Origin of the sequence: Pedobacter sp. B4-66 (assembly GCF_018492665.1) — a bacterium.
In the GTDB taxonomy this organism is placed as follows: Bacteria; Bacteroidota; Bacteroidia; order Sphingobacteriales; family Sphingobacteriaceae; genus Pedobacter.
Genome location: NZ_JAFVME010000006.1, coordinates 519,043 through 576,713 on the forward strand (window position 1 = coordinate 519,043; position 57,671 = coordinate 576,713).

Genomic DNA, 57,671 nt, shown 5'->3' on the forward strand with positions numbered 1-57,671 from the left:
TTTCCCACTGCCTGTAAATTCCCTTAAATCTGGTCTATCGTATAAAACAATCCGATCTATCTTCACATTATCAGTCCAATCGAGTTGTATCCATGGATACCTTACATACCCCCAAAACGCTGTACTTCCCATACATGCCCATTCCCCTTTACCGTTAACACCAATAACACCATCTATTACATTTTGGGCAGAAAAATCGGCACTGTAGGTAGTCGAAACGGACACTTTTGCATTGGGGGCAATATTATCCCCTCCCGCATTGGCCTTTATGTATCCTAACAATATTAAGAGTAAGAATTTATACCTCATTGGTTTTGGTTTAATTTGGTTAGCTAAAGGAAACCAATTAAACTCCCTTTAGTTTGTACATACATATATACCAATACTTTTTATAAATTCCTTATAAAAAATAAAAAAACCTGTAAAATAGCTATTACAACTTAAAAATAGCGAACAAACCCGACCTATATGTTAATACATTAAAAAGTATCTTTTAATCTTTGAATGATAAGTTCTGCAACTTTTTTGCCTTGTTCAGCTCCCGCCTCTACACCAGAACGGTAGTGAATCCCACCATATATCCTACTAATGGATGCTTCGGCTGCGGCCTCCTGAAAAGAATTAAAATGACGTTGCATTCCAATATACTTAAGGTCGCTTGTATCTAGAAATGAGAAATTATCACCATAAATATGAGCTAACACTGCAGATGCTGATGCGGTAATAGCACTGTGTCCACTGGTATATTCCGGGAATGGCGGGGTTTGCAAAAACGGATAGAAATCTTTATCCATCCATTCGTTAATTACAGTAACGGGTCTAATAACATTACTTCTATATTTCTCATCCCAACAGGCAATAAAACCATCATACAAAGCTATCGCTGTCATTGTGTAGCTTTTAGCAATTTTTACCGGACTAGATTTCATTTGCCTTGCAGCAATGGCTGCGATACCCATCCAATGACCACCCGGAGTTATCTTTTTAGTACCAAACATCAAATGTCCTGAATGCTCAATTACAAAAGGATTATCATCCCAATACCGCGCAATTGTTTTTTGCTCTTCAGTTAAACTCTTACCCACAGTATAAACCTCTTTAACTTCCTTATAAAACACACTATTAGTATCCTTACTAAACTCAGGAGGTCGCGAAGGCATAAATTGAGAAGCAGAATCCAACACCATTGGTTTCATTGTATTCCAACACCATTCCACTCCATCTAAATAATCCGGCGGTGTTGGTCTCCATTTCCCTGGGGCATTACTGCCCAAATGTTTAGGCTTCCCTCTGGATTGTAAGTATCCATCTACCATAGCTCTTTTCAGTATTGTCTTAGCAACGGTATCACCAAAAGCCAAGGAACGCTGATAAGTTGAATCATCTAAATTCTCTTTAAAATTAGTATAAACAGAATCTTCATGAGCTTTCAACGAGTCAATAGAAAAAACTTTAATGTTACGGACCACCGTAAAAAAAGCCTTTGTAGCAGCTAGCGTATAATTGTATTTTTTATCTTTTTCCGGCTGAGGCATCTTACCAAAACCATGCAATTTTTCAGCAATGGAGCTACTTCCTTTTTCATCAAATCTTACAGCTTCATAAGATGCTAAAGATGAATACACATAAATTCTGGTAGCTACCGGGGGAGTAAATACATCGTAAATAATAATCTGTGTAAGTAGATCCTGGTTTTGATGCAGCACTTCAGCGTCTGATAATTTCACCGCGCCTTTTTTTCCACAACCACTGATCAAAATAAAAAAACACAATAATAACCAGATTGGTTCCAGACTTTTTTTCATATCTAACTTCTATTATTTTAATAAACTATTTTCCTTGTTTTCCCCATGCTATCGGAAATAACAACGGATGCAACATTCTTATCAGCACTAAGGAACCTTGCTGATTGCGAAAGAAATGAAAAGCCATAAGGGAATTCTTGTTTCTGCTTTTTACCATTTCTAAATAAAACTTCGGCACTTACTTCGTTTGGTTGCAGAGCGATGTTATTCTTATCTTTTTTAAGCTCAAATACCTTCAATGGCCCACGATTTTGTCCTGCTGCCAATAAGTATTTACCACTTCCACTTCTTAGCTTAACTAGTGCTTTACCATTACCTGGAATAAAAATACCACTCTCAAGGATCGTCTGAGGAATAAAACTACCTTTCCCGTCTCCTTTCAACATCAACCCATTCAAAGCATCATAACGACCAACCGTTACTTCTGTTCCATAATCATTTGTATTAATAACTAAATCCAGATTTCCATCACCATCAAAATCATCTACAGTCATTCCGTTCAAAGCTGACAATTGTGCCTGAAAAGGCAAGGGTATCATAGTAAATTTACCCCCACCATCGTTCCTGATGTAAGAAGATTTTAAGTTATTTGATTTTAATATCAATGCATCTTTTAATTGCTCTTTACTAAGCACCTGATCCATAGTGGCTGTTGCAAATGATTTATAATTCTGAAATTTTGAACGCATACCGATCATCTGTTTTACAACATCATCCCTCGTTTGGGCCGGATATTCTTTTTTCGTAGGATTACCTTGGCTTTCTGGAAGATACAAAGAAGGAAAAGCGTCAAAGCTGTCATTGTTATCAAAGTTTTTGGCATAAATTGATACAGGATATTGATCAGTCGCTTTAAAAAAAGAATTCTCACCAAGATTGCCAACTACATAATCAATATCTCCATCGTTATCAAAATCCCCCGCGGCAATACTGTTCCACCACCCAATTTGGCTTGACAAGCCCGTTGTTTCGCTAATGTTTTTGAAAACACCTTTTTCATTTTTTAAAAATGTCATTGACATCCATTCTCCGGTAAGCACAAGATCTTGCCATCCATCATTATCAAAATCAGTGAACAAGGCATCGCATACCAAGCCAATATTATTTAAATCTTTCGCAATCATTGCACTTACATCAGTAAATTTCACATTACCACCTTTAGAATCATTTCGATAAATGTAACTGGATACCGGTTTTGGATAACTCCAGGGCTCTATTCTTCCTGCAACAAAAAGATCCAGGTCTCCATCTTTATCATAATCAATTACTCTGACACATGATTTACTAGTGAAATTTTGAGGGAGTGCCTGAGCATCAATTGTGAAGTTACCCTTTCCATCATTGATGAGAAATTGATCCTGATACGCAGCTGTATTTGGTTTACTTTCATAACCACCCCGAGACAAGTAAAGATCCAGATCTCGATCACCATCTGCATCAAACAAAATAGCTCCCATATCCTGAAAGTGAACATTCATTAATTCAACTGACTGTACAATTGTTTTTTGCACAAAAGAACCATCTTTCTGCTGTGTTAAGGATACTGCCCCAACTGAAGAATTACCTCCAACAATCATATCATCCAAACCATCCCCATTCACATCTCCGGCTGCTAATGATGGCCCGTATTCTGAAAATTTGTGAGGCAATAACTTTTGAATATTAAAATCAATATAATCAGTTTGCGTATGCACATACTGTATACCTACCGACTTAGTGATCTCCTTAAACAAGGTATTCTGTGCTAATACAGGAGTTTGCCAATTGTACTTTTCTTTTGCATTTTTCTTATCAATCTTTACGGTTTGATCTGATGCTACATTTTTCATTAACTGCCTGGTTCCATCCGGCCATTTAACAATCAAAGAATCTATCGAAGTAACGGCCCCAAGCCCGAAATGAGGGTTTAAAGATATAGTGGATAGATAACCCCTATAAGGAGTTTGTTCATACGCTTGCTGCTGTCCTGCATAATATATTTCAACCCAGGCACCAAGTCCATTTAAGTTTAAAGAATCACCTTTTAATTGCACAGACAGATAATGCACATTTTCTGGCTTTGAATTCAGCTTTGTATTCTCATAAACTGACGCCTCATCATTGATGTTATTAATCACCATATCCAAATCACCATCATTATCAAGATCTGCAGAAACGCCTCCGTTTGAAAATGAGATTTCTGTTAAACCCCAGTCATTGGATACATCACTAAAGCTGCAATTACCGTTGTTATGAAAAGCGTAATTATGCAATTTAACCTCTGGTATTTGCGCTAATGTATTGGCTTGAGTAGTAACCGGTGAGGCTTCACGCCGAAAAGCAATAAAATCACGATCTGTTACGTCTTTAGGAAAACCATTAGTAACCACCAAATCCCTCAGTCCATCATTGTCAAAATCGGAAACTATGGGAGTCCAGCTCCAGTCTGTTTCTGAAATACCTGAAAAGTAACCCACATCGCTAAAAACCGGATCACCAATTGAATCATTCAAATTTACCCTTGGCCCTTGATTAACTTGTAATGAATTACGAACGTACTGGTATTGATATTTAAAAAAATCATTAAGCTGAAATGTTTGATAGCTGTTTGAGGCCGACATCATCTTTTTACGATAATTATCTTCAGGACTCATATCCAATTCTATAACATCAGACAGTCCATCGTTATTAATATCTATCACATCCTGCCCCATTCCATTAGCAGAAGTATGTTTAAAATAGGATGTGGCTTTATCAGTAAAAGTCCCATCATGATTATTTATAAACAGAAGGTCATTTGAAATAAAATCATTGGTTACAAAAATATCTTTCCAGCCATCTTTATTAAAGTCTGCAATATTTACTCCATGCCCGTACCCCTCTATAGTAAGTCCGGCAAGTTTAGTAACATTTGTAAATACCGGATGCTTCAATGAATTGTTCATGTCATTTCTATAAAGCCTTCCTGTACTTGGAGAAGAACCGTCTACAATTTTTGGTCTAAAAACAGCCGGATTTATATTTGAAGTTATTTCATTAACCACCAGATACATATCCAGATCACCATCATTATCGTAATCAAAAAAAGCAGCCATAGTTGAATGAGTGGTATCATCCAATCCATACTCCACAGCCTTTTCTTTAAAGACAGGTAATCCATTTTTATCCAGCCCTTGATTAATGTAAAGCAGGTTTTTTCTTTTTTCAGGATTATTATCCATGGAAACGCAAACGTACATATCCATCCATCCATCGTTATTCACATCTACCACAGCTACACCCCTGCACCATTTGCCATTTCCGGTTACCCCTGCACTTTCTGTTATATCCTTAAACTGTAATCCGCCTTTGTTCAGATACAATTTATTAGACACCATGCTTCCCGTAAAATAGAGATCCTGCAAACCATCATTATTAAAATCACCGACACCAACGCCACCGCCATTGTAAATATTAGTTACATCTATTGGATTGATAGAGTCGGTTTCAACTATTTTATTATTAAAAGTAATACCTGAATGATCCGATGTTATTTGTTTAAACAACTTGGGATTCTGCTTGCAGGAGAACTGAAATAGGGAAATAACACCAACAAGAATCGTAAAACCAACAGATTTCATTAAAATAAGTTTAAAAGAAAAAACAAGAACTAATAATTAATACATTGTTAGTACATAACAAAATACAACCACCCAAAATCATTATGAACTGTATCAAATATATGACAATAATTATAATATCATAAATAAAGAAATTTAAAACTGTTTACCTTAAAACAGCTTATCAAGTACCATCTCCCTTATACTAACATCCATTCACATTGGAACACTATCACAATTTAATCACACAAAAGATTAAAAATCAAAACAAAATACGGAAAAAAAGCAAATAAAACTTACAAAAGCAAACATTGCAATATTCTCATCAAAAATTGACTTGATTGATTCATTTGTAAAAAAATAAAAAATAAAAATCTTTGAATTATAATTTTTCTGTTATATTCGATTTATGTTTATATGTATGTACATAATTATGTAACATCAAATCAAATAAACAAGGGTTATTACTATTTAAGAAATCTAATTCTTTAAAAAGATATTTTTCATGCCACGAATTATGGAGATAGTAGTAGCTATTTAAATAAAAAACAAACAGCCGCCAGTACAAACAAGCGATATAAGATAAAACTGGATTCATACCCAGTCAATAAACCAAATATAAACTATAGTTAATTGCTTTTATGAAACGTAAACTATTGCCGCGCACCCGGCTAAAAACAATGTGCGCCGTTTGTGGAGTTGTTCTCCAATTTTTTTTAAGCTCAGAATTACGGGCTGAGAATAAAAAATCATCAACAAATAAAGATTGGAATGCTCCTAACGCTAAGGATTATGAAACAAAGCGATCACAGGACAAGGTTATTACAGGAAAAATAACAGACGAAAACGGAGCTGGAATTCCTGGTGCGAATGTTCTTGAAAAAGGCACTACGAATGGTGCGGTTTCAGATCGTGATGGAAAATTCACTTTAAAAGTTAAAGGCGAGAATAGTGTCCTGATAATTTCTTATGTAGGCTATTTAAATAAGGAAATAACGGTTGGCTCTTCATCAACTATTAATATAAAACTAGAGCCTAATCAAAAAAATCTTGATGAGATAGTAGTAGTAGGCTACGGCACCCAGAAACGATCTGAACTAACTAATGCCGTGGTACAAACATCTGGAGATGAGATTAAAAAATCTAACGCACTATCAGTCTCAAACTCATTAGCAGGCAGATTAGCTGGATTGTATGTAAACAAAACCAGTGCTGTTCCAGGCTTTGATGATGCGCAGATTTTAGTAAGAGGTCCCAAAACTTCACGAAACAGTTCAGCGCTAATTGTTATTGATGGAGTAGCCAGTGCAGATCCTGATGGTTTAAATCGACTAGATCCTAACGATATAGAATCTATTTCGGTTCTAAAAGATGCTTCTGCAGCCATTTATGGTGCTCAATCAGCCGGTGGTGTTATTTTAGTAACCACTAAAAGAGGTAAAACAGGAAAACCAGCATTTGATTTTACAACGACACATACCTTTCAGTCTCCAACAATGAAAACAAGATCTGCAAGTGCCCTTGAGTATATGAAGGTGCTTAATGACAGAAGAAAATTAGAAGGGACTCCTCCTGATTTTCCTGAGGCATTAGTTGAATCTTTCAGAAATGGGGAAAGAAGAGCCGAAGACTGGTGGGATGCATTAGTTGATGGCCCGGCCAAACAATCCAGACAATCACTTACTATGCGTGGCGGTACCGAAAAAATAAGGTATTTTACTTCAGCTGGTATGGCCAATCAGGGAGGAATTCTTCGTGGAGATAATACTACAAAGCTCAGACAGTACAATGTTAGAAATAATTTAGATGTAACCGTTACTAATAGTTTTGAGGTAGGGCTCGACCTTTCATTCAGAGAGAAATCTACTCAAACCCCTCAGGGAGGTCCTGGAGGAGAAATTGGATATCTTGCTGTCACAAGCCCTTTACAAGAAGCTTATATAGGAGGCGATTATCGCTATCCGGGTGAAGGTTGGTCGCAATCAAACCCTGCTGCAAGGCTGCTAAGCCCTGGCTATCGCAAATATAAAGCCGATGTAGCCAGTGGAACCCTTAGGTTCAAATACAGTATGCCTTATGTACCGGGATTAGCCTTAGAGGGATATGCCTCTATTGTTAAAACAATGAACTATAATAAAACTTTCAACTACACCTGGTTTTATTATGAAAAAAATACAGCGGGAGAAATCATTAAGAAGCCATCAAGAGTAATAGAAGATATTGGATTGAGAGAAGATTTCGATCAAAGCTTAAGAAACACAGAAAATTTAAAGCTTTCTTATACTAAAACAATAAAAGAAGCCCATAAAATTGATGCATTTGTTGCATACGAACAAATGGAATATAGTGCCAATAATTTCTATGCTCAACGTCTTGGCTATGACTCACCTCTAATAGATCAACTTTTTGCGGGGAGTACAGATCGTAAAAACTGGAGTAATGATGGTCGCGCTTCTGAATCTTCCAGACAAAACTATTTTGGTCGTGTAAGTTACGGTTACAAAAGCAAATACCTTCTTGGTTTCAGTGCAAGATATGATGGCTCGCCTATTTTCCCTAAAGAAACCCGTTTTGGTTTCTTCCCACAGGCCTCAGCAGCTTGGGTGGTTAGTAATGAATCATTTATGCCAAAAGACCTGTTTAGCAATTTAAAACTAAGAGCTTCATGGGGCCAATTGGGTAATGACAGAGTAAATCCATTCCAATACATTGGCGCCTTCGGGTATACTGATGGCTGGGTTGTTAACGGAAACGATGTACGAGGTATTGCCGCGACATCAACACCTAACCCAAATATCACCTGGGAGGTGAGCGAAACTACAGATTTAGGCTTGGAGGCAGGTTTTCTAAACAACAAGTTAACCTTTGAGGTAGATGTATATAAAACCAAAACATCCAATATTTTAGGAAAAAGACAAGCTTCTATTCCAGGTTACACCGGCTTAATACTTCCAGATGAAAATATTGGCAAAATGGATAGCAGAGGTATTGAGTTTCAGGCCGGATACACCCAGAATCTGGGAGATTTAAATCTTAAATTCAATGGAAATATATCTTATAATAAGAACAAAATAGTTTATTTTGATGAAGCACCTCAGGCAGAACCCTATCAAAAGCTAGAAGGAAATCCTCTTGGATCTGATTTAGTATATAAAGCAATAGGCATCTACAGAACCCAACAGGATTTGGATAATAACGTAAACTATCCAGGTGCCCAATTAGGAGGGTTAATTTTTGCCGACTTAAACAACGACGGCGTTATCAATACAAATGACCGCTATAGATTTGACGATACTGCATTTCCAAGAACAGAAGCAACAAATGCACCTCACATTCCTTTCCCTAAAATGCAATTTGGGCTGAACATTGGAGTAGATTACAAAAACTTCGATTTAACAATGTTATTGCAAGGGCAAAGCGGAGCTAAATGGCGCTTAAGCAATGGTTTCAATTCAGGAGCAAACGGTAATGGACTAGCCTATGTCGCTAAAAATAGTTATTCATTAGAAAACCCTAATTCAATACTTCCAAGAATTGGGCCAACAGGTTTAGAAGGTTCAGATAGTGATTTTTATTATCACAATTCAGTATGGGTTCGTTTCAAATCGGCTGAACTAGGATACACGCTTCCAAAAGATGTAATTTCTAAAATTGGAATTTCGGCATTAAGGGTATACGTATCTGGAGACAACCTATTCATGCTATATAATAACCTGAAAAAGTATGGCGCAGGTGATCCTGAATTCTTAAGTGGAAATGGTGGGGTTTATCCTAATATGAGAACCTTAAGTTTTGGACTTAATCTTACTTTCTAATTACAACTCATATGAAATATTTAATACTCAAAAATAAAATAGCCAAAAGAGCATTTACTATACTGCTTATAGGCCTCGCCGCTTCCGCGTGTAAGCGTGATTTATTGGATAAAAAACCATTAGATGCAATATCTGAGGATGTTGTTTTTAAGGACGCTACATTTCTTCAAAATTATGTATACAATGTGTACAATGGAATAAAACCACCATGGAGCCCGGGAGTAGGAGGATTTGAAGCACTGACCGACATTGCAGTTAATCAGCCTGAAACTCACAGTAGATCCGGAGGTATCCGCCAGTATATAGAAGGAAATCTTAATCCTGACAATGTTACAGACCTTACCAACATCTGGACTGATGAGTATGGTTATATCAGAAAAGCTAATATCTTTTTTGAAAAGGTTGAAGGTTCTGAAATCCCCCTTGATAAACTAAATCCTATGAAAGGTGAGGTTCACTTTTTACGTGGTTGGATGTATTTTGAACTAATGCGTACTTATGGTGGCGTACCAATTATTAAAACCAGCTATAATTTAAATGACGATAGCTTTGATACACCTAGAAATACTTTTGATGAATGCGCTGCCTTTGTATTAAGTGAATGTGATTTAGCAATTGGCTTATTAGAAGGCCAACCCATTAATGCCGGAAAAATTAGTAAAGCAGCCGCTCTAGCCTTAAAAGCACGCGTTTTGTTGTATTTAGCTAGCCCATTGAATAATCCATCAAATGATGCATCTAAATGGCAGGCTGCTGAAGTAGCAACCAAAGCTGTACTCGATGCAGGATTTACATTACATCCAACACACGAGGACTTGAGTGTAAAGCCGCTAAAAACAGATGAAATCATTTTCGGTAAATCCTTTACTCCCGGAGCCAGAATTCCTGACTGGGGTATGAATTACGATTATTGGCCTAGTGGATTTGATGCACAGCAACGCCTCATGCCAACTCAAACCTTTGTCAATATGTTTCAATTGACAAATGGAGAGTATCCATATCTTGCTGATGGTGTATCTGTAAATCCTGCTTCTGGTTATGACCCACAGAATCCTGAGAAAAATAGAGACCCAAGGTTTTATAGCTATATTATCTACCCTGGAGCAGGGCCATTCACCATAAATGATGGGGCAAAGAGTACAGTAAGAACATATGAATACTGGGAGGATGCTAACCCTAATCCAAATAATGCACCACCGTACTCAAATCCTAATAAGGTAGATTCAAAAAATGGACAAGAACTATTTGATTTTGGTAGAGATTCCAAAACCTATTGGGTAAAAGGATTAACTCCATTTCATTGGAGAGTTCAAACCGGATATACTTTCAAAAAACTATTGGATTTTGAAGGACCTCGTGCAAGTTTTGATTACGATTACAGTCAGGTAATTATTTTCTTGAGATTAACAGAATTTTATTTAAACTATGCCGAAATTCAAATTGCGTTAGGCAAAGAGGCCGTGGCACGAGAGTATATAAATAAAATCAGAAAAAGATCATCAGTTAACATGCCTGACATCACCAGTTCCGGTGCCAATTTAGTAAGAGATTATAGAAATGAAAGAGCCATAGAATTACATCTGGAAGATTCCCGTTTCTACGACCTTATGCGCTGGAAAGCCGCTCCAGGAAATGTAGATGTAGCAGTAAGAGGACTAACCAGCGTTAAAATGGACTGGACAGGCGCTAAAGTTGGTGACTTAAAAGGTAAGCTGACTTATACTTATGGTGTGATACCGGAAGCTGAAGTAAGAAAACCATGGAAAGGAGATTACTATTACTTGTTCCCAATTCCGAGAGGTGAAATAAGAAGAAGTAACGACGCCCTAAAACAAAACCCTGGTTATGACCAGTAATCGTATTACAAACTATAACTAGATTAAAGTTACCTATCATCTGATAGACGCTCGAAAACCCAATGGCAAATATCCGCCATTGGGTTTATTATTTTTAACTATTAATCTAAAAACTCGCGCTTATTTTTTGTCCTTTAGCTAGGTTAACCTCATAAACATCTTCTGTTTTATTTACATTTTTAATGCTCCATTTCGGTTTTCTTCCATCAAAATTATCCTTAATTCTAACTTTTCCGGCTTTTGAAGCAATGATGCTAAATCCAACAGTCAAACTGTTTTTGCGTACTGCAGACACTTTAAACCCACCCTCAGCTCTTAAATTTGTGAACGAAGCATTAGCCCATTTTTCTGGTGTAGCCGGAAAAATACGGATAACCCCTGTGTTTATTTTACCGGGTGTTGAGCTCCAGCTTTGAAGCAACATTTCATGAACAGCTTGTGATGCCAAAAAGTTACCTTCTAAAGTAAACGGACGGTATGTAAAATCCGAATATCCACTTTTAGTCTGATCACCATTAACATGAAAACCATTGCGCAACACAAATGCTTTAACAAAAATATCCAAGTCCTTAACAGCACCTTCGGCATCACCTACCCTTGCCTTCATACAGCTCATCCACGAAAAGCTATATCCGCACCATTGACTTGTACCCAGTTTATCCCAACTTTTTAAACTCGCGTCTATTACCTGTGTAGCTTTTTCACCATTTTCGGTGGTAATTAAATTAAAGGGATATAGTCCGATGATATTAGACAAATGGCGGTGACTACTCTTCAGCTCATTATTTGCATCCAACAGCAATGTGCCATCATCCTTGGTATGAAAATCTCCTAAAGCAACAGCAGCTTCTTCCCATTTTTTTATATCGGAGCTCATACCGCAAGCTTCAGCCATTTCCTTTAGAGATAGGAATAACATCTTTAAACTCATCAAATCATAATTACTATTAGGCTCAAGCCAAGCTTTAGGGCTGTTATCAAACATTTCAGGTGAAGAAGAAAGTGGTAGTTTCAAAATTCCATTAGCATCCTTTTTCAGTAGTCCTAACATACATTCTCCTACTTCTGAACTCCATGGATAGGCTTTTTCTTTCAAGAATTTATCATCAGCAGTATAAGCCCAGTGAAGGTAAAATAAATGAGCACTCCATGCACTCATTGATGGCGACATACTATATTGCCCCCATCCGCCCAATGGCTGTCCGCTATAAGACATTACACCCGGGCACGCCAATCCTTTAGTACCATAAAAATCTTTAGCAAATGCACGAAACGAGTCGCGACGATCCCATAAAAAATTCAGATAAGAAGCACCCTCATCAAAACGGCCTGACTCCTGATAAGCCATATAAGTCATCTGAGTATTTAAGTCATTATGATAATCTCCCTTCCACGGAGGTAGCGAACCATTATCTGCCGTCCAAACACCCTGCAATGGCATAGGCGGAGCATTTAAACGTGATGCTGCTCCATAAAAATATTGAACCAGGTTGTATTGTTTTTGAACAGCAGTATCAGGTACACTAACACTTGATTTCTGCCAAAATGAACTCCACCATTGTTTATGAGGCTTAAGGGTAGCTTCGTATCCTTTTGCTAAGGCCAATGTACAACGCTTCTCAGCAAGCGAAAGGAAATCAGCGGCATCTGTTGTAGAAGTAATGGTAACAGCAAGTAGCGTTTCTTTGTTAATTACTTTTTTCTCGATATAAACGCAATATTTTAATCCTTCTGCCGCTTCCTGTATATACCATTGTGCATTACCCTTTTTCCCTTTAACAGCATCAAGATAGCCTAACTTACTTACAGAACCGCCACTGCTTGGACCACCCTTTTCATCTACATTTTTACGATATACATCCGAAGTACTCAAAAGGTCAATAGCATCCGGAATAGCTCCCTTAACTGAAAGCAATGCTACCGGCTCACTAGCGCTATAGAGGGCCTTCAAAACAGCCCCCGATTTAAAATAGGCCATGCCCTCGGCAGTAGCCAATTTCAGTTCAAAGTTCTTCGCAATCTGACCAACCGGCAATTTAATTTCAATACGTCCTGCAGGCAGCTTAGTTGGACTTACACCGTTGTATGGGCCATCCCACCACTCATTTACAGTACTAAATTTCTTTTGAGCAATCATTTCTGCTCCTTTTTGATAGGTATACTTTTTCCACCATTCCTTTTCACCTGTAGTGCGTTCATCCCACAAATCACCTCTATCCAGAGATAATCTTATGGTATTATTCTCACCCCATAACAAACCACCCATCAAACCATTTCCTAATGGAATAGCCTCATCCCAGGTGTTTATAGGAGCTTTTAGTAATAAATTAAAACGTGCATCAGGTAACCCCGACATTTGCGCACAGGCTGTAAAAACACAGCCTAGATTTAACAATAATAAAATAATTTTAAAGGGCTTCATCTTGTGTAGTTTAGAAGTAGTACAAATTTTATCTATTTCTGATGCTAAGAACCTTCTCATCAGGGCATTAAATTACTAGCATACAATATCTTCGCTAATCATCAGAAATTCAATAGAGAATTCAGTAAAAAGCATGAATTATTCTATTTTTATATATCAAATATATTTCAATGGAAGTACTATTTTTCAAACCTCAATCTGAACTACTTAAAAAGTACATTGATTACTTCTACTTGATCAATAAAAATGACCTTTCAGAAAACGTCTCTTATTATACTTTTCCGCAAATCAACTCCATTGTTTCAATTAACCATAATCCAAAATTTATATTTGAAGAAAATAAAGTCACCGTAAAGAGAAACCGCAAATTATCAGTACTTTCCACATTAATTTGCAATTACAGTAAACCTATTGAGGTAAATATCCCAGGCTACCTTAATGAAATTACAATCAGCTTTAAACCACTGGGTTTAAATGCATTTTTGGATAAAGACCTGAACACATACACTGACATTTATTTCTCTTTTTTCAACCCTTATACAGATTTCCATTCGGTGATGTCCGAAATTCTATCTTTAAACTCCTCAACGGAAAAAATTAAACGACTAGAAGATTATCTTATTACCAAACATAGAAAATTCAATCACCCTTTTTTACACGAGGTAATAGCAGATATGCTCAATGCAGATTGCAACTATACCATAAAGGATATTGCAGCCAAATGCAAGATCAGCAGAAAAACACTATACAAGCATTTCGAAATTCATATTGGAAAAAGTCCGGTAGAAATGAGGAAACTGATCCGTTTTAGACAGATCATTAAGGAGCAGATAAAGTTTAATGAAAAATTTAAACTTTGCGATATCGCACATAAAGCCGATTTCTTTGATCACTCCCACCTCATCAAAGATTTCAAGTCAATAACAGGATTTACACCAAAAATGTATTTTAAAAAGGTAAGCCCCCTAAATGATGGATTAGTGAGCTGGTTATTTATATAAAAATTACGGTTACACTTTTACTATTTCAAAGGAAATCAGATACTTATTTTTGCGGCCGCATAATAAAAGCAAACAGGTCCGTTATGGAAAGAGCCATCATATTAGATGAATTAAAATCCTTGATACTACATAAATTCGGCATCAATACGCTTAACCCCTATCACTGTAAGTTCATTGCAAATGAGATAAAAAATTTAACCAATAAAAATATTAGCGAAACAACTGTCAAGCGTGTATTCGGATTTGCTAGTGTAAAACATAATTTCTCGCAATATACATTAACGCTCTTAGCAGACTTCAATGATGAAATAAGAAAGCAATTAAGCTCCAGTCGACAGGAAACCTCAACAGAAAAAAACACACTAAGCAGAAAATTTTCTGAGAAACATTTTGATTCTTTCTTAAGAAGTGCTCACAATTTCACTTGTTTTATGTCGCAGGATGAAAATGAAAAGACCATTCTCTCTGCTCAACTTACCGGGCGTTTTTTATCTGATCCGGCACACAAATTCAGTTCTCTATTATTTCTAAATGCGCATCGCTTTTTATGTGATGACTTTGGGGCACTAAACATATCATCCTGTATCAAAAATGAGCTAGGTATTGAGCCGGCCGATGATTTAATTAAACATGTAGATGGCTATTGTAAACATTCAAACTCAGCACTGGTTATCTTTATAGATTACTTTAAGGAACCCGAGATGAAGCACCTTTTTAAAAAACATTTTTTTGAAAGACTGCATGATTTTATTGAGGAAATTGAAAATAGCCATATAAAATTAGTGATTAGTTTGAGGTCTATTGATTGGATCAAGTTTATAGAATCTAAGGTTTCTTAACCCCTTAATAGAGGTTTTTATACTTGACAATTTGGTTTTATCGGCTAAAACATGTATTTTTTCTGAAATTCGATGTCGTTTTTATTGTTTTCAGTATAAATTCTTATTTAATCCCGAATTAATGAATAAAAAATTACCAGTACCCTTATGGACCATTTTATCCCCAATTGTAGCCTGGCTAGCATATTTTGCCAATTCACTGGATCTCGGAGTTTTTTATACATTTTTTCTCGCGGCTGTACTTATTGCAGCTGTACTCGCTGCAGTACATCATGCCGAAGTTGTTGCTCATCGTGTTGGTGAGCCATTTGGAACTTTGCTATTGGCGCTTGCCATTACTGTAATTGAAGTAGCACTAATTGTTTCTTTAATGCTAACCGGTGGCCCTGATACCGCTGCGCTAGCCAGAGATACCGTTCTGGCGGCTGTGATGATCATTTTAACAGGAATTATTGGTTTGTGCCTACTAGTAGGAGGTGCGAAATTCAAAGAGCAGGTTTTCAGTTTACCGGGAGTAAGTGCGGCTGTGGTTACCCTCACCGCAATATTGGTACTAACACTGATCCTTCCAAATTACACTACCAGTAAAGCAGGCCCTGAGTACACCCCTACCCAACTCATCTTTGTAGCTGTGGTATGTTTGGTGTTGTATGGTGCTTTTGTAATGGTTCAAACCATCAGACACCGCGATTTCTTTTTACCTCCTGATGCTGATGGTAATGAGGAAATCCATGCAGAGCCACCAACTAATAAAGTTGCCTTACTGAGTACATTTTTATTGCTTTTATGTTTGGGTATTGTAGTTCTCCTGGCAAAAGCCCTAGCACCTGATATAGAAAATGCAGTAGTTGATTTTGGCGCGCCAAAATCATTAGTTGGGGTAATTATTGCTACTGTTGTGTTGTTACCCGAAGGGCTCGCAGCATATCGAGCTGCCAGAAAGAACCGTCTACAAACTAGCCTAAATCTGGCTTTAGGATCTGCCTTAGCTAGTATCGGCCTAACCATTCCGGCGGTAGCAATCGTGTCTATGGTAACGGGAATGACAATTACATTGGGGATTGACATGAAGGCTACGGTATTGCTACTGCTAGCACAATTCACAATTATGCTTTCGCTAGCAACCGGCCGTACCAACATATTGCAGGGAATTGTTCTTTTGGTGATATTTATGGTCTATCTTTTCACCATTATAGCCCCTTAATTATTAGCCTTTATGGCATCACGCAATTGTTTTTCCTTATCCCCATTCCAGTATGCACAATCTAGCTGTAAAAAAACAGAAGTGTAAGGAATTGTTTCATTTGTTTTAATCACCAGAACTTTAAATAACTTGGATTCAGTGCCCAGCTTCTTAAATACAGAGTCGTGAGGCATGGTTTCAACTTTTTGATTACCAAAAATTGTTTTGGTGCCGAGCACAAATTCCTTCACTCCTTTAGCCTGACTTTCTGTAATAAAGCCTAGTTCTTTATCCTGATAGACAATAGGTTTAACGTGAGCAGAGGAATTCACTTGTATTAACACCTCCTTTAATACCGGCAACAAGCTCTCGTTAACATAAATATAATCCATTCCCGGTGCATTTTGTTCTGGGAATGCTTTGTCCACAACTAGAATCCAATTCCTATGTCCGAGCAATGGTAACTTCTGATTAAGCTGTTCTTTCCAACCTTGTACAGGCTTCTCGCTTGTTTTAATGCTAGAATTCTGGCAGCCATACAAAATTATTGAACTACCAAATACCAAAACTGTTAGCAGTTTTTTAAACACCTTAGCTGATTTACTCATATTAGAAATTCTATTCATGAAAAAGATTTAATTGAACCTTTTACAAGGTATATACTTTATACGATAGAATTTCTAATATGAAAATCTATTTTTCTCACATAAATATTACGATTTCTCAAAATTGATTTCCCAACTCAGGGAAGCAGTCTGTGAGGGTGTATAATTTACCTTTAATAAATTGCTACTTTTCTCAACAGCCGCGGGTTTCCCGTCTACCAGCGCAGTTTTAAATTTGTAACCATCCGGCACATAAAAGCTCATTACATATTTATCATTAACGATCATGCGACTGCGACCTTTGATACTATTTGAATCCCATAACATCATTTCAACCTCCACTGCTCCCTGAGATAAGTGCCTGTTGGTGGAAACCAGCTGTGGCCGATTCAATTTTTCACGAATTGCAAAAGATTGCAAACCATAAGGAGCCAAACCTTCTGCTTGAATTTGATTTTTCAAAACACCTAAAAATTTGTCGCTCCAAAACTCATAAACAAGATATTCTTTCGATGAATCAAGTCCCAAATCTTTGAACGCTACTGCCTTTGCAGGAGTTCCGGTATTATCCTTTTCCGACCAATTAAGAATATGAAAAACATTCCAACTTTCAATATCAGTATTGAATTCGTTAAGCCAATAAGGACAAACATTTCCAAACTGATCTCCATCAACCGGTGCAGGGCTTTTCCCCGAGACAATTTCGGTTCTTTGGTGACTTTTTAACCAATCTGTTTTTGAGGCATCGAAATCATACAACTGACCGGGAACAGAGAACAAAACAGGTGAGGAACGACGGAGTCCAATAAGATTATTTTCATTTTCATATACTTCTGGTTTATCACTAAGTAACAGCATGGCACCAGCTATAGAAGCTAATGCCGGCCTAATTATAGACTCATTGCGAATTGCTTTTACGTCTTTTGTTTCTGTAATGTTGCCGGTACCCTGGCCTGCTTTTCGAGGGAGTATGTCACAATGATCAGGGTCATTGCGCCAAACGATACCATTCCAAGAGTTATACTGCTGCATTGTAACCGGTCCAAAACCATCACCACCTATACGGCAGGCATCCACCAAACCTATTGATTCAGGAAGTGTGCCCCAACAAGCAAGAATAAAAGCTTTATCCCCCAACTCTTCACGCGCAATTTGAAGATAAGCTCTAACCACTTGATCAGGTGTAACCCCTTTCCGTTTACACCAATCTAAATTGTTATTCAGACAATCATAAAGAAAATGACGGAGTTGATCAATTTTTACATATTCTAACCCTGCATTTTTCAGCCCCTTAAAAGTTGGACGAATAAGTGTTTCGACCACCTCAGGATTGGTTGCATCCATAGTGTAACTAACCCAAGGAGTTTCTACAGGTTTTCCGTTTTTATCTGTCACAAGCCAATCGGGATGTTCATTTGCTGTTTTTTTATCAGAGAAAAAACAACCCATCCAAATAGCAGATTTGAAACCAGCAGCATTGATACTGTTAACATAATTGGCAATTCCTCCAGGAAATAGATCTTTCTTCCAATCTAACCATGTTGTAGGGCGACCGCCATAATAACTATTTGCCATTTCACTATTTTCTCTTCCTTTGTCATTCTCACCATGGTAAACATCGTCGATCTGAATAAAGCGGTATCCGTAGTCAGCAAAGTGCTTTTTCTGCCAAACCTCCAATATTTTATTCTGGTCTTTTTCAGTAAATTCTCTGAAGTATGCCCACCAGGAAGACCAACCAGTAATAGATTCTTTATAAACCTTATAATTCCAAGGTTGATAATAAGGTAAGTTTTTATGCTTTTGATAGTACTTTGGATAAAAAAAAATTTCCTCTCGATTATTTTTGAATGTAAGTTCAAAGTTGGTCAGTCGCTCCGTATTTTTTCTTGATTTAATAACCGTACCTTCCGAAGCCTGCAACATCCAGTCGAGATTACGATCGTAAATAGCATTGTTTCTCAAATTATTACTTAACCCATGCGAGGTTCTTATTATTGCAAATGCCCGCTGGGCCTTACCACCTGTTTCAGCGGCAAGTGCTTCGCTACTTCCATTAACCTTTGCTTTAAAACCATTTCTTTTATTTAATTGAATTGTTATTTTTTGGGTAATGGCATCATTTCCACTTGAGGTTGTTGTTACCTTAACCTTTTCGTTAAACTGTACTGAAAAAATTTCGCTACCATTATAAATTAAACTCAGATTTTTGCCATCATTACTGAGTTTTATCTTAGCAGATGAATTCTCAGGGCCACCTGGCTGCTCTTGTAGATTTTTAAACGGTTGTCCAAAACCGGATTTTGGCAAAAGCAATTGTATTGTTATTATAAGTATACAGGAATACAGGATATTTTTTTTCATGTTATTTTTTTCTTAAATCTGTTATTTTCATACAGATATATTGTTAGTGCTTTAAGTCAAATTTTATATCAGATCGTATATCTGTCTTTTGCATATTCAGTAAACTAACCACAGGTAATTCTTCAGATCCGAAGTCATTGCCTTTAATATTAACTTTTGTATTCCCTGTCAATAAAATAGCAGGTCTTTTTTCACTTGCTTTCAAGAAATTAGTTTGAATAATCTTATTGTTAATAAATGTCAACCCATCAGTACTTCTTACAGATAATATGGGATAATCATAAACCTTAAACGTATTATCTTCTATGCGAATGTTTTTATGTACATAGTAATTTGGCACCAACTGATGGTTTTGAGGATTAATATTAATTACATAATTATTTGGAGATGAATTGTGCCCGCATTCTATAAACTGATTATTTCGGATCGTGACATCAGTAACCGGTCCGGATTCGTACCATCCAGAGGCATCGTTTTCGATTAAAATAGCATGCATTCCCGTACGGTAGTATACATTGTTTTCTATGACCACCTTACGGCGGGTAGTAATCAGATTACCACGGGATATGGTGCCTGCAAACAATGAATTTTTGATAACCACCGATGGTGTCCACGTTACATTTTCAAGTGCATCACCAACTTTTAGCTCAGCAGTAAAAGGCTTTTGCATTTCTACCAGTATCTCCCTTTCCGAAATTAATTTCGCAATTTTAACTACACCCTGTGCAAAAATCTGTAAGGAAGCTGCGTGAAGATAAGCCACAGTATCTCCAGAAATAAATGCTTCAAAACCATAAGTTTGATGATGCATAAATTTTAACTTCAGCGAAGTTGCAGATACAATTTCACTCACTATAAGGTGTGTTCCATGAACATTTACAGGATCATCATGCAAACCATTAAAGCGACAATTATTAATGGTGATTTGCCCTTTACAGCCAGAAAAATGCATCCCATCAGCAGATGAAGCGATTACACGACCACTTCCTTTTTCAGGCTCCACAAAAACACTATCAAAGTTCAGGTTTTCGGAAAATTGCGAAACAATTCCTAATCCATGAAGCGAATACATCTTCAAGTTATGTAACTTAATATTTTTAGAGCGATTGTTGAACGCACAAACATAATCACGATAGGGATCTCTCACGGTTAATACGTCATTAGGCTGAGCTTTAAATTTTGAAAAATCACCAGTAAACTTTACGGTAAGCAGATCAATTTTTTCGGCTTTACTTGCTAAAAATGGATCCCATTTGCTATAAAACAAAGTACCTTCTGTGGGGCGTACCAAAACCGCGTGATAATTCTTGGTCATCCATTTTTCGCCATACCATTCTAACCTGTTATTGATAATAGCGAATTTACTATCGGGATGTATACTGGCTATAACACTTGTTGGTGTTAATTCTTTGATGGTCATTTCAGACATGCCCGGACGTTCGTAATTTATCGCCAGGTTTTGAATTGTTATATTTTCACAGCTATCCAGAACCCAGGTAACCATTTTCCCATGAAACACAAACACTGAGCCGTTGCCTTCTATTGTAATATTTTTTAATCCTTTTAGAAACAAGCCAACCTTTTGCTTTTTTACAGGAAACTCTTTCTCAGATGAAGAATTCGAAATATAATAATGCGTTTCGGTGGCATTATCCGGCCAAAAATCATATCTCCCTTTCGGAAAATTCAACACTGATTCAGACTGCCCTTTGGCGGCATCAATAGCTTTTTTGACGCCTTCGGTAGCGTCAGCAAAGGTATTTGGACTTACACCAAATTTGGTAACATCAATTACCTGAGCGCTTACTTGAAAACAGGAAAACAATAATAAAACTGCAAAATATTTTTTCATGATTGTGTTTAAAGGAGGGTGCCAAAAAAGATTTTTTACTTATATTAATTTTTAAGCGTAAATACCATCTGATATTGAGGCACTGCTTTAATACTTTTAAAAAGGGTTCCTTTGCTTTTTACTTCATCAACCAAATTTTCAGATACTCCTGTAGTTTTATTGTCCCAATCCGAAATGGTTAGCTCCACATCACTTTGTTTTGAAAATCTTTCCATAGCAATTTGCCAGGTGGTACCATTATAAAGATTATCAGTAATGTATTTATCATTTTGCGTTATTTTACAAGCATTACCTAAATAATCAACATTTAAAATCAAATCGTTTACATTGCTTGGTAAAGCAGAGGGCAAACTGATAATAGCCTTTTGCTTTTCCGGATATTTGATTGATACTTTTGGTCCATAAAGTTGAGTTTTTTGCTGATAAGTATCAAACAAAACACTTATCTGACCTGCTTGTTGCACTTTTTGATTGGCAAATGCATTTAATCCCTTAGGGTAAACCTGCAAATTAAAATTAGCCTGACCTGCTTGTTGCAAGGTGACTTTATCGTCTTCGGCCAATACATCAGCATCGGTAATTAACAAAGCGTCCTGATTTTTCAATTTGATACGCCAGGCATTTTCGACTTGTTTGCGAGTTAAAAAAACGAGAGTTATATTATTGCCATCCGTATCTGAAAAATTGAGATCAGATTTATTAGTGGTTGTCAATTGCACCTCATTACTTTTAATCTGACTTTGCCAACCTGCAAAACTTTCGGTTTTAAGAGTGCCCATAGTCAAAGCTAACTGTGGTTTTACACCCGGTAATTGCTGAAAAAACAAAGTAATATTTTTTCCGTTTACCAGCCTTGCAAATGGCTGCGCTGTTACATATTTAATTACCGTTGAACCAACTTTTAAATTAAACGGCAATATGGCAGTGGTTTGACCTTTAAGGGTTAACTCAGGGAAACTGATAGTTTCATTGGCCAAATTCACCTGCATACTTACAATTTTATCCGGCATAGTTACCCGCACTTGTGTATTTCCCAAAAATAAAAATCCACTGTTACCCTTTGCCCTGGCCACATACCTTAAGTTTTTGGTGTCCATTTCATCACGCACAGGATTTTTTGGTTCATAAACCTGCATAGTAGCCAGATCAGAGCCAAAATCATTAACAAAAGAATGGAGAACTTTAAGATATTTATACGATGGTCTAAGTAAACCGAACTCACTTATTGGCGATTGAAAATCATAGCTTTCAGGAAGACCCGGCTCTTTTAGTCCAGGTGTTTGCGTACCACCATGAAACATATAATAACCAACAATGTTCATACCACGCCCAATTTGGTTTTGAAGATGAGCCTCTACCACTTCGGGTTGAACCACAAAACGATTGGCGAACATCATTTGGCTTCCACAGCCTTGTTCGCACAAACCTTTCGGAAACATATTTACATCATAAAACACTTTCCCAAGGGCATCAGTCATAATCCATTGGTCATTACCGTATAAAAAATCCTTTGTCGGACCTCCTCCAGCCTTTTCCCAACCACGATAAGGATAAGATCCTTGTAAAGGTATTACCTCCATCTTTTTATCATCAAAAACAGTGTTAGCTGTTATTGTCCAATATGCCGGATTGATTTGTGCTTTAAGGGCAATTTCTTTCAGTTTGGTAATGTGCTCTGCTTGTCCGCTGGCGTATTCGTTTTCTAACTGAACACCGATAATTGGTCCACCCTGGGCAAAGTATTGCCCATTCGTCTGAACACCTATTTGGTTAAACAATTTGGTCGATTCTTTTAAATATTCTGGATCATTACTTCTACGGCCTTTCATTTTCTGTATCCAATCCGGGTGCCCCCCATGTAACTGCTCACCATGACTCCAAGGGCCAATACGTAACCAAACGTACATATCATGTTTTTGGCAAAGACGGATGAATTTATTGATATCCCTATTTCCCTTCCAATCCCATACATCTTTTGCAATTTCGTGTTCATTCCAAAAAACGTAGGTGGCGACAATAGATAAACCACCGTTTTTCATCTTGATGATTTCCTTTTCCCATTCTTGAGGCAACACACGGTTGTAATGCATTTCGCCCATTATCGGAAACCAAGGTTTTCCATCCTTTTCAAAATACTGGCTATTTACCGATAAAACCGTTCCTTTCGGACTTTTAGCCGACATAGGAATAACAGTCTTTTGCTTCTCAGATGTATTGTCCACATCTATTTTATAAATCTGAGCTTTTAATTGAGAAAACAATAAACTACTCAAAGCAAGGCCTATTAATTTTGTTTTAAACATATTCATTAGAATTTCACATTAGCTAGTTGTAGATGATAGAAAAGAGCCGTTAAAAGCAACGGCTCTAATCAACCTAATCTAACTAACCAATTTATTTATTAAGAGCTGTCACATTAATTGTCCATGCCTTGCTTGCACCATTTGCAGCTTTAACAATGTATTTCAAAGGTTTTGTAGCATCAGTAGGATCACCCAGTGCAGGTGTACCCTCCACTGGTGAAATCTTTGCTGCTGTAGAAATATTCATGTAAAACCACAGTTTACTTTGGACTACTTTTGCTCTTTCTTCAGCGGTAAATTCACCACCAGCAGAAGGTACAGTTATCACCACATTTATTGTCGAGCTAGTTTTATCAATAGTTTGTGCAACTGTTAACTTTTGATAAGCAACAATTGGTTGGCCATTCATCATTTGACTGCCATTGAAACGATACTCAACGTTTACCAACGTGATTTCATTTGCATCAAATTCAGGGTACACCGGCAAGTCTTTCTTCAAACAAGAAGAAAGCATGGTAATTATAAGGGTAGCTACTAAAGCTACATTCAATTTTATTTGTCTTTTCATAATCTTATATCGTCAAAAAAAAAATATTACCATCCAGGATTCTGAGGTCCGAATTTAGGGTTGTTGTCAATAAAACCTTGAGGAATAGGGAACAAATACCTTCTTGAGGCATCAAATCTTCGTTGATTATAGCCGAAATTGAATGATCCTGTAACTATCGCAAAAGATTTACGGTCTTTTGATATATCCAATACCCGGATAGGTTCAGTTAAATTGGCTATGGTCCCACCTGATGCCAAACCGTCATTGGCATTTCCGCCATACCTACCCCATCTCAATAAACTGTAGTAGAAATCATTTTCTTCCGTCAACTCTACCCTTCTTTCTCTTTTATAATCTTTCCACCCGTCAGCTAAATTACCTGCAGCAGATGCTGGTAAGGCACCATGCATCACACGTGTTTTATTTAAATTCGTTAAAGCATTAGCCAAATCTCCTTTAAGTAAATACGCTTCTGCCAAATTCAGATAAACTCTGGCTAGGCGCATACACACATAATGATAGTCAGTCTTAACTGAATTTAAATAGCTGGGTGCTACGTTGGTATACATTCCTTTTCTGAAATACATGTTTGTTACAGTTGAACCCCAATCACCTCCGTACACGCTAATCCATCGATTGGCATTTCCCTTGGTATTTGTAGTAAATAGTTCATTTGCAAAACGAGAAGAATCACTAACGATAGAGCTTTTCCATCTGGCATCCCGGTTAACATTGGTCAATGTCCACAAATCCTCTAAGCTACCTGCTTTTATTCTACCCTGTTTTACAACAACCTCATCACCTCCTGAAGGAACTTTATCATCTGGAAATCCTCTTCTTGCATAAGGAGCACGTACATTTACCCCCTCATCCACAGCAGCCAAATATTGAGAAGTCTGGTTCCAAGGCAATACTTGTGTTGGATCTGCCTTATCAATAACCAAATAATCATCAGCCAGGTTTTGACTTGGAAAGTACTCCGGCCAAAGTTCAAAGGCTACTGGCTTACTAAACAACGGCCCCCCGTCAAATTTTTTCACCTTATCATTAGATATATTTGGGAAAGCATTTTGCATAGGTGTATTTTGTACGATGTTATCAATTGCCTTTTTGTAAATACCAAAAATGATCTCCGCTGAAGTACTTTTGGTCTCATTAAACATCCCCTCGTAGTCGGTTTCCAATGCGTATCCTCCACCAATTACCAATTGTGCATTGGTAATAATCTTTTCAAGAAGGGGGTCAGCCGAATTCACACTAGCTGCAGCAGGATAGTTTTTATAAGCCAGAGCTTGCAGACAAGCCTCCGTTAAAAAGGCAGCTGCTACATATTTGTTTGCTCTTCCGGCAATTTTAGTTGTTGGCAAGTCAGCCACAGCATCTTCCAGATCCTTAATAATATAATTATAACTTTCTATAGGCGTAGCAACAGTAGGTAGTTTAAAATCATCGCTTTCAGTTAAAACATTGTCTATCCATACAATACGACCAGTTTTCCTTGCGACACCGAAATAAGACATGGCCCTTAAGAATTTACCTTCCGCAATCAACAGCTTCTTATCCGAGTCAGTTATTCCCGTTGATTCTCCAACTTTTTTGATGATCAGGTTGCAACGGCGAATCTCCGCCCAATTGTTAAAATTGTCAAAGATTTTGTTGTCGCCATGATCATTGATATCATAACTATTGGTTAAACTTTCACTGAAGACGGTAAATGCATTCCTCGCATTCCCATCGGTAGCCAAAATATTTGAAGTTCGTGTATCAGGGCCCGGACCACTTCTATAAACATCCATAATTCCATATGTGCCATAGATGAACGTTTCCGCATTAGCCTTGGTACTCCATATTATGTCTTCTTTTACCTTATCTAAAGGCTCCACATCCAGAACCTTTTTACAGGAACTTATTACGAACGCGCAACCAATTATTATTAATATTTTTATTTTCATTTTCCTAAAAATTAATGATTAAAATCCTGCGTTAATACCTATTGCAAACGTGCGTTGAATAGGATAGCCATAATTGCTGGTATCCGATTCCGGATCTATAAAATACTTCTGACTCTTTGCTGATGTGAGCAGGTTAGTACCCGACACAAATAAGCGTAGCTGTTGAAATGGTGATTTCTTCAATACACCTTGTTTGAAGTCGTATCCGAACTGCAAATATTTTAGTCGTATGTATTTTGATTGTACCAACCAGAAATCACTTTGCTGGAAGTTATTGTTCCCATTTATAGCCCCAGAAGTGGTAGCTCGTGGGAATAGTGCATCGGTATTGTCCGGACGCCAGTAATCCTCCTGAAAGCCATATGTCATTAATGTTGCAGATTCATTTCCTTGTATAGAACTGCCCAGTAAACGGTCTCTGGCGCCAGCCCCCTGAACAACAGCACTAAAAGAAAATCCTTTGTAGCCTAAATCAACAGTGATACCATAGTTTGAACGAGGGAAAGTATTCTTCCCAATCCGGGTTTGATCATCGGTCGTAATCTGTCCGTCACCATTTGTATCTACATACCTTAAATCTCCCGCAGCAACCCCACTAGCTCCTGGTAAACGGGCTCCTGATAATAATTGACTGTTGCTTGTAATAAATCCACTGTTGGTATATCCGTAAATAGCATTACCATCCGCATCTAACAAGAAATTTCCGACTGCGCTAGACCGTCTTCTGTAAGGGTTTTTCAAATCGGCATCACTATCATCTTTATTACGCTCCCATGCTGTATTGAAATAATTATAATTAACACCTAGTTTATAAGAAAGCGCACCTAAATTATCTTTCCAGCTAACATTAAAATCAAAACCTTCTTTTCTTGCTGCTCCCTCATTAAAATTGATAACCGGTAGCCCTATGCCCAATGTTTGGGCAAATCTCGGATCACTTGTTACGTAACCTGTAGTACGTGTATAGAAATAATCTATTGTTGCCGACAATCGGTTGTTCAGGGAAGCCATATCTATTGCAAAATCCCTGCTTCCGATTTTCTGCCATGAGTATGACTGACTTGGAATAGATAACGGTTCAGAAGTACTCTGAACAGCCTTTCCATCAACAATCAAACCAAGTGGATTTACGGAATAAGCCGAAACATATTGAAAGGGGGTTACACCATCCTTGTTCCCTAAAACACCATACGAAGCCCTCAGTTTTAGAAAATCAAGAATATGCCTATCCTTTAATGATTTCATAAAATTCTCTTCAGACAGGATATATCCTCCGGAAAATGCAAAGAAAGTTCCCCACTGCTTGCCAGGAACAAAAAGGTAATCACCGTCTCTCCTCACAGATGCCTCAATAAAATATTTTGATTTATAGTCATAAGAAATACGCCCCAATAATGCCGCACGAGCACTTTCAGTTTCACCACTAAGAAGCTTTCCATTAGTATCAAAAATATTGATAGATTGGCTTTCTGCCGGTCCCGCTACAAGCTGGTCATATAAAATCTGATAATTTGAACGGGTCACATTCAACATATTTGAATTTGTTTTGTTTTGCTCATAAACGCCGGTAAAATCGATGGTATGATCCCCAATCTTTTTATTATAGGTAATATAGCCCTGAAGAGTTGTTGTATTTGTTTTACCGCTCAGCACGTTTAAACTCGGAGCATTACCATAAACAGGGACTCTGCTTCCAATCAAATAACCGGGAGCAAGGAAATCCCATATCTTTCCATCGCTATTTAAGGTATTGTAAACTCCGTTGAACTTAAATTTCAATCCTTCCAAAAAATGGGCACTGTATTCAAGTCCTAAATTTGCATTAAGCGTATTATTTGACCCTTTTCTATAGCCAGAAAGAGGATCAAGCTCTCTAACAGGGTTATCTGGTATTGGAGTAGGCAAGCCAAATTCATTTCTAGCCAATCCAGTTACACCTTGATTCTGTATATGGCTATAAATGCCATAAAAAGTTGACGCAACTGCATTTGAAGCTGAGTTAGGAATCACGTTGTTTTCGATAAAACCATCTAAACCAAGCGTTACCTTTAAATTAATTTTTTCTAAATCACTAGTGGTATTCAATCTATAGGTAGTTCGCCTATTGTAGTTATTATCCGTTTTCAATATCGTCCCTTGATCGTAATAAGACAAACCTCCGTAAAAGCTTATTAATTTGCTTCCACCTGATACGGATAGATCATGCCGCATCTCTGGTGCAAAATTTTTCATCGTTAAATCTTGCCAGTCAGTATTTGGAAACCTTAACGGATCAGATCCTGTACGATATTTTTCAAGATCTTCCGCAGATACCGGTGCATTCTTTCCTTCATTTACATATATTTTGTTAACCGCCGATTGCTGTTGGAAGGAGCTTAATTTTTCACCGAACAAGGTAGGTTGTGAAAATATCTGGTTATAGGCATAATTAATATTAATCTTTCCTTCACGGCCACGCTTAGTTGTAACAACTACAACACCATTTGCCGCCGAAACCCCATAAAGTGCTGTAGCAGCAGCATCCTTTAGTATAGAATAATCTTCTATATCATTCGGATTCAGGTTTGTGAAATCACTCTCAGATCGTATCACATTGTCGATAACAAACAAAGGAGTATTACCCCCACGGATCGAAATGGCACTTTTTGACCCTGGAGCTCCATTATTTGCTGTTACCGTAATACCTGGTAAACGACCGGCAACTCCATCATTGATAGACTGTACCGGCAATTGTGCAATGGTGGTCATATCCAAAGTACTGATAGCACTGGTCGTTTTTCTTTTTGTAGTTGTACCATAAGCTTGAACCACAACTTCATCAAGGTTATTACTTGATAATTTTAAAACAACAGTCATAAATGAGCTTGATGCTGGCAGTTCAACTGTCTCAAAGCCTACAACGGAAAAAACAAGTACTCCATTTTCTGGAACACTTATCGCAAATTTACCTTCGGAATCTGTTGCGACACCCTTTTTTGTTCCCTTTACAAGTATGGTAACACCGGGTATAGCTACTCCTGCGGTATCTTTTACAACGCCAGATACAGTAATATCGCTTGTTACAACGCCTTGATTTGAAATCGCTATTAAACCGCCAGTGGAAACGCTAAACGTGAGTTCTGTACCTTTTAGAATCTGCGCCAACACATCCGTAACTAGCAGATTTTCAGCATCAATACTTATCTTTTTCGTTACCGAAACAAAGGTTGAACTGTATACAAAACGATATTTGCTTTGTTTTTCAATGGTCTTTAAAACTCTTTCCAGGGAAGTATTTTTTACATCAAGAGATATTCTTTCCTGAGAAAAAACGCTTGCCGAAACATGGAGGCAAGTAAGGAGCACCAGAAGAAAGGTGAGTTTCATTATTCTAATGACTTTGGAAAACGACCTTATTCTCAGCCGCTTTTGGTGGAAGTAATAATTTATCATATTTTTGTTTTTTGGTTTAGTGAATTTTGACAGCACATTGTTTGCGCAGTAACTGTCATTAATAAGGATCAAAAAATTAAGGGCGGTGGCTTCAACACCGTCCTTTTATTTTGATATGGTGATCGTCTTTTCTTTTATCTCATAGTTAAAGTTCCCTGTTTTTTTAAGTGCAATTAATACGTCATTTATATTATCATTTGCGAATGTTGCTGTAAATTTATAGTTCTTCACTTCCTCCGACTTAAAAATGATTTGTACATCAAACCACCTTTCCAAGTCGCTTTTTATATCAATAAATTTTTGATCGTATATTTCTAGAGTATTTTTAGTCCATGCAGTTTCAACTACAGTTGTATCGCGAACCTCCTGATATTTTTTAACAATGATATCCTGAATACCAGTTTCATTGCCACCAGATTTTAACTTCTCAGTTTTTACAAATACTACTTTTTGACTAGGTTTTACGGTAATCGTATTTTTATGATCCTTATTAGACTGCATACTAATTAAACCACGAATCAGGGTTGTCTCAGAAGTCTTGTCATCAGGATAAGCCTTTACATTAAATGCCGTTCCCAATACATTTATATTAAAATCAGCGGTATGAACTTTAAAAGGTTTATTTGCGTTATGGGTTACATCAAAATAAGCCTCCCCAATAAGGTTTACCTCTCTGACTTCATCATTAAATCCATTTTTTAAGGTTAGAGAACTAAGTGAATTTAACCAAACTGTAGTTCCATCACTTAGTGTAATTTGCTTTTTTTGCCCCTTTCTTGTCTCAAACTTAACTAAAGGCAACGCATCATTACTTACTTGAATTCTATGGTGGTAAAAGAGAACTATAGATGTACTTATTATGATTAATACAGCCGCAGCAGATATCCATCGAAGAATTGGATAAAGTTTACGCACTTTATCCCTTGTCGGCTCTGTTTCCTCCTTCAATCTGGCATATAAAATTTCATGTATATGAGTTTTATTACCCATTTCAGGTGTCCATTCATAATCCTCCAGCTTATAATCATCCTTAAAATTCTCTAAGAATTCCTTTTCTTCAGCTGAACAATTCCCCGACTTAAACTTTTCGTAAAGTTTTATAAACTCGTTCTTAGACATACTTTAATATTTGGTATCACTTATATAGAGCCGAATTTTAACCAACACACACATAAATATTATTTTATTTTATTTTGCTAAACTATTAACTAACTATGTAGAGGTTATTCAGCAAAAAATAACCTATTTTTAAATCAGGGATATTCTGTATGACAAAAGCTCAACCTTCCGATTCTGAATTATGGAAGCTGATACAATTAGATAACAACAAGGCCTTTGATCTGTTATTTAATAGGTATTGGTCTGCTGTCTATACTACATCCTTTACTTACCTTAAAGACCAGGAAGCTTGTACCGAACTTGTACACGATATCTTTTTAAACATCTGGCGCAATAGACACAGTTTAGAAGTTACTTCTTTTAAAAATTATCTCACAACGGCATCAAGGTATCAGGTATACAAATTAATAAAAAGAGGAAAGCTCAACCCAATTGTGCTTGTCGACGAATATGATGGGCTCCCAGACTCTAGCTATGTAGTGAATCAAGGAGAGGAAAAAATTCGCTACCAGGAAATGGAAAATAGTATTGAACTCGTTCTTGAAAAATTGCCAAAGAAATGCAAAGAAATTTTTATGCTAAGCAGATTTGATAACTTATCTAATCAAGAAATCGCAGATAAGCTAGGGATTTCAAAACGCACTGTTGAAAATCAAATTACAATAGCATTAAAAGCTCTTAGAATTTCCATTAAAGCAATCCTATATTCCATTATATTCTTTAATATCTAATTATCCCTCCTTACTTTTAAAGCATAATACTTACGCAGAACAATCATTTCGGTTCAAAAAAAAGACTGAAACAGGTTTTATTTAAATACCCCATTTGGCACTACCCCAGTCCAGGAAGAAGGCAGTTTACTAATTCCAAAAATCTTCGCCAACACTAAAGCCGTATTCTTATTGCTATTAAATTCAGTAATTAACCCACGCTTTCTAATCTTTGGTCCGGTGATGGCCCAAGGTATTTGCATCTCAGCCATAGAAACACCACCATGCCCTTGGTTTACCCCACCATGATCGGTAATTAACAAAATATGTGTGTCCTTATAAATTCCCGCAGCTTTTAACTTATCCAACAATATCCCTATTTCAATATCGGCATCTTCAATAGCCTTAATATATTCTGGCGACATCCATTTAAAATTATGCCCCGCATGATCTGTATGTACACTATATAAAAATACAAGCGAAGGGCTTTGCTTATTCCTTAGCAAAAAATCATAAGCTTTTTGATAACTCTGTTGATACTGATCCTTATCTTCAAAATAAACCTCATCAAGGTATTTTCTGTTAATAGGATTAATCAATTCTTTCCAATTGTAATAGTATGCGATTTTGGAAGATGGCATTTCATCTTTCAGAACTTTAAAGATTGAAGGGTAATAGCCATCCTTGTCCGTCTCAATGGAAGCCAAAGGATGTTTCTCTAACGTCCAATCATTACTTGTTATTCCGTGCTCTTCAGGCCCGGAACCGGTCAAATGACTGGTCCAGTTCGGCAAGGTAACAGATGGCATAACCGGCCTTGTAGTGAGCGACAATACACCATCGGCAATCATTTTATCCAAATTAGGATGTTTTGCAGTCTTAAATCCTTCGGAGCTAAAGCCATCCAAGCCAATAATCAAGACTTTGGCAGGTATTTTTTGAGCTATTGCCGAAAAGGATATCATTGATAAAACAAGCATTTTTAAAAAATTTGTTCTCATATCTAAAAAATTTATATTTGGCCAACAAAAGCACCAATACTAAACATTAGTTTAGTATAAATCAACACCCTGCTTTTACACTACTCAATCTCTTTAATAAAGTATTCTTGAAGTGAGCCCTAAACAATCCTATCGACATTGTTACACTACATCAAACGCTTGCGTAATAAACCTGATACACAAACCATTTTACCATACCCTCTAAATACTTAACTTAGAAACATGAAACATCTTTTTCTTATCTGTCTATCCTTTTTATGCTTAAATATTAAGGCGCAAGATGTAAGCTTAGCCTTGCAAAAAAAACCTCAGTTAAATGAGCAAATCATTACTAATGAATGGGGCAAAGTATCCAATGGATTAAATGTAAGTTTTGCATCCTCTAACACACGTTTTGCAAAAGAATTGCCTCCAAAAGTGGAGTTGCAGTCAATATGGAATGCAAAAGCATGGAAGGGTGAAAAAATACACACACAACTATTGGTATGGGCAAACAAGAGTGTAAATAACATTAGTGTACAAATCTCTGATCTGAAAAACAAGGAAGGACAAGTCATTAACAAAGAAAACATTACAGCTGGTTTTGTAAAATATGTGATTACCGATGAATTTAGAGATGGCTGTGGTTATCGTAAACCAGAGGACTTCGATTCTTCGTATGTTGCAGATATCATTGATACAAAAACTACCGCTGTCCTACTGGAAAAAAATAGCACCCAACCAATTTGGCTAAGCATAAAAGTTCCAAACAACACCACTCCAGGAAGTTACAAAGGTGCAATTAAAATAAAAGGTGATAAGGAATATACTATGTCGATAACTGTTCAGGTATTAAACAAAACACTACCTCCTGCTAGTAAATGGAAATATGATTTAGATTTATGGCAACATCCGGCAGCTATTTCCCGCACGCACAATGTACCATTATGGAGTACTGAACATTTTTCATTAATGAAAGAGTACTATCAAATGTTGGCCAATGCAGGACAAAAAACCATTACCACAAGTATAGTTAATGAGCCTTGGGGTCATCAAACGTATGATGATTATCCGAGTTTGATTAAATGGACCAAGAAAAAAGATGGAAGCTGGAAATACGATTATAGCTTATTTGATAAATATGTAGCTTTTGTAATGGATTGCGGTATTACGGAACGTATCAACTGTTACAGTATGGTGCCTTGGAAAATTGCTTTTACCTATTATGACGAAAACCTACAAAAAGAAGCCGTTTTAACGGATGCTATTGGCACCCCATCATATAACGCTTTTTGGAAAACTATGCTTGTCGATTTTACCAAGCACTTGAAACAAAAAGGATGGTTTAGCAAAACTTATATTGCAATGGACGAAAGGCCAATGGAAGCAATGAAATCAGTGATAAAATTATTGAAAGAAACAGATAAAAACTGGAAAATTGCATTAGCAGGAGATTATCATCCTGAAATAGAAAAAGATATAGATACCTATTGCATTGCCTCAAGATGGGATTTTCCTGCGGCTACTTTGCAAAAACGCCAGCAACAAGGTAAAGTTAGCACCTGGTATACCTGCTGTACTGAGCCTTATCCTAATGGATTCACTTTCTCATCTCCTGCTGAGGGCGCATGGATAGGTTGGTACACTGCGAATAAAAATATGGACGGCTATTTAAGATGGGCTTATAATAGCTGGACAAAAAATCCACTGGTAGATAGCCGTTTTATCACTTGGCCAGCTGGGGATACTTATATGGTTTACCCTGGTCCTCTAAGCTCTTTAAGATTCGAAAAGCTAATTGAAGGTGCTCAGGATTTTGAAAAAATCAGACAATTAAAATCACTTTATCAAAAAAATAAACAGAATAAGCAGCTAAACGAGCTAAACAATGCGTTGAAAACGTTCGACATAAAATCATTGGCTACTACCACAGCCGATGAAATGCTTAGAAAAGTAAAGCCTCTTCTAAATCAGTAAAAATTAATGATTTAACCTAATAAAAAAGGTAAGCTATAAAATTAACCTCCGGGCAATATTCTTTTTGTATTGCCCCGGAGTAAAACCGGTTACACTTTTGAAAGCTCTTGAGAAATAAGCTTGACTTTCAAATCCGGATTCGTTGGCTATTTCGTAAAAAGTCATATCGGTAGTGGCCAGAAGAAACTGTGACCGCTCAATTCTTTTCGATTTAAGGTAATCTAAAGGCCTTGCACCTGTATTTTGTAAAAATAGTCTGGAGAAATGATCTGGATGATAATTTGCAGTTCTAGCCAATTCCGCAACTGAGATTGGACGTCTTAAATTATTCTTCATAAAAAAAATAGCATTAGCAATTTTTGAATTAATATGCTTCGCCTCAGTCTTTAAAAACAATGGAGATTGAACAAATCTGGAAACCAGTGTCAATAGAAGTCCACATGTTTCCATATAAGCAGACAATGGAATGGTATTGTTCAAATCATAATAAGCTGTTAAATCTTTATCCTTTTCAAATACCTCTGGATTATTTGAAGTAATCAGCCCCCTTCCTGGATTAAGCTTAAACACTCTTTTCATAGATGTAATGTCTATTTCACTTGCAGAAATCTTAAATACCTTTCTATTAGAAACAAATAGAGAACCTAATTGAAATTCCTCCAAAAAACAAATGTAATAATGGCTCAGATAATGCTCACATATATAGCTACAAGTGGTAAAACTAGGTATTAAATACAAAAAACCTGGTTCAAGAGCATACTCTTCTAGATCGCATATAAGTTTCCCTTCTCCTTCATCAATATATATTATCCTGTAGAACACACTGGTAACATTCTTATAATTCCAGTTCTTATTCAATTTTACATAATCTGTAAGCAGTAATGTAAATTTTGACTTGCAATCAATAGTGTTCATTAAGAAATATTTATTTGAAGATAATCTTTTCCATTTCTATCTCCACAAAAATTGTTGTTCAGTTAGGTTTTATGGCTAATCCATTTTTATTTCGGCGATGCTAGTTTTCCAACTGTACACCCTTTTAATGCCAGGATTCTTTTTAAGCTTTAGCGTAATGGCATCTGTTATCTTAGTTTCATTGAGGTTCACTGCCTCAAGATGCTTCATGGAAATTAAGTAATCACTTAACCGATCCGTAACAGGATTTTTATCCAGTCTTAGTTTCTCAAGGTTAGCTAGTGAAGGTAGAAAATCAAGGTCCTGATCTGTTAATTGATTGTCCGAAAAATTTAACCAAACAATGTTCTTTGCCAGTTTTAATATATCAGTTTTTACATCTGCCACTTTAATGCCGGATTTCGGAGGTAAGGTAACATCAAGCATTACAGGTTTATTGAGCATAATTCTAACCCTTATTCCTTTATTTTTCAGCTGAGCAATGATTGCGGTATCCACAGCAAGCGGCAAATCAGGATTAATAACCTGAGACACTTCACTACCACCATCCTCTTCAGAATCTGTAAGTCCTCCTATTCCTAAAAACAGCGCTACCATTGGTTTTAATGCAGTTGTATTTTTAATTTCAGCAATAGTTTTACCCCCTTCTGCTTTACCTTCTTTAATCCACCACGTGATCAGTTTTACTTCATTTTTGGTTAATGGAGGTTTTCCATCGGCTGGCATAAAATCCTTATGATCTTCATCGAGAGTAATACGCTTAAAAAGCTCGCTGGCATCTGGCTTGCCTGGCACCACTGCCTGACCATTCTTGCCGCCTTTTTTTAGTGCAGCTAATGATTCTAAAGATAGTTCACCTTTTTGTTTGCCATCACGATGGCATTGTATGCATTTTTTTTGAAGGATTGGTTCTATTACATCCTCAAACAACATTGCTTGTTCTACTGTTGCTGGCTTTTCACGTTCCTGCTGCATCAATGTATGAAAAGTCAGATAATCGTTTCCATGTGTAAGGCTTGCACCCTGGTGGCCACTATAACTCATTAACACAACCAATCCCAACAGTAAAGCTGAGAAGAGTTTATCTCCAACATGAAGGTAGTTTCTGAACGCCGAAGTAGAAGAAAAATAAAGCAACCCACAAATAATGGCTAATGTAATTCCAGAAAACTTATGATGGCTTAGTGTATCCGCATCATAATCTCCACTTAGAGAGAGCACATATCCAAATACACAGGCCAGCACTGCCGCAACAAAACCAATGAGCAAAATAAGAGGGACACTTTGCTTCAGATACCTATATTTTTGCAAATAGGATAAGATGTTAAACAATGTAGCAAGCAAAATAAAACCAATTGGCAAGTGTACAATCAGTGGGTGTAACCGCCCGGAAAAAGTAAAAATATCCAGTAATATCATGTTAAAATACCCTTTACTATTTTCCCTTCTACATCTGTAAGTCTAAACCTCCTACCTTGAAACTTATAGGTAAGCCGCTCATGATCAATCCCCATGAGGTGTAATAAAGTAGCCTGAAAATCATGTACATGAACAGGGTCTTTCACAATATTATAGCTAAAATCGTCAGTTTCACCGAAACTAATTCCCGGTTTTACACCTGCGCCAGCCATCCACATAGTGAAACAGCGCGGATGATGATCACGACCATAATCATTGGCTGTTAACTTGCCTTGCGAATATACTGTGCGGCCAAACTCACCTCCCCAAATCACTAATGTATCTTCAAGCAAACCTCTGCGTTTCAAATCTGTGATCAAGGCTGCTGTTGCCTGATCTGTAGCTTTACATTGTCCCGCGATACCAGATGGCAAGCCTCCATGCTGATCCCAGCCCTGGTGGTACAGCTGAACAAATTTCACATCCTTTTCTAACAGTTTCCGCGCCAACAGACAGTTTGCAGCATAAGTACCCGGATCTTTACTATCAGGCCCATACAACTCAAATACTTCCTCTGGCTCATCAGCTACACTCATCACTTCTGGCACCGATGTTTGCATTCGGTAAGCCATTTCATATTGCGCTATTCGCGCATCGACCTCCGGATCACCATAAGTACTGTTTTGTACCTGATTTAATTTCGACAGATATTCCAGCATTTCTTTCCTATCGGCCCCATCATAGCCATCGGGATTGTTAAGAAACAATACCGGATCTTTTCCTGATCCAAATTGAACCCCCTGATGTTTGGATGGCAAAAATCCATTACCCCATAAGCGGGCGTAAAGAGGTTGATCTTTCTGACCGTTCTTAGATACCAAAACAATAAATGTGGGCAGATTTTCATTATCAGAACCTAACCCATAACTTAACCAGGAGCCTATGGATGGCCGACCGGGCAATTGGTTCCCAGTTTGAAAAAAGGTAATTGCCGGATCATGATTAATTGCTTCAGAATGCATAGATTTTACAATACATAAATCATCAACCACCTTGGCGGTATAAGGTAACAACTCGCTAATCCAGGTCTGGTTTTGGCCGTGTTGATTAAACTTATAATAAGAAGGCACCATCGGTAAAGCACTCTGATTCGCACTCATTCCTGTCAGCCTCTGCCCCTTACGAACAGAATCGGGCAGGTTTTGTCCCATCATATTTACCAATGCAGGCTTATAATCAAAAGTTTCAAGCTGCGAAGGCCCCCCACTCATAAAAAGGTATACCACTCTTTTAGCCTTTGGAGCAAAGTGTGGCAATGCCCTTAATATCTCCTGCTCCATATCTCCTGTTGCATTGCTGATTGCAGGTCGAGGAGCATTTCCCATTAGTTTGTTACCAAACAAGGACCCAAGTGCCAAAGCACCAATTCCCATGGATGTTTTGGTCAGAAAGTCGCGCCGATCCAGTCTTTGGTTCAACCGATTAAATTCAGGGTCATTGAGCCTAAATTCTTCTTCGTGGTGGTGATGATCTGCCATGAGGTTATCGTTTTGTTAATGTTGCATCTGAATTTAATATGGTACTGGCAACAACTGCATTTGCAGCAATCATTGCGCTGTCCATCGTTTTATTAACCTGGTATTGGCCGGCATTGAGCCAACCACTTTGCTTTTCGGGGTTTTTCCTAAATTTCTTCAATTCCATTTGCTGTAAAGCAGACAGCAGTTCCAATTCTTTTGATTGTACTAAACGGCCTGTAAGCTTTCTATAAGTTTGAGCTATAGCCTGACGACTATCAGCTACCTTGGTCATCTGTTCACCCAATACCTTTGCTGCTTCCAAAAAAGTAGGATCATTTAGCGTTACCAGTGCCTGCAAAGGAGTATTCGTTTTTTGTCTTCGGACAACACAATAGCTTCGTGAAGTAGCATCAAAGGTCGACAGTGTAGGATTCGGTACCGACCTTTTAACAACTACATACAAACTACGGCGGTATACATCAGCACCTTTATCCTGGGTATATGAAGTATTGTTAATTTCCCAAAGACCATCTGGTTGATAAGGCTTTACACTTTTTCCACCAATTTTAGGGTTCAATAATCCACTTGCCATAAGTGCATTGTCTCGTATCATTTCGGCCGACATCCGATACGCAGGGCCGTGAGAAAGTAGTCGGTTTTCAGGATCTTTTTCACGCGCTTCTTTACTTGCCCTAGAATCTTGTCTGTATGTCGCAGACATAACGATCTTTTTGTTCAATTCCTTTACATTCCATCCCGATTCCAAGAAAAAAACTGCCAACCAATCTAGCAGTTCTAAATGACTAGGCATCTCCCCTTGGTTACCAAAATCTTCTGAAGTTTTTACCAAACCGACACCAAAGAAATTCTGCCAAAGGCGATTTACTGCAACTCGGGCAGTTAGTGGGTTATCACTATTAGTTAGCCATTGTGCTAAACCATACCTATTTTTGGGCAGATCTTTAGGATAAGGCAATACACTCTCAGGAGTATTAGGAAATACCTGCTCTCCGGGCATATCATAATTACCCCTTTTAAGTAAGAAAGTTTTTTTCGGTTTTGTCATTTCCTGCATCACCATCAGCTCCGGAACATTTGCAGTAGAATCTGACAGGTTAGTGCGCAATACCTTTAGTTCATTTTCTTCTTTCTTCAATAGCGGATCAACTACATTAAAATAATACTGTCTAAATGAACTTATCTCTGCATCTGTTAGCTTGGGCTTTGAAACCAATTGATTCCAGCTTGTCTTTTTAGCCAAAACGCCTACTTCAATTGGTGTTAAGCTACGGTTGTACACCGTAATATCATCTACCTTACCTTCTTTAAAACCACGACCTCGCCACCAGGCTCCTACTTGTAAACCCGGTTGTGTTCCACCAGGAAATAGAATATCCTTATCCAACTTATCCATAACAGTTTCCATTTTCATCTCTGCACCATCAAGATATAATTTTAGGCCAGATGCTTTTGATGAGCCATCATAGATCATGGTTAGCTGTATCCATTTATCGCGTGGCACATTATCAATACTAAGTTTGGTTATCGCATTTGCAGGATAAGCGTGGGCCATATTCAATTCCAACTTATTATCTTTCAAGTAAAGATGGTATCCCTTAAAATTATACAAGCGTTCAGCAATACTTTTATGAAATATTACCCCTTCAGTAAGCTGTTTAGGTATGCTAACCCAAAGCCCTATACTAAATGGTTCAGATTTACGAAAAACACCCACCTGATTCAGATCAAGCCAGGTATCACCATCCAGTACTAAACCTTTACCGGCGCTCCCTGCAATAAAAACCGGGGCTTCACCAGGCGCACCTGCATCACGTTTCATCACAGCAATCTGTTTACGATCTACCTGGTCGTTGAGGTTACCTTGATCAAAGTTAAAGTAGGCCTGTAACCCATCCTTAGGTATATTGTCGGCAGCTAGTTTCTTATAATCCTTTCGACTAAGCCAGTTCTGAAAGCTAGCCTCCTCCTGACGTTCTTTTTCCCTTATCTTTTGTTGCTGCACTGAGATGGTCTTTTTAATATCACTTATCACTCGCTCTTTTTCTGAATTGGGCAGTAACAATGTTGGACCCGGCATGGTATCATCAAATGAAATCTGTCCGGCCTCTTTCACATTATTAAAAAAGCTAAACAACTCATAGTAATTCTTTTGTGAAATGGGATCGTACTTATGGTCGTGGCATTTGGCACAACCAACCGACAAACCCAGCATAGCATCGCCAAAAGTATTGGTACGATCTATTACATATTCCGTTTGAAATTCCTGTTCAATAATTCCGCCCTCCATATTTTGCTGATGGTTACGATTAAAGGCCGTTGCAATCAACATTTCGCGCGTTGGATTTGGCATAAGATCACCTGCAAGTTGCCATTGCATAAATTTGTCGTAAGCCATATTGGTATTAAATGCTTTAATGACCCAATCGCGATAAGGCGACATATCTCTGAGCCTATCCACAGTATATCCATGAGAATCAGCAAACCGTGCTACATCAAGCCAATCAACCGCCATTTTTTCGCCATAATGCTGCGAACGGAGCAAACGGTCAACCTGTTTCTCATAAGCATTGGGAGATTTATCTTTCAAAAAAGCATCAGTTTCTGCTATGGTTGGAGGCAAACCGGTTAGGTCTAACGATACTCTGCGCAGCAGCAATTCCTTATTAGCCTCTGGTGATTGTTTTAACTTTTGCTTTTGCAACTTATCGACAATAAAATTATCAATAGGATTATTCACTTTAGCAGCCTCATCAACTTTCGGTGTTTCAACTTTAACGGGTTTTACAAAAGCCCAATGTGGTTTATATACTGCCCCCTCCTTAATCCACCTAATCAGTATTGCTTTTTCAATGGCCGTAAGGTTAAGATGAGATTCCGGCGTAGGCATTTTGTACTTCGGATCGGCAGATATGATTCTATGAAAAGCTTCGCTATTGTCAAGATTGCCTGGATCAATAGCCACTTTCCCTTTATTTTCCGGTAATTCAGCATAAGCAAAATCAGCAAGATCTAACCTTAGGCTGGCTTTCTGTTTGGCTTTATCAGGGCCATGACAAGCAAAACATTTATCAGAAAGTATTGGTTTTACATCTATATTATAGTCAAGGGATTTTGGCAAAGTTTGATATGCTTCCTCCACGTCTTTTGGCAATGCAGGTACAGACGATGAAAACACATAGATTCCAATGCCCACTAAAAGCACCACACCAAACAACAGAAAAATTAGTCGCCTCATCACATGAAAGTTTATAATGGTTATATAAATGCTAAATTAAAGCAATTCGACCCCCAACATTTAAATAAATACGACTAATGTTTGCACAAATACGATATTTATTAACATTTAATTATCCATATCAAAAAGGACAAATAAAAGTGATTATTGGTCGTGTGACATAGGCATCATATTATTTACTTTTGATTGATGAAACTACTTATCCTTTGTCCTCAATGGGGTCTTGAACACTTAACTTTAGAAGATTTTTTTGAAAAAGTTAGTTCTGCCGATTACAATGGTATTGATACCTGGGTACCTGAAAATAAGATCGAAAGAAATAAATTCATTCGCTTATTGAACGAATACCAACTTTCAATTGTAGGCCATCAACATCAGGCAACAGGAAGAAATATAGACGAGTATTGCAAATCCTATGAATACTATTTAAACCTAACCATGGAATGCAATCCTCTCCTTATCAATTCACACAGTGGAAGGGATTATTTTAGCCTGGATGAACAATTAAGGGTAATTGATATCGCTGAAGAGTTTTCTATAAAAAACAACATTACTGTTGCACATGAAACCCATCGTGGAAGATTAGGCTTTAGTCCATATAATGCCTCAGCCCTCTTTAATTGCAGGCCAGAGATGAAAATTACTGCTGACTTTTCACACTGGACATGCGTTACTGAGAGCTTTTTAGAAAATTGTGCTGAAATTGTGCAGGAGGCTATAAAACGTACAAAACATATTCATGCAAGGGTTGGCTACACACAAGGCCCACAAATCCCCGACCCAAGAAGTCCATACTGGGAGAAAGAACTCCTCTTTTTTACTGCGCTATGGAGCTCAATACTAAAAAACCACACTACTTTAAACAACGAGTATTTAACAATTACTACTGAATTCGGCCCTCCTCCATATATGCTGACAGATTTAAATGACAATAAGCCTGTTGCAGATCAATGGGAAATAAATGTATTCATGAAGGATTGGCTTTTAGATAAGTTAGCATAATATTATTTGTACTCCTGACTATTCTTAACATCCTCCAAAGAAATATCCACAGTAAATGATAAACTTTTCCAGTTAATCTCTTTTATCCATTCCGTAGAGATTTGCACCCTTTTACCAGCCAACCAACTGCCTGTATCCACCACCAGAGAAGTAATTTTCAAGTGCCTATCAACTATTAAATCCGCCGCCTCCCCAACTTCTCCGTCTTTAGCATGAATACGATATCCTCTTATTTCACTAACGCTGCGCAAGTGAGGATCTCCAGGTTCCTCTTCGTTGTGCACTGCGCTGATAGCTGCCTCAAATGGCACTCTGGATTCAACCATTCCCATCATACCCATATGGCCATAAAATCCACCGCCGGTGGGATCACCATAAGGCCATCCATAATGACTGTACAACTCCAGTTCATGTTGGCGAGATACAGGTTTTTCAGTATCTATATCCGGACTGTGTTTTATTTGGCTTTTAGTGAGGTTAACGGGAAAACACCTGTTTTCCCAATCCGGTTCTTTTAAAGCTCCAGGCGAAACGAGCACTTTCCGCTCCATCAGCCAACCACCTGTTTTTACAATCAGATAACGTATTGTCCAAGTTTCATCATCAAAATAAAACTCATCAACTTTTCCGATTTCCCCATCGGTAGCACCCATGCTAAAACCAATGAGACTTTTAATATTGCGTTGCATGATACCATTATTTAAATATCTACTATCCTGACTTACATTTTACTGGCTAAAGTTCCAATAACGATTAAGGCCAGCGTGATTATCAAAATCCAGAAAAAAACCCCAAGAACTGCTGTAGCGATAAATACTTCCTCTTCCTCCTCGTCGTGCACATCTGCTTTTTTCTTTAAATTTCTCTTTCGTACAGGTGATTGCGGTGAAGCAGCCGCCAGTATCAGCGCCACAACAACGGCAGCAATTAATCCAGGCATCCAATAATACCCCCCGGCAGATGGTCCCTTTTGGATTGCCCACTCTCCGGCAGCAAAAGAGATAAAAAACATAAGTGCGAAGAAAATCCAAAACCCTCCCCACGGGCCAGTATTTCTAAAAACCAGCCTGAAAATTGCTGTAAGCATGACAGCAAAAAAAAGTGCAAATAAAATTCCAACGAATCCCATAACACCTATATTAAGCACATAGAATTGCTGGTTACAAAACAATTGAGAATGTAATTGGTTGTCAAATTTCTGCCAGAATTAATTACATTCTTAAAGCGGATTTATTCTTCCTAAATAAATACTGTTTGCAATTTTCTTCCTGTCAAATGAAGTAAGACTCACGTATACTTCCAACTGCATACCTACAAGCCTGGGGTCAAACTTAAAGGAACATTCCAGGTCTCTGCGAAGTGCCGCACCAACAAAACCATCCGAAATACCTAATTGAGGAGAATATACCACCAGCATAAGTTGATCATTATATACTGCCTTATTTCCCTGATTGGCTATCCAGTTAAGCTGTAGTGTATCTGGAGCACTAAGCGAGGCTTGCGAACTGTTTAAGCCAGGCAAATTTCCTAAAGCAAGTACCAACCGACTGTAATCTACTCCTAAATTAGGATAAACCCCAGTAATAGCCGTATAGTAATTTGCAGAATACGCAGCACTTATTGCTGTTTTTGCTTTAGCAAGATTCTGGAAACCAATGTTAATAAATGGATGAAAAGGCACCAATACTTCATTCATAAATTTCATTTTCTGCTCATTCTCAATCTGCAACTGAGATCGGGGTGCAGATTTTATTTTCTTTTTTGGAGCTCCACGCAGGTAAGCAATCCCTTTCCAAACACCGCCTACAACTGGACCAAGTCTTCCGGAAATAGGGCCGAAAATCCCTCTCCTCATTTTTGCCATTTTATTTATTTTTAATTAATCAATAAATTATTTATTCTTTTCACTTACGCGGATGCTAACAAAACCATCCGCAGGTTCTGATAAAACTAAGTTAAACACCCGATTGACATTGGACTCTTATAGGACTTTTGTAGGACTAATAGTCCTACAAAAGTCCTATAAGAGTCCTATAATCCCCCTATTTTAGCCGTTTCAATGTACTGATCCGCTTAAATTCAAATGTCCATCAGCACAAAACAATCACTGTTTATTTCTTCGTTTAATAAATCAAATGTGTTGATAATAAAAACAGACTGAGGAGCAATTCGAACCTTTTCGCGTATTTCATCGCATTGCTACGGATTTCGTCAGATTCGTCGTTTTTTGTATGTTTTCTCGTAATGTGTACATATTTTACCAAAAAACAGGGCGACCAGTAAACCACTAACCACCAAAATTTAACTTAGCAATAGATTATCGGGACACGATGTGAATCTCACTTTAGAGATTTATATCAAAAAGTACAAATAACTGCAGCTTTACTGCAACGGAATTTCAATTTATACACTGTACTTTCGTTGTTCAACTAAAATATAACACCAGTTCAAATGGGGAAAGCTTATTTTGCACTTACTTTCTTGGTGCTTTTATCAATCGGCAACAATTCGGTACAAGCGCAAATTAAAGACTATCCGCCAGTAACAGCTACAAAAAATGGAACTAGAAACCCATTTTCTCCCGATCCTATTATTAATTACACCTGGGCAAACCCAAAAGCAACTGATGATTTGGAAAGCTACCAATTACACCCTGTGAACTATACTGTTTCAGACTCGCGCAGTTTCAATACAGATGATTTTAAGAAAAACAAGGTTATTGTTGTGAATGGTGAGGGATACATCCGATTTGATTTCGGACAAACTAATGCAGGATGGGTCGAATTCGATAGCCCTGACCTTACCGGAAAAGTAGAAATGAGTATAAGTGAATACAATCAAACACCTAACTATCCATCAAATTATCCGACAAAAACACTCTTCCCTAAAAAGCTTGGTAATACATATCGTCTTGAATTAAACCCTGATTTATATGAGGGTGTACGATTTGCCTGGATCCATGTACGCTCATTTTCTAAAAGTTGGCGGATTACCGGGGTAAGAGTAGTATGCCAAACCAGACCTGTGAATTACAATGGAAGTTTCTCGTGCAGCGATACAACACTCACACGCATATGGTATACCGGAGCTTACACAGTAAAGTTGAACCTACTCAAAGACTATTTAGGGGCAATTCTGATGAATCGTGGCGACAGGTTTTCGTGGACAGGTGACGCACATCCATCTCAAGCGGCCTCTATGGTAGCATTTGGAAATTATGATTTTGTAAAGAAAAATATTGATTATACCTCAACTCAGAGTAATGGTATCAGAAGTTATGCGCTTTATTGGGTACTAAGTTTAATTGACTATTATAAATACACCGGCGACACTACAACACTTAAAAAGTACATAGATAATGCCTCAGCAAAGCTAGATGATGCCTATAAGGTTTATGGAACCAATCCCAATCTTGAGTTTTTCGGTTGGGATGAACGGTTAGGATCCGGATTTGAGCACCCCAATCTTCCGGAACCACAAAATGCTTACAAAATGGTATCCATACGTGCCTGGAAAGAATTTTCGGAGGTGATGAATGTTTATGGCCGGAAAGATTTGAGGGATAAATATCTTAGTTATGCTACTGAAAAAATTTCTGACTTGAAGAAAAATGCAGCATGGTATCAGGATTTCGGTCTTCACGCAGGTGCAGATGCAGTTTCAACCGGTTTTCTCAACAGTAACGAAAAAAAAGCAATTTATGAGAAGAGTTTTGCCGACAAGGTAAATCGCATCTCCTATTCTCCTTTCAACCAACACTTTATAATCCAGGCATTTGCTTTAATGAATAAATATGATGACGCATTAAGTTCTATACGTGACTTATGGGGTGGTCAGATTAAATACGGGGGCACGACTTTTTTCGAAGATTATCGTCCATCATGGAATGCGGTAGTTAGCAAAAATGGACCTGTACCCAATAACCAATGTGGCTTTACAAGCCTTTGTCACCCATGGGGTGCAGGGGTTACCAAATGGCTTAGTGAAGAGGTCCTCGGTATAAAACCAACATCACCTGGTTTCGCCACATTTGACATCCTTCCGCACCTTGGCCGAACACTAACAAATGTTTCAGGAAAAACACCAACTCCTCGGGGCGTAATCAGTGCAAGTTTTGATGTTTCTACAGGGTTGAGTAACGTATCTATACCTGTTGGAACCCTTGGTCGAATCGGTATTCCAAAAGTTGAAAAAACGATCATGAACATTAAAATTAATGGTGTTTTAGCATGGAATGGTCGTTCTCGATCTGCTCAGACTTTTGATAGGGCTAGCGAAGATGCGCAGTTCGTTTACTTTACAGGAGTTAAACCTGGGAACTACCAAATTGTAACTACTTACAAAGGTAAATCTCCCCGTTACTCCGAACTGGCCGAGGTATATCCTGCCAAATTCATTGGAATAGATTCTATAACCAGTGGAAATTGGGGGAAAGTATATGGAAAAGATGGTTACGTACTCTGCAATTATAATGGGGATGGAAAAGATAAAAAGTCACTACCTTCATATGTCACCGGTGTCAATTATTATAAAGTAAAGGGAAACAGTTTACCCCTAAATGTGGTATGGAAAACTGATACGAACGATAGCAGAGCACTCTCGCCGGATGCTGTCAATAGCTTCCCTAGAACCGCTGCTTGTTTATTTGCTATGGATGCAGACCAGATTGGGTATACTTTTACTTCAACAATTGACATAAAGGGCACTAAGGACTTTAAAGTATCCCTTTACTTTGTTGATTGGGACAATAAGGGAAGAAAAATCGCGGTAGAAATGTTCGATGCAGCCAGCTCTAAACTGATTGCACCGGTAAAAATAGTGGAAAATTGCCTTGGTGGCGCTTACCTCACTTACTCTTATAACAAATCGGTAAAGTTCAGGATCAACATGGTACGAGGCGATAATGCGGTATTAAGTGGAGTATTTTTTGATCCCAATTAACATGCACTGACTATTGACTTCAATCAGCTGAAATTCCTTTAGTTGCTTTCATAATTCTTGCGATACTTAATGCTCTGTTTTTTGCATTTTCGGCAATTACCCCAATAAACAATTCGTCTACCGTTTCGCTAAATAACTTAATCCATCGGTCGAAATGCTCATTTGAAAGTTTAAGTGGTAAATGCTTAGGTAAGGGAGCGCCAACGTATTTTCGGGTATATAAGAGTAAAGTTGACCAAAAATCAACCATAAGTTTAAGGTGAGTATCCCAATTCCCTTTAATGACAGCAGCAAAAATGGGGTCTAAAAGTTCATCATTTCTTACCTTGGTATAAAATTCGTTTACAAGCAATTCTACATCGGTTTCTGTATCTATATCTTTTCGTTGTTCTTCCATAATACTATAAATCTATTTTTTATCCTCTTTCTATACAGATGGAATCAAAGGTGTTGATTCCATCTGCTAGTATCAATAAATTAATTCAATTGAAGCAGGGCCGGGCCAAATTCTTCAAATAGAATTGATTCCTTTTCAATTCCTTTGGCAACAAGATCGTTGAATTGTTTTTGAATAAATGCTGAGGGCCCACATACATAATATCTCGTTCCAGAAAATTGGGGTAGTGAAGTTATTTTATTGATATCTAAAAATCCTTCCATCACGCCTTCACGTTTATCCATTGCGGTTGGACAATCATAAAAAATATGCTGGCTTACATTCTCATTTTCCTTTGTAATCTCATCTAACTCTTCTTTAAAAGCATGTACCTTACGGTTTCTGCACCCGTGCAGCCAGGTAATAGAATGACCATAATCTTTATCTACAAGATTCTGCAACATACTCATCATAGGTGTTAAACCCACACCTCCGCTAATTAATACTACCGGAGCATCCAAATCCTCAGCCAATGTGAAGTTACCGGCAGGAGCGGTAAGGTCTACTTTATTTCCTTCCTGAATAAAATCATGAAGGTAATTACTAATCTTACCATTGGTATCCAGCAAAAGTCCTTTTTCTTTTTTTACGGAAATACGATAATAATCGTTAGTTGGTGTACTTGACACACTATACTGACGTGATTGATACAAACTTAACTCTGGCAAAAACACACGGATACTAATGTACTGACCCGGGATATGAGGCATTACTTTTCCTCCATCGGTTGGGTACAAATAGAATGAAGTAATCTCTAAAGATTCAACAATTTTCTTTCCGACAAAAAATGGTCTCCAACCTGTCCAACCATCCTGTTGCGCAGCTTTTTGCTGATACAATTTTGTTTCATGCCCCGACATCAGTGTTGCCAGCTGTTGATAAGCTGCTGTCCATGCATCTATGATATCAGGCGTCGCTGCCGCTCCCAAAACCTCCTGTATCGAAGCAATTAAATGACGTCCAACAATTTGATAGTGCTCAGGTCTGATATCTAAACTTACATGTTTATGTCCAATCCTATCCACAACAGGCATCAATACACCAGGATTTGCAATATTCTCTGCATAAGCCAACACAGCCATGGCTAAAGCGGTTTGTTGTTTCCCACTGTCCTGATTCCCCATATTGAACATATTTTTAAGTTCAGGGTTGTGTGTAAACATTCTGTTGTAGAAGTGGGTGGTTAATAATACACCATTTTCTTTCAATACCGGTACCGTAGCGCTAATCAATTGTTTTTGTTCAATGTTCATAATAAATATATTAATACCTTTTTATCTTTTATTATTGTAAATTTTTTTTATCTATTATTTCCTCAATTTAGTAATGCCCAAATTCAGACTTTCACTAAAATCAGCAATGGTTGTCTGCTCCAAAAGGTCTTTCAGCTGGTTACGGATGGCTTTAAATTCATTATGCAATGGGCAAGGATTTGTTTCAGAACAATAAGCTAGCCCTAAGCCACAACCGGTAAAAATACTGTTTCCATCCACTGCTTCTACAACCTCTGATAAAGGGCGTTTAAGACCCCGCTCGTCAATGTAAAAACCACCATTAGGTCCTTTTGCAGATTGGACTATTCCTCTTCTACTTAAATCTTGTAAGATTTTGGCTAGAAAATGTTCGGGAGAATCAATACCACTAGCTATTTCTTTTATCCCCACCCTATTGCCAGAAGCCGTACGGTGCGCGATAAAAAAAACCGAGCGTATTGCATATTCACATGTTTTTGAAAAGATTCCCATAACCATCGCAAAGCTACAGTTATTTATTAAAAATAAAAGAGTTTTTAGTCTTTTATTAAATTTATTCCCCAGTTGTAATTTTAAAAATTAATTAATCTGGATGCCTACCCTTACAGGTTTATTTTCAATGGCAAACTGAAATGCTTCTTCTACATTATCTAATGGATATTCTTTTTCAATCAGTTCGCTAAAAGGATACTTTGAATGTTCTTTCACTATAAAAGCAGTTGCATTTGTAAAGTCTTGGTAGTTGTAGTTATGCAGGCCTTTTATTGTTAAAAGCTTGCGTACTATTTTTTGAGCATCCACCGGAACTGCATCTACCGGAGAAACAGCACCAATCCAGACAGCACAGCCGCCAAGAGCCAGCGAGTCAATACCTGTTTTCATGGCTTTCGGACTCCCCGTCATATCAAATACAATATCGGCTTCTGGCCATGGCAGTGCAGCATTAGTGTTTTCAGGAAATAAGTAAGTCTCGTCGGTTCCAAATTTCGGTCCCCAATGCAAGCGTGATAGGTCATTATCAACCAAACCTATCCATTTGGCCCCCGCCTCTCTGCACATGGCTACACATGATATACCCAGCAATCCTGCACCAACTATAAGTACCTTTTTCGCCATGATATCTCCGGCTATCCTTAGCGCCCCCATCACTGTTGAATGTGCGCAACTGATTGTAGCTGCTACTTTCAAAGGAACGTCTGTTGATATTTTCAAGAATGCTGTATTAGGTTTGAGTATACAGTAGTCGGCCATTCCGCCATTAAAAATATCTTGTTCAGTTGCCAGTGCATGACCATATTTAAATAGCTGTTCACTTTTTTGAGGCATATCAGCTCTTGGTGCCTCAACACCTTCAGGAACAGCAAAAACTGACCATACAATACGATCCCCAATTTGTATCAGCTCGCCATTTAAATCCTTTAACTCCTGCTCATCATCAAACCATAAAACCTCGCCAACAATTTCGTGCCCCAGCACTACCTGCTCAGCTTCTGCGCGATGGCCACAATAGGTATGTATGTCGCTTCCGCAGAGGGTAGTATAAAGGTTTTTGACTAGTACTTCTTTTAAAGTGATACCGGTTACGTCCTTGTTGATTACCTCGAAAGGTTTTCCAGGCCCCTTAAACAGTATAGCTTTGCCCTGCGGATATTGTGGAAATTTGTTGCTCATTACTTTTTAGCTTATTTTTAAAATACAGATAACAAAATATAATCAGGAGAATACCAAAGATCCCCATACCGATGCTGATTTTTAAAAACAGATCAAAAATAGAATCTGATGCTGGCGCAAAGGACTTTAAAATCATCAGGCCAATATAACCTGTATAACCAACCGAATCAGCTATGTACATTAAAAATCCAACATTGGCTTTTTCACGAGTAATGGCTATAAGTCGCTCAAACATAATAGCGTGCACAGCTACATAAGGGATGTAAATTCCAAGCCCAATCAGCACCATAGAAATGAATTTGTCTGCACCATGATTTAAACCAGCTACAGCAAAAAGCAAAATCATAAACCCTGTAAGGCTTGTAAAGAGAGAGAAACTAAATGCTTTATAGTGATTGTGTATGAAAGCAGCAAAACCGCTTATAATGATAACACCAAATGATACTAACAATTCTGAGCGTGTAAACAAATCTGGGGTTTGCTCATAACCAAGTCCAGACCATATCTCTACAGCAAAATCAGCCCTTACACTCCTTAACAATGTAACAATCAGATAAACTAAAATAATCCCTATAAGTCCTGGTGCATATTTATTAAAGAATCTGCTTCTGTCTTCAGCTGTCATGGGCACTCTTGCTGATCGCAATGCAATATCTCTTGCTGAAGGAGCTGGTACGCAGGTGAGCATTGCAATAAATAACAGTGTGGGTATTAAAAACACAAGTCCTGCCACAAAAGGCATCCATTGCTCGGTTATCCCAGATGCTAAAATATAAGCTCCAACAGATTTGGATACGCCGTCAGAAATGATAAAACTTGCACAAAGTCCTGCTACCATAAACTCAGTATGCTTACGGCCCTCTACGAAACCAAGCACCAAACCAAATATCACACCCAAAGACAGTCCGTTTAAAAACAGAAAAATTACATTAAATGGATTTGGCACTAATCCGAAGAGCAGTAACATGACCTCCGCAAACCCAATGAAGCCTAGAATAGCCTTTATCCGTTGATGAGATTTAATCTCTGACACAATTTTTATACCTATCCACTTCGCCAAAGCATACCCCAGAGTTTGGGCAATAACCAGTAGAAATTTATAGCTCAAACCAAAAAGTGAAATTTCGGCATAGGTAGCTGCAGTGTACGGCTTTCTGAAGCCATACATGCAAAAATAAGTACCGAAAGCCGCTACCAGAGCCCAGGCAGGATTGGCAAATACTTTCTGTAGTTTTTTAGTCTTTATAATTGATTGCATAACAAGATAAACTAAATGTTTAGCAAAACTAAACATTGTTTATCTTCTGTTGTGTTCCGTAAATGTTAAGCTTTCATTAATATTAGTACTCCTTACTTTTTATACTCAACATCTTAACTTCATATAAAAACAAATACATTACAACTTGTTTATCAACATAATAAAAACTAAACAAAGAACACAGGTGTAATAGCTATTATGTCGGTCATCGAAAAACACAACAACATATAGCTTTACAGAAATCAGATTAAAACCACATATAAGTATACATATACTTAACCAACAAAAGCTACAGTTTAAACTGTAAGGTCATGTAATACGTTCTGGGATCGGAAGGTAAGATGCCCGGTCCCGGATAACCATCCGCCCTACGCGTAAAATACTTTTCGTTTGCCAAATTATTGATACTTCCAGATAGGGTAAACCACTTCCATCTATAGTTTGCACTAAGGTCCATTACCTCGTAAGCAGGTACTACCCCATCAATTGCCCGGTCTGATCTTTCAGCATTGGTTGCATCAGAATACTGTTTGCCAACATGAGAAAACTGATATGCAATATCAAAGCGTTTGTTACCAAAAGAAATACCCGTACGAAATAAAATAGGCGGAACAAATTCAACCAAATTATCCTTTCGCACTGATGGATCTAAACTGTTAATGTATCTGGCATCTATCAATGCAAAATTTGTATAGATGCTGAGTTTATATTTACTGGTTCCTCTACTAAAGGCTTTCAACAAATCACCTTCAATTAAACTCTCAAACCCTATATTTCTACTATCGCCTATGTTTTTCCTAAGACGGAAGTTCTCTATATTATCAGCACTTTTTGTATTTACTGAGCCGATGCGCTTGTTGTATTTCAAATAAAATAAACTTAGATCATAGCGCATCCATGAGTTTACGTTTCCTCTTATACCACCGTCAATGGTGTATCCTTTTTCATCTGACAAAGTAGAATCCACACGAGCATTAGGATTCACTACCCTAATATCATTAAAATTTACACTCCTATAGTTCTGTGATGCATTGGCATACAGTTCAATACCTTGTACCGGTTTATACGAAGTACCCAAACCAAAAAATACGAAGGCTCGATTATTTGTTTTCTTCTCGAAATTCTGGATGTAGTAAAAATCTTCGTAAGGGCTTGATTTTCTCGTATAATATCCATCCGCCTTGGTAGAAATAAATTCGAACCTTGCACCCGGAGTAACACTCCATTTTTCTGTTAACTGGAAAATATTCTCTGTAAATACTGCCACATTAACACCTGGAAACTCATACCCCGAACCACTTGGAAAGCTACCTGTGTATTTAAAACTTGGGCCGCTACCATCATCTGCATTACCCTGATTGCGCAGGGTTAAACCCTTGTAAACCCTTACTCCACCCAGAAAAGTACTGGTTTGGTTGTTCACTACCTTAAACTGATGTAGCAAACGTATCTCAGAACCATAGTTCTTAAAGGTATCATCAAGTAAATCACGGGGTTCTCCCAGGTCGGGCCTGTTAATGTAAGTTAATATACCTAAGGCCTGCCTGCTAGCATGCAAATAATAACTGCGCCAGTTAATTTTAGTATGATCATTTAACTCATAATCCAACGTAACATTAGCCAAATTCCAATCCACTTTAAACCAGTTACGGGCACGGTTAGATTGGCTTGGATCTGTTTCAAATTCTTCATCCGTTAAACCGCCAGGCAATTGAGCCAGATAATGCATATAAGTGTATTCGCCTGTTAGTTTAAGCTTTGGTGTAAACTGGTAATCCAAATGCACATAGGCTCCATTCTGATCAAAATGACTATTTGGACGCCAACCGTCACCACGCTTGTACTGGTAATAAGCATAATAATTCAATTTCTTTACTGTACCACCAATACTGTTAAAAGAGTTAAAAAAGCCAAAAGAACCTGCGGTCTGTCGGCTGGTAATTTCCATTGGTTTATCTGCAGGGCCTTTTTTTAGCTGGAAATTTATTAAGCCGCCAAATTGTGTTCCATATTGCAAACTAGCCGCTCCACGGACAATTTCTATCCTATCCAATGCTTCTGCAGGTGGCGTATAATAACTTTCAGGATACCCTAAAGCATCCGCACTAATGTCATAACCGTTTTGGCGTGTGTTAAAATTGGATACACGACTCGGATTTAGCCCCCTGCCCCCTATACCTAATTGCAATCCCCCGCCATCATACTCAATAATATTTATTCCCGCTACGCGGCTATATATCTGACGGGTGTTGTTCGTTGCCAAATTTGCATTCAAGCTACTAACGTTAACGACCTCGGTTTTTTTACCGGCATAAATGGCGGTACCTTCTACCTGTCTTAAATTGCCCGATGCCATGCGCTGACTACTATCCTGTACATTCACTTCATCCAATTGCCTGGTATCAGCATCCTCTAAAGCGATGTTAAGGACAATATTATTATTAACAGTGATCTTTTTACGGTAGTTTTTTGCGCCCACCAAGCGCACAAACAATTCGTATTCTCCGGCAACAACTCCTTTAAATTTAAAATTACCAATTTCATCACTAGCGGTTTTTATATTAACAGGAGTCAGAGTTACAGTAGCTCCGCCAGCAGCTTTATCATTTAGCTGCACACGGCCATTAATGGTATAATTTTGCGCGAACGCGTTTAAAAAGCAAATATTAAAAAGTACAAAAAGAAATATTTTACCAAAGGTGTTATTTTTCATTTTTAGCATGGGGTATTATCCAGGTATAATGATGCCAGCTCAAAGGCTGCCTGGAAAGATCAATAGTGGGGTTAATAAATGGGCGCGAACGTTGCCCGTTCAGTGCCACAAAACATTCAGCGTAAACAGCCGGATCTTTTATCCCGCGCTGCTTGTACACTGAGGACAGATAATGCGCATAACGCAAAATCAGGTCGGGTTGAGTACTCATCATTTTATCCTGCAATGGAGTGAGGAACTCGTTGTTGTTTACTTCATAAGTTTTTCCGGTAGAAGGCTCTTTAACATAAAAAAAAGTATTGCCCGATTTTTCCATCAGCATTACACGCCACGAAAAGCGGTAACCTTCTTCATACCAGAACAACTGACCCGGATAAGCTAGAAAACGTAAAGGAACAACAAACTGAATAAAAAAATAAATGCCCATAGCCAGCATAAACATAGTGTTTGCGCGGACGGACAATTGGTAAACATTATCGTCAGAAGTTGACTTACCGCCGCTAACTATATTTAGTATTTTTTGTTGAAATGATGAGCTGAAGAAAATAAAGCTACATATAATCATTACATAAGGGAACATTCCTATGCCCGGAAAAAACAAGGCGGTAGCCAGATGGAAGCCAATAACAAAAAGATAGGCTATTGGTCGGGTGCGTCGGTTAATTAAAAAGAAAGCAATAAAAAGATCGTAAATAGCACCAAACCAACTGAACAAATAAGCTACCCAGCTTGTATACATCAGACTGCCAATTAATGGCAGATGGCTTTTAGCTGGCAACCATATTTTCATAGGTGTAGCATGTAGCAACCAATCCGGGGTCAGTTTGGCAAGGCCAGCAAAAAAGTAAACAACAGCTATTTGCAAACGGAGAATACCAACGACCCATAACGGAACCATATCTCTTTTTAAATGAGGCCACAGTTTTACATCAATGGAAAAACACCGGTTTGCAGGCAACCATATCATTAAAAAACCAAGCAAACTTATAAAGTAATAATGATTAAGGTAATTGGTGGCATCAATCAATTCTATATAGGTAAAAGTCAGGAAAAAAGTAACTATCGATATACGATACAGAAATCCTATGGCTATAGCAATCGTTGAAACAGCAGCCAATAAAAAAAGCAGGTGCATACCGGTATTTCCTAACGGATGCACCCACTCAAATCCCCAGTAGCTAAAGTAAAATCTGGGTTTCACATACAAATCGGTTATCCAGCCATGGAGCCAGAAACGCACAATTCCAGCAAACATCATTAACCCGAAAAGCACCCTGAAAATAACCAGTGGTGCAATAGATACGGGCTTTCGAATACGTTGAAATAAAGAATATTCCGGCATTACTATCTTAATTAATCACCATCAGTATCCTGATAAGTTATACGGACACCTGTTGCCGAAGCTACATCAGTTTTGATCAGTGTTAGTAGAATTTGTATTTCACGATACGCAGCTTCAATTTCTGCTTTCTTATTTACTAAAGAAGTTGATAGCGGATCTGGCACTACATTCAGTTTACCAATCGCTAAATCAAACTGCTTAAGCACATCATCACTTAAAGTTTTTTTATTTAGAGCTATCAGATAATCAGACATTCCCTTGCCACTGCTATTGCCAGTAAACATTTTTTTAAGGCTGGATAAGTTTGCTACTGCAAGTGCAACCGATATCCCTGAATGGTAACCTTCTATTTTATCTGGATACTGCACCCCTCCCGACTGCTTTCCGAAAGGCCAGCCAATTCGCGGCCCCTTCATCTGATCCATTTCATAGGCGAATTGATTGATCAGGAAAGCAATAGGACTGCCTGCATCCGAACGTGTATTTTGTATAAATTCGGTCCTATAAGTATTTTTCCATGTAGTAGCCACGCCAGCTGTAAGCACTTTCATACGTGCAAATAAATCCTCAACATATTTTTTACGATTGGCAGCTCCGGCGTCAGTAAATTTAGCCAAGGCATCCGGTGCAAACAAAGCATAATCAAGAGCTGGAAAACCTTGCTGATTGGTGGTAAAATTTTGAGTCAGATCGTAAGTACCGCGTGTAATATTACCATCTATTACTGCATTATCTGCCGGAAAAGTATTTAGAAAATTATTAAGCAAAACTCGTTCAGAGGGGCCAAAATGATTAACCGAAATTTGCTCGTATTGCAAATAGGCAGTTTTAAATGCTACTTTTAAAGTCTGTTGGTTATCAGCATTCGGTGTCGTAAGAAACGTATTTGCAACGATCTCCAGTTGAGCTATTTGTTCGTGCAAACTGGTATACGCGGGAATGATCAAATTATCGGAATAGTTCGTCAGCATACTGGCTTTATCAAAGCCATCAGCTTGTGGTCCATTGTCTTTTCCTGTTTTTTTTGAACAGGCAATGATAATAACTGTAAGTGCCAGTACAGTTATTACTAACCCAGATTTAATAGGATTTATCTTCATATTCTTTAACTTAATGTATTAACAATGAAAGCTCCTGGCGCAAAAGTGCCAGGAGCTTTAGTAAAACAAACCTACTATTTAGTTTAAACCGTAGGTTGTTTTTAATATAGTTTGTGCCTCAACCAATTTGGTAAAACCAGCTTCATTAACCAAAGTATAAAAATTAGTTTTCATGATTGCAGAAAGTTTCTGAAAGTTTGCCTCCGTTAATTTACTGTTGACAGGACGATATTTGAAACATGAAACAAATCCATAACCTTCAGACAAAGCATGGAATTGAGTCGGCAAATCATTTGCACTTGCCGCATTAGTAGGTATAGTCGTATAAGCTAGAGCTGCAGCAGCAACCAATTGTTCCCATTTAGCCTGGATGATCGCGATTTGTTCTTTTACAACCACATAATCTTTAGCACCAATTGCAGCGCGGCCTTTTAAGAAAGCGTTGAAAATTACTTTACCAGCTTCAATTCCTTTACCACGCTCTCCTAAGTAACCACCCCATAATAATGGTCTGATTGCATCG

General features: G+C 37.8%; 38 protein-coding genes (2 of these 38 only partly in view). 9 read left to right on the forward strand and 29 right to left on the reverse strand.

The genetic code is table 11. The annotated features are described in order from the left end of the window. The 3 genes from J1905_RS13920 to J1905_RS13930 all read right to left on the reverse strand — a co-directional run. Nucleotides 1–309, reverse strand: partial view of a GH92 family glycosyl hydrolase gene (locus J1905_RS13920; protein WP_214227879.1) — the beginning only. It extends 2,406 nt beyond the left edge of the window; the window shows 309 of its 2,715 coding nt (coding positions 1–309); its start codon is at nucleotides 307–309; the stop codon falls past the left edge of the window. Between the two features lie 170 nt (nucleotides 310–479). Beyond that, nucleotides 480–1,805 carry a vanadium-dependent haloperoxidase gene (locus J1905_RS13925; protein WP_214227880.1) on the reverse strand — a complete coding sequence of 442 codons (1,326 nt, stop codon included), beginning with the start codon at nucleotides 1,803–1,805 and terminating at the stop codon, nucleotides 480–482. Nucleotides 1,806–1,822: 17 nt separating this feature from the next. After that, nucleotides 1,823–5,404 (reverse strand): CRTAC1 family protein, encoded by a 3,582-nt coding sequence (locus tag J1905_RS13930; protein ID WP_214227881.1) that lies wholly within the window; start codon nucleotides 5,402–5,404, stop codon nucleotides 1,823–1,825. Between the two features lie 620 nt (nucleotides 5,405–6,024). On the opposite strand from J1905_RS13930, the gene J1905_RS13935 reads away from it, so the two are divergent. Continuing rightward, nucleotides 6,025–9,198, forward strand: coding sequence for a SusC/RagA family TonB-linked outer membrane protein (locus J1905_RS13935; RefSeq protein ID WP_214227882.1), 3,174 nt, complete (start codon nucleotides 6,025–6,027; stop codon nucleotides 9,196–9,198). An 11-nt stretch (nucleotides 9,199–9,209) separates the two neighbouring features. After that, a complete protein-coding gene (locus tag J1905_RS13940) occupies nucleotides 9,210–11,054 on the forward strand; it encodes a RagB/SusD family nutrient uptake outer membrane protein (protein ID WP_214227883.1) in 1,845 nt (614 codons plus the stop codon). A gap of 106 nt (nucleotides 11,055–11,160) precedes the next feature. Here J1905_RS13940 and J1905_RS13945 read toward each other — a convergent pair whose 3' ends face one another. Further along, nucleotides 11,161–13,476: a glycosyl hydrolase family 95 catalytic domain-containing protein gene (locus J1905_RS13945; protein ID WP_214227884.1), complete on the reverse strand. Its 2,316-nt coding sequence runs from the start codon at nucleotides 13,474–13,476 to the stop codon at nucleotides 11,161–11,163. Nucleotides 13,477–13,646: 170 nt separating this feature from the next. Between J1905_RS13945 and J1905_RS13950 the strand changes: the two genes are divergently transcribed. The 3 genes from J1905_RS13950 to J1905_RS13960 all read left to right on the forward strand — a co-directional run bounded on the left by J1905_RS13950 (nucleotide 13,647) and on the right by J1905_RS13960 (nucleotide 16,520). Further along, a complete protein-coding gene (locus J1905_RS13950; protein WP_214227885.1) occupies nucleotides 13,647–14,477 on the forward strand; it encodes a helix-turn-helix domain-containing protein in 831 nt (276 codons plus the stop codon). Nucleotides 14,478–14,560: 83 nt separating this feature from the next. Next, entirely contained in the window at nucleotides 14,561–15,316 is a 756-nt protein-coding gene (locus J1905_RS13955) for a hypothetical protein (RefSeq protein WP_214227886.1), read from the forward strand. A gap of 121 nt (nucleotides 15,317–15,437) precedes the next feature. Further along, the gene (locus J1905_RS13960; RefSeq protein ID WP_214227887.1) at nucleotides 15,438–16,520 is read left to right on the forward strand and encodes a calcium:cation antiporter; all 1,083 of its coding nucleotides are present in this window, start codon (nucleotides 15,438–15,440) and stop codon (nucleotides 16,518–16,520) included. Here the strand turns inward: J1905_RS13960 and J1905_RS13965 are convergent. The 8 genes from J1905_RS13965 to J1905_RS14000 all read right to left on the reverse strand — a co-directional run bounded on the left by J1905_RS13965 (nucleotide 16,517) and on the right by J1905_RS14000 (nucleotide 30,676). After that, nucleotides 16,517–17,125: an RbsD/FucU domain-containing protein gene (locus tag J1905_RS13965; protein WP_214227888.1), complete on the reverse strand. Its 609-nt coding sequence runs from the start codon at nucleotides 17,123–17,125 to the stop codon at nucleotides 16,517–16,519. The genes J1905_RS13960 and J1905_RS13965 overlap by 4 nt on opposite strands. A gap of 87 nt (nucleotides 17,126–17,212) precedes the next feature. Further along, nucleotides 17,213–19,468, reverse strand: coding sequence for an alpha-galactosidase (locus tag J1905_RS13970; protein WP_214227889.1), 2,256 nt, complete (start codon nucleotides 19,466–19,468; stop codon nucleotides 17,213–17,215). 43 nt (nucleotides 19,469–19,511) lie between these two features. Continuing rightward, nucleotides 19,512–21,320 carry a right-handed parallel beta-helix repeat-containing protein gene (locus J1905_RS13975; RefSeq protein WP_214227890.1) on the reverse strand — a complete coding sequence of 603 codons (1,809 nt, stop codon included), beginning with the start codon at nucleotides 21,318–21,320 and terminating at the stop codon, nucleotides 19,512–19,514. 44 nt (nucleotides 21,321–21,364) lie between these two features. Then, the gene (locus tag J1905_RS13980; RefSeq protein WP_214227891.1) at nucleotides 21,365–23,623 is read right to left on the reverse strand and encodes a beta-galactosidase; all 2,259 of its coding nucleotides are present in this window, start codon (nucleotides 23,621–23,623) and stop codon (nucleotides 21,365–21,367) included. Nucleotides 23,624–23,714: 91 nt separating this feature from the next. Then, nucleotides 23,715–24,191 carry a DUF5018-related domain-containing protein gene (locus J1905_RS13985; protein ID WP_214227892.1) on the reverse strand — a complete coding sequence of 159 codons (477 nt, stop codon included), beginning with the start codon at nucleotides 24,189–24,191 and terminating at the stop codon, nucleotides 23,715–23,717. A gap of 26 nt (nucleotides 24,192–24,217) precedes the next feature. Continuing rightward, nucleotides 24,218–26,125 (reverse strand): RagB/SusD family nutrient uptake outer membrane protein, encoded by a 1,908-nt coding sequence (locus J1905_RS13990; RefSeq protein WP_214227893.1) that lies wholly within the window; start codon nucleotides 26,123–26,125, stop codon nucleotides 24,218–24,220. 18 nt (nucleotides 26,126–26,143) lie between these two features. Further along, on the reverse strand, nucleotides 26,144–29,491 hold the full coding sequence (locus J1905_RS13995) for a TonB-dependent receptor (protein WP_214227894.1): 3,348 nt from the start codon (nucleotides 29,489–29,491) through the stop codon (nucleotides 26,144–26,146). 171 nt (nucleotides 29,492–29,662) lie between these two features. Further along, the gene (locus tag J1905_RS14000; RefSeq protein WP_214227895.1) at nucleotides 29,663–30,676 is read right to left on the reverse strand and encodes a FecR family protein; all 1,014 of its coding nucleotides are present in this window, start codon (nucleotides 30,674–30,676) and stop codon (nucleotides 29,663–29,665) included. A gap of 149 nt (nucleotides 30,677–30,825) precedes the next feature. Between J1905_RS14000 and J1905_RS14005 the strand changes: the two genes are divergently transcribed. After that, nucleotides 30,826–31,407, forward strand: coding sequence for an RNA polymerase sigma factor (locus J1905_RS14005; protein WP_214227896.1), 582 nt, complete (start codon nucleotides 30,826–30,828; stop codon nucleotides 31,405–31,407). A 77-nt stretch (nucleotides 31,408–31,484) separates the two neighbouring features. Here J1905_RS14005 and J1905_RS14010 read toward each other — a convergent pair whose 3' ends face one another. Beyond that, the gene (locus tag J1905_RS14010; protein ID WP_214227897.1) at nucleotides 31,485–32,387 is read right to left on the reverse strand and encodes an alkaline phosphatase family protein; all 903 of its coding nucleotides are present in this window, start codon (nucleotides 32,385–32,387) and stop codon (nucleotides 31,485–31,487) included. A 222-nt stretch (nucleotides 32,388–32,609) separates the two neighbouring features. Between J1905_RS14010 and J1905_RS14015 the strand changes: the two genes are divergently transcribed. Then, the gene (locus tag J1905_RS14015; RefSeq protein WP_214227898.1) at nucleotides 32,610–34,343 is read left to right on the forward strand and encodes a DUF4091 domain-containing protein; all 1,734 of its coding nucleotides are present in this window, start codon (nucleotides 32,610–32,612) and stop codon (nucleotides 34,341–34,343) included. Nucleotides 34,344–34,376: 33 nt separating this feature from the next. On the opposite strand, the gene J1905_RS14020 is transcribed toward J1905_RS14015, so the two are convergent. The 4 genes from J1905_RS14020 to J1905_RS14035 all read right to left on the reverse strand — a co-directional run bounded on the left by J1905_RS14020 (nucleotide 34,377) and on the right by J1905_RS14035 (nucleotide 41,432). Then, nucleotides 34,377–35,258 (reverse strand): helix-turn-helix domain-containing protein, encoded by an 882-nt coding sequence (locus J1905_RS14020; RefSeq protein WP_214227899.1) that lies wholly within the window; start codon nucleotides 35,256–35,258, stop codon nucleotides 34,377–34,379. Nucleotides 35,259–35,333: 75 nt separating this feature from the next. Further along, nucleotides 35,334–36,677, reverse strand: coding sequence for a c-type cytochrome domain-containing protein (locus J1905_RS14025; protein WP_214227900.1), 1,344 nt, complete (start codon nucleotides 36,675–36,677; stop codon nucleotides 35,334–35,336). After that, nucleotides 36,674–38,194: a DUF1501 domain-containing protein gene (locus tag J1905_RS14030; RefSeq protein WP_214227901.1), complete on the reverse strand. Its 1,521-nt coding sequence runs from the start codon at nucleotides 38,192–38,194 to the stop codon at nucleotides 36,674–36,676. The genes J1905_RS14025 and J1905_RS14030 overlap by 4 nt, the downstream gene beginning before the upstream one ends. A gap of 4 nt (nucleotides 38,195–38,198) precedes the next feature. Then, nucleotides 38,199–41,432: a DUF1553 domain-containing protein gene (locus J1905_RS14035; protein ID WP_214227902.1), complete on the reverse strand. Its 3,234-nt coding sequence runs from the start codon at nucleotides 41,430–41,432 to the stop codon at nucleotides 38,199–38,201. Nucleotides 41,433–41,621: 189 nt separating this feature from the next. On the opposite strand from J1905_RS14035, the gene J1905_RS14040 reads away from it, so the two are divergent. Further along, nucleotides 41,622–42,434 (forward strand): sugar phosphate isomerase/epimerase family protein, encoded by an 813-nt coding sequence (locus J1905_RS14040; protein ID WP_214227903.1) that lies wholly within the window; start codon nucleotides 41,622–41,624, stop codon nucleotides 42,432–42,434. A 2-nt stretch (nucleotides 42,435–42,436) separates the two neighbouring features. Here J1905_RS14040 and J1905_RS14045 read toward each other — a convergent pair whose 3' ends face one another. The 3 genes from J1905_RS14045 to J1905_RS14055 all read right to left on the reverse strand — a co-directional run bounded on the left by J1905_RS14045 (nucleotide 42,437) and on the right by J1905_RS14055 (nucleotide 44,298). Then, entirely contained in the window at nucleotides 42,437–43,123 is a 687-nt protein-coding gene (locus J1905_RS14045) for a PRC-barrel domain-containing protein (protein ID WP_214227904.1), read from the reverse strand. Between the two features lie 32 nt (nucleotides 43,124–43,155). After that, entirely contained in the window at nucleotides 43,156–43,563 is a 408-nt protein-coding gene (locus J1905_RS14050) for a hypothetical protein (protein WP_214227905.1), read from the reverse strand. 90 nt (nucleotides 43,564–43,653) lie between these two features. Then, nucleotides 43,654–44,298 carry a DUF6266 family protein gene (locus J1905_RS14055; protein ID WP_214227906.1) on the reverse strand — a complete coding sequence of 215 codons (645 nt, stop codon included), beginning with the start codon at nucleotides 44,296–44,298 and terminating at the stop codon, nucleotides 43,654–43,656. 587 nt (nucleotides 44,299–44,885) lie between these two features. On the opposite strand from J1905_RS14055, the gene J1905_RS14060 reads away from it, so the two are divergent. Then, a complete protein-coding gene (locus J1905_RS14060) occupies nucleotides 44,886–47,375 on the forward strand; it encodes an alpha-L-rhamnosidase C-terminal domain-containing protein (RefSeq protein WP_214227907.1) in 2,490 nt (829 codons plus the stop codon). Between the two features lie 19 nt (nucleotides 47,376–47,394). Here the strand turns inward: J1905_RS14060 and J1905_RS14065 are convergent, their stop codons facing one another. The 9 genes from J1905_RS14065 to J1905_RS14105 form a co-directional block, all read right to left on the reverse strand. Further along, entirely contained in the window at nucleotides 47,395–47,772 is a 378-nt protein-coding gene (locus J1905_RS14065) for a group III truncated hemoglobin (RefSeq protein ID WP_173090683.1), read from the reverse strand. Nucleotides 47,773–47,852: 80 nt separating this feature from the next. After that, a complete protein-coding gene (hmpA, locus tag J1905_RS14070; RefSeq protein WP_214227908.1) occupies nucleotides 47,853–49,064 on the reverse strand; it encodes an NO-inducible flavohemoprotein in 1,212 nt (403 codons plus the stop codon). A gap of 54 nt (nucleotides 49,065–49,118) precedes the next feature. Beyond that, nucleotides 49,119–49,556 carry an RrF2 family transcriptional regulator gene (locus tag J1905_RS14075; RefSeq protein ID WP_214227909.1) on the reverse strand — a complete coding sequence of 146 codons (438 nt, stop codon included), beginning with the start codon at nucleotides 49,554–49,556 and terminating at the stop codon, nucleotides 49,119–49,121. Nucleotides 49,557–49,643: 87 nt separating this feature from the next. Further along, a complete protein-coding gene (locus J1905_RS14080; RefSeq protein ID WP_214227910.1) occupies nucleotides 49,644–50,735 on the reverse strand; it encodes a zinc-binding dehydrogenase in 1,092 nt (363 codons plus the stop codon). Beyond that, complete coding sequence (locus J1905_RS14085; RefSeq protein WP_214227911.1) at nucleotides 50,686–51,993, reverse strand: DUF5690 family protein; 1,308 nt, start codon at nucleotides 51,991–51,993, stop codon at nucleotides 50,686–50,688. Before J1905_RS14085 ends, J1905_RS14080 begins: the two co-directional genes overlap by 50 nt. A 289-nt stretch (nucleotides 51,994–52,282) precedes the next feature. After that, on the reverse strand, nucleotides 52,283–54,706 hold the full coding sequence (locus J1905_RS14090) for a TonB-dependent receptor (RefSeq protein ID WP_214227912.1): 2,424 nt from the start codon (nucleotides 54,704–54,706) through the stop codon (nucleotides 52,283–52,285). Beyond that, a complete protein-coding gene (locus J1905_RS14095) occupies nucleotides 54,696–56,048 on the reverse strand; it encodes an HTTM domain-containing protein (RefSeq protein WP_214227913.1) in 1,353 nt (450 codons plus the stop codon). Before J1905_RS14095 ends, J1905_RS14090 begins: the two co-directional genes overlap by 11 nt. An 11-nt stretch (nucleotides 56,049–56,059) precedes the next feature. Then, entirely contained in the window at nucleotides 56,060–57,148 is a 1,089-nt protein-coding gene (locus tag J1905_RS14100) for an imelysin family protein (RefSeq protein ID WP_214227914.1), read from the reverse strand. A 78-nt stretch (nucleotides 57,149–57,226) separates the two neighbouring features. Continuing rightward, on the reverse strand, nucleotides 57,227–57,671 hold the 3' portion of the coding sequence (locus tag J1905_RS14105) for a DUF4856 domain-containing protein (RefSeq protein WP_214227915.1). Its footprint extends 656 nt past the window's final position; the window shows 445 of its 1,101 coding nt (coding positions 657–1,101); its start codon lies off the right edge, out of view; its stop codon occupies nucleotides 57,227–57,229.

What these genes read in the sequence shown, in the direction of transcription:
- J1905_RS13925 (WP_214227880.1), bottom strand. Translation starts at nt 1,805, where the DNA reads ATGAAAAAAAGTCTGGAACCAATCTGGTTATTATTGTGTTTTTTTATT.
- J1905_RS13930 (WP_214227881.1), bottom strand. Translation starts at nt 5,404, where the DNA reads ATGAAATCTGTTGGTTTTACGATTCTTGTTGGTGTTATTTCCCTATTT.
- J1905_RS13935 (WP_214227882.1), top strand. Translation starts at nt 6,025, where the DNA reads ATGAAACGTAAACTATTGCCGCGCACCCGGCTAAAAACAATGTGCGCC.
- J1905_RS13940 (WP_214227883.1), top strand. Translation starts at nt 9,210, where the DNA reads ATGAAATATTTAATACTCAAAAATAAAATAGCCAAAAGAGCATTTACT.
- J1905_RS13945 (WP_214227884.1), bottom strand. Translation starts at nt 13,476, where the DNA reads ATGAAGCCCTTTAAAATTATTTTATTATTGTTAAATCTAGGCTGTGTT.
- J1905_RS13950 (WP_214227885.1), top strand. Translation starts at nt 13,647, where the DNA reads ATGGAAGTACTATTTTTCAAACCTCAATCTGAACTACTTAAAAAGTAC.
- J1905_RS13955 (WP_214227886.1), top strand. Translation starts at nt 14,561, where the DNA reads ATGGAAAGAGCCATCATATTAGATGAATTAAAATCCTTGATACTACAT.
- J1905_RS13960 (WP_214227887.1), top strand. Translation starts at nt 15,438, where the DNA reads ATGAATAAAAAATTACCAGTACCCTTATGGACCATTTTATCCCCAATT.
- J1905_RS13965 (WP_214227888.1), bottom strand. Translation starts at nt 17,125, where the DNA reads ATGAATAGAATTTCTAATATGAGTAAATCAGCTAAGGTGTTTAAAAAA.
- J1905_RS13970 (WP_214227889.1), bottom strand. Translation starts at nt 19,468, where the DNA reads ATGAAAAAAAATATCCTGTATTCCTGTATACTTATAATAACAATACAA.
- J1905_RS13975 (WP_214227890.1), bottom strand. Translation starts at nt 21,320, where the DNA reads ATGAAAAAATATTTTGCAGTTTTATTATTGTTTTCCTGTTTTCAAGTA.
- J1905_RS13980 (WP_214227891.1), bottom strand. Translation starts at nt 23,623, where the DNA reads ATGTTTAAAACAAAATTAATAGGCCTTGCTTTGAGTAGTTTATTGTTT.
- J1905_RS13985 (WP_214227892.1), bottom strand. Translation starts at nt 24,191, where the DNA reads ATGAAAAGACAAATAAAATTGAATGTAGCTTTAGTAGCTACCCTTATA.
- J1905_RS13990 (WP_214227893.1), bottom strand. Translation starts at nt 26,125, where the DNA reads ATGAAAATAAAAATATTAATAATAATTGGTTGCGCGTTCGTAATAAGT.
- J1905_RS13995 (WP_214227894.1), bottom strand. Translation starts at nt 29,491, where the DNA reads ATGAAACTCACCTTTCTTCTGGTGCTCCTTACTTGCCTCCATGTTTCG.
- J1905_RS14000 (WP_214227895.1), bottom strand. Translation starts at nt 30,676, where the DNA reads ATGTCTAAGAACGAGTTTATAAAACTTTACGAAAAGTTTAAGTCGGGG.
- J1905_RS14005 (WP_214227896.1), top strand. Translation starts at nt 30,826, where the DNA reads ATGACAAAAGCTCAACCTTCCGATTCTGAATTATGGAAGCTGATACAA.
- J1905_RS14010 (WP_214227897.1), bottom strand. Translation starts at nt 32,387, where the DNA reads ATGAGAACAAATTTTTTAAAAATGCTTGTTTTATCAATGATATCCTTT.
- J1905_RS14015 (WP_214227898.1), top strand. Translation starts at nt 32,610, where the DNA reads ATGAAACATCTTTTTCTTATCTGTCTATCCTTTTTATGCTTAAATATT.
- J1905_RS14020 (WP_214227899.1), bottom strand. Translation starts at nt 35,258, where the DNA reads ATGAACACTATTGATTGCAAGTCAAAATTTACATTACTGCTTACAGAT.
- J1905_RS14025 (WP_214227900.1), bottom strand. Translation starts at nt 36,677, where the DNA reads ATGATATTACTGGATATTTTTACTTTTTCCGGGCGGTTACACCCACTG.
- J1905_RS14030 (WP_214227901.1), bottom strand. Translation starts at nt 38,194, where the DNA reads ATGGCAGATCATCACCACCACGAAGAAGAATTTAGGCTCAATGACCCT.
- J1905_RS14035 (WP_214227902.1), bottom strand. Translation starts at nt 41,432, where the DNA reads ATGAGGCGACTAATTTTTCTGTTGTTTGGTGTGGTGCTTTTAGTGGGC.
- J1905_RS14040 (WP_214227903.1), top strand. Translation starts at nt 41,622, where the DNA reads ATGAAACTACTTATCCTTTGTCCTCAATGGGGTCTTGAACACTTAACT.
- J1905_RS14045 (WP_214227904.1), bottom strand. Translation starts at nt 43,123, where the DNA reads ATGCAACGCAATATTAAAAGTCTCATTGGTTTTAGCATGGGTGCTACC.
- J1905_RS14050 (WP_214227905.1), bottom strand. Translation starts at nt 43,563, where the DNA reads ATGGGATTCGTTGGAATTTTATTTGCACTTTTTTTTGCTGTCATGCTT.
- J1905_RS14055 (WP_214227906.1), bottom strand. Translation starts at nt 44,298, where the DNA reads ATGGCAAAAATGAGGAGAGGGATTTTCGGCCCTATTTCCGGAAGACTT.
- J1905_RS14060 (WP_214227907.1), top strand. Translation starts at nt 44,886, where the DNA reads ATGGGGAAAGCTTATTTTGCACTTACTTTCTTGGTGCTTTTATCAATC.
- J1905_RS14065 (WP_173090683.1), bottom strand. Translation starts at nt 47,772, where the DNA reads ATGGAAGAACAACGAAAAGATATAGATACAGAAACCGATGTAGAATTG.
- hmpA (WP_214227908.1), bottom strand. Translation starts at nt 49,064, where the DNA reads ATGAACATTGAACAAAAACAATTGATTAGCGCTACGGTACCGGTATTG.
- J1905_RS14075 (WP_214227909.1), bottom strand. Translation starts at nt 49,556, where the DNA reads ATGGGAATCTTTTCAAAAACATGTGAATATGCAATACGCTCGGTTTTT.
- J1905_RS14080 (WP_214227910.1), bottom strand. Translation starts at nt 50,735, where the DNA reads ATGAGCAACAAATTTCCACAATATCCGCAGGGCAAAGCTATACTGTTT.
- J1905_RS14085 (WP_214227911.1), bottom strand. Translation starts at nt 51,993, where the DNA reads ATGCAATCAATTATAAAGACTAAAAAACTACAGAAAGTATTTGCCAAT.
- J1905_RS14090 (WP_214227912.1), bottom strand. Translation starts at nt 54,706, where the DNA reads ATGAAAAATAACACCTTTGGTAAAATATTTCTTTTTGTACTTTTTAAT.
- J1905_RS14095 (WP_214227913.1), bottom strand. Translation starts at nt 56,048, where the DNA reads ATGCCGGAATATTCTTTATTTCAACGTATTCGAAAGCCCGTATCTATT.
- J1905_RS14100 (WP_214227914.1), bottom strand. Translation starts at nt 57,148, where the DNA reads ATGAAGATAAATCCTATTAAATCTGGGTTAGTAATAACTGTACTGGCA.